Origin of the sequence: Azospirillum griseum (assembly GCF_003966125.1) — a bacterium.
GTDB lineage: Bacteria > Pseudomonadota > Alphaproteobacteria > Azospirillales > Azospirillaceae > Azospirillum > Azospirillum griseum.
The window spans coordinates 1-55,303 of sequence record NZ_RXMA01000023.1 but is presented as its reverse complement, the minus strand read 5'-3'; the positions used below and the strand labels follow the sequence as shown (position 1 = coordinate 55,303).

Annotated in this window: 57 protein-coding genes and 1 tRNA gene (1 of these 58 cut by a window edge); 24 read left to right on the top strand and 34 right to left on the bottom strand. The window is 66.7% G+C overall.

Annotated features, from left to right (window positions below; genetic code table 11):
* From EJ903_RS19905 to EJ903_RS19875, 7 genes are all read right to left on the bottom strand, one after another.
* Positions 1-18: the beginning of a hypothetical protein gene (locus EJ903_RS19905; protein WP_126618714.1), read on the bottom strand. Its footprint begins 801 nt before the window's first position; the window shows 18 of its 819 coding nt (coding positions 1-18); the start codon lies at positions 16-18; the stop codon falls past the left edge of the window.
* The gene (locus tag EJ903_RS19900) at positions 18-1,913 is read right to left on the bottom strand and encodes a phage tail protein (RefSeq protein ID WP_126618712.1); all 1,896 of its coding nucleotides are present in this window, start codon (positions 1,911-1,913) and stop codon (positions 18-20) included. The genes EJ903_RS19905 and EJ903_RS19900 overlap by 1 nt, the downstream gene beginning before the upstream one ends.
* Positions 1,913-2,482 carry a phage connector family protein gene (locus tag EJ903_RS19895; RefSeq protein WP_126618710.1) on the bottom strand — a complete coding sequence of 190 codons (570 nt, stop codon included), beginning with the start codon at positions 2,480-2,482 and terminating at the stop codon, positions 1,913-1,915. Before EJ903_RS19895 ends, EJ903_RS19900 begins: the two co-directional genes overlap by 1 nt.
* 94 nt (positions 2,483-2,576) lie before the next feature.
* Positions 2,577-2,846 carry a hypothetical protein gene (locus EJ903_RS19890; protein ID WP_126618708.1) on the bottom strand — a complete coding sequence of 90 codons (270 nt, stop codon included), beginning with the start codon at positions 2,844-2,846 and terminating at the stop codon, positions 2,577-2,579.
* 65 nt (positions 2,847-2,911) lie between these two features.
* A complete protein-coding gene (locus EJ903_RS19885; RefSeq protein ID WP_126618706.1) occupies positions 2,912-3,730 on the bottom strand; it encodes a phage capsid protein in 819 nt (272 codons plus the stop codon).
* Positions 3,731-4,064: 334 nt separating this feature from the next.
* Complete coding sequence (locus tag EJ903_RS19880) at positions 4,065-4,292, bottom strand: hypothetical protein (protein ID WP_246015773.1); 228 nt, start codon at positions 4,290-4,292, stop codon at positions 4,065-4,067.
* Positions 4,289-4,714 carry a Fur family transcriptional regulator gene (locus EJ903_RS19875; protein ID WP_126618704.1) on the bottom strand — a complete coding sequence of 142 codons (426 nt, stop codon included), beginning with the start codon at positions 4,712-4,714 and terminating at the stop codon, positions 4,289-4,291. The genes EJ903_RS19880 and EJ903_RS19875 overlap by 4 nt, the downstream gene beginning before the upstream one ends.
* Before the next feature lie 186 nt (positions 4,715-4,900).
* On the opposite strand from EJ903_RS19875, the gene EJ903_RS19870 reads away from it, so the two are divergent.
* Positions 4,901-5,452 (top strand): superoxide dismutase family protein, encoded by a 552-nt coding sequence (locus tag EJ903_RS19870; RefSeq protein ID WP_126618702.1) that lies wholly within the window; start codon positions 4,901-4,903, stop codon positions 5,450-5,452.
* A gap of 273 nt (positions 5,453-5,725) precedes the next feature.
* Positions 5,726-7,267, top strand: a complete 1,542-nt coding sequence (locus EJ903_RS19865; RefSeq protein ID WP_126618700.1) for a DEAD/DEAH box helicase — start codon at positions 5,726-5,728, stop codon at positions 7,265-7,267.
* Between the two features lie 85 nt (positions 7,268-7,352).
* On the opposite strand, the gene gstA is transcribed toward EJ903_RS19865, so the two are convergent.
* The 6 genes from gstA to EJ903_RS19835 all read right to left on the bottom strand — a co-directional run bounded on the left by gstA (position 7,353) and on the right by EJ903_RS19835 (position 13,800).
* Positions 7,353-7,970, bottom strand: a complete 618-nt coding sequence (gene gstA / locus EJ903_RS19860; protein WP_342772184.1) for a glutathione transferase GstA — start codon at positions 7,968-7,970, stop codon at positions 7,353-7,355.
* A 95-nt stretch (positions 7,971-8,065) separates the two neighbouring features.
* Positions 8,066-9,142 (bottom strand): sn-glycerol-3-phosphate import ATP-binding protein UgpC, encoded by a 1,077-nt coding sequence (locus EJ903_RS19855; protein WP_126618699.1) that lies wholly within the window; start codon positions 9,140-9,142, stop codon positions 8,066-8,068.
* Positions 9,143-9,147: 5 nt separating this feature from the next.
* Positions 9,148-10,026 (bottom strand): sn-glycerol-3-phosphate ABC transporter permease UgpE, encoded by an 879-nt coding sequence (gene ugpE, locus EJ903_RS19850; protein WP_126618697.1) that lies wholly within the window; start codon positions 10,024-10,026, stop codon positions 9,148-9,150.
* Entirely contained in the window at positions 10,023-10,907 is an 885-nt protein-coding gene (gene ugpA / locus EJ903_RS19845) for a sn-glycerol-3-phosphate ABC transporter permease UgpA (protein WP_126618695.1), read from the bottom strand. The genes ugpE and ugpA overlap by 4 nt, the downstream gene beginning before the upstream one ends.
* A 202-nt stretch (positions 10,908-11,109) precedes the next feature.
* A complete protein-coding gene (ugpB, locus tag EJ903_RS19840) occupies positions 11,110-12,447 on the bottom strand; it encodes a sn-glycerol-3-phosphate ABC transporter substrate-binding protein UgpB (protein ID WP_126618693.1) in 1,338 nt (445 codons plus the stop codon).
* Positions 12,448-12,756: 309 nt separating this feature from the next.
* Positions 12,757-13,800 (bottom strand): PAS domain-containing sensor histidine kinase, encoded by a 1,044-nt coding sequence (locus tag EJ903_RS19835; protein ID WP_126618691.1) that lies wholly within the window; start codon positions 13,798-13,800, stop codon positions 12,757-12,759.
* Between the two features lie 213 nt (positions 13,801-14,013).
* Here EJ903_RS19835 and EJ903_RS19830 point away from each other — a divergent pair, with 213 nt between their 5' ends.
* The 3 genes from EJ903_RS19830 to EJ903_RS19820 all read left to right on the top strand — a co-directional run bounded on the left by EJ903_RS19830 (position 14,014) and on the right by EJ903_RS19820 (position 17,803).
* Positions 14,014-14,808, top strand: coding sequence for a M48 family metallopeptidase (locus EJ903_RS19830; RefSeq protein ID WP_246015771.1), 795 nt, complete (start codon positions 14,014-14,016; stop codon positions 14,806-14,808).
* 150 nt (positions 14,809-14,958) lie between these two features.
* Positions 14,959-16,164: a multidrug effflux MFS transporter gene (locus EJ903_RS19825; protein WP_126618689.1), complete on the top strand. Its 1,206-nt coding sequence runs from the start codon at positions 14,959-14,961 to the stop codon at positions 16,162-16,164.
* Between the two features lie 502 nt (positions 16,165-16,666).
* Positions 16,667-17,803 (top strand): type III PLP-dependent enzyme, encoded by a 1,137-nt coding sequence (locus tag EJ903_RS19820; protein WP_126618687.1) that lies wholly within the window; start codon positions 16,667-16,669, stop codon positions 17,801-17,803.
* A gap of 231 nt (positions 17,804-18,034) precedes the next feature.
* Here EJ903_RS19820 and EJ903_RS19815 read toward each other — a convergent pair whose 3' ends face one another.
* Positions 18,035-18,247 (bottom strand): DUF1127 domain-containing protein, encoded by a 213-nt coding sequence (locus tag EJ903_RS19815; protein WP_126618686.1) that lies wholly within the window; start codon positions 18,245-18,247, stop codon positions 18,035-18,037.
* A gap of 297 nt (positions 18,248-18,544) precedes the next feature.
* On the opposite strand from EJ903_RS19815, the gene EJ903_RS19810 reads away from it, so the two are divergent.
* The gene (locus EJ903_RS19810; RefSeq protein ID WP_126618684.1) at positions 18,545-19,228 is read left to right on the top strand and encodes an HAD family hydrolase; all 684 of its coding nucleotides are present in this window, start codon (positions 18,545-18,547) and stop codon (positions 19,226-19,228) included.
* 36 nt (positions 19,229-19,264) lie between these two features.
* Positions 19,265-19,621: a cupin domain-containing protein gene (locus tag EJ903_RS19805; RefSeq protein ID WP_126618682.1), complete on the top strand. Its 357-nt coding sequence runs from the start codon at positions 19,265-19,267 to the stop codon at positions 19,619-19,621.
* Between the two features lie 160 nt (positions 19,622-19,781).
* Here EJ903_RS19805 and EJ903_RS19800 read toward each other — a convergent pair whose 3' ends face one another.
* The 6 genes from EJ903_RS19800 to EJ903_RS19775 form a co-directional block, all read right to left on the bottom strand.
* Complete coding sequence (locus EJ903_RS19800) at positions 19,782-20,021, bottom strand: hypothetical protein (RefSeq protein ID WP_126618681.1); 240 nt, start codon at positions 20,019-20,021, stop codon at positions 19,782-19,784.
* Between the two features lie 140 nt (positions 20,022-20,161).
* A complete protein-coding gene (locus EJ903_RS19795) occupies positions 20,162-20,566 on the bottom strand; it encodes a gamma-butyrobetaine hydroxylase family protein (RefSeq protein WP_126618679.1) in 405 nt (134 codons plus the stop codon).
* On the bottom strand, positions 20,563-20,805 hold the full coding sequence (locus EJ903_RS19790; protein WP_126618677.1) for a Trm112 family protein: 243 nt from the start codon (positions 20,803-20,805) through the stop codon (positions 20,563-20,565). Before EJ903_RS19790 ends, EJ903_RS19795 begins: the two co-directional genes overlap by 4 nt.
* A gap of 31 nt (positions 20,806-20,836) precedes the next feature.
* On the bottom strand, positions 20,837-21,505 hold the full coding sequence (locus tag EJ903_RS19785) for an LON peptidase substrate-binding domain-containing protein (protein ID WP_126618675.1): 669 nt from the start codon (positions 21,503-21,505) through the stop codon (positions 20,837-20,839).
* A 41-nt stretch (positions 21,506-21,546) separates the two neighbouring features.
* Positions 21,547-22,494 carry a thioredoxin family protein gene (locus EJ903_RS19780; protein WP_126618674.1) on the bottom strand — a complete coding sequence of 316 codons (948 nt, stop codon included), beginning with the start codon at positions 22,492-22,494 and terminating at the stop codon, positions 21,547-21,549.
* A gap of 117 nt (positions 22,495-22,611) precedes the next feature.
* Positions 22,612-23,190 (bottom strand): prolyl-tRNA synthetase associated domain-containing protein, encoded by a 579-nt coding sequence (locus EJ903_RS19775; protein WP_174237333.1) that lies wholly within the window; start codon positions 23,188-23,190, stop codon positions 22,612-22,614.
* Positions 23,191-23,389: 199 nt separating this feature from the next.
* Between EJ903_RS19775 and EJ903_RS19770 the strand changes: the two genes are divergently transcribed.
* Positions 23,390-23,464: transfer RNA gene (locus tag EJ903_RS19770), tRNA-Gly, on the top strand.
* Between the two features lie 199 nt (positions 23,465-23,663).
* Here EJ903_RS19770 and EJ903_RS19765 read toward each other — a convergent pair.
* From EJ903_RS19765 to EJ903_RS19750, 4 genes are all read right to left on the bottom strand, one after another.
* Positions 23,664-24,599: an Hsp33 family molecular chaperone gene (locus tag EJ903_RS19765; protein ID WP_126618672.1), complete on the bottom strand. Its 936-nt coding sequence runs from the start codon at positions 24,597-24,599 to the stop codon at positions 23,664-23,666.
* A 169-nt stretch (positions 24,600-24,768) separates the two neighbouring features.
* Positions 24,769-25,683, bottom strand: a complete 915-nt coding sequence (gene argF / locus EJ903_RS19760; RefSeq protein ID WP_126618670.1) for an ornithine carbamoyltransferase — start codon at positions 25,681-25,683, stop codon at positions 24,769-24,771.
* Positions 25,680-26,837 (bottom strand): aspartate aminotransferase family protein, encoded by a 1,158-nt coding sequence (locus tag EJ903_RS19755; protein WP_126618774.1) that lies wholly within the window; start codon positions 26,835-26,837, stop codon positions 25,680-25,682. Before EJ903_RS19755 ends, argF begins: the two co-directional genes overlap by 4 nt.
* 151 nt (positions 26,838-26,988) lie before the next feature.
* Positions 26,989-27,792: an ABC transporter permease gene (locus tag EJ903_RS19750; RefSeq protein ID WP_126618668.1), complete on the bottom strand. Its 804-nt coding sequence runs from the start codon at positions 27,790-27,792 to the stop codon at positions 26,989-26,991.
* Between the two features lie 80 nt (positions 27,793-27,872).
* Between EJ903_RS19750 and EJ903_RS19745 the strand changes: the two genes are divergently transcribed.
* On the top strand, positions 27,873-28,508 hold the full coding sequence (locus EJ903_RS19745; protein ID WP_126618666.1) for a regulatory protein RecX: 636 nt from the start codon (positions 27,873-27,875) through the stop codon (positions 28,506-28,508).
* Between the two features lie 148 nt (positions 28,509-28,656).
* Here EJ903_RS19745 and rpmB read toward each other — a convergent pair whose 3' ends face one another.
* The 4 genes from rpmB to EJ903_RS19725 form a co-directional block, all read right to left on the bottom strand.
* Positions 28,657-28,956: a 50S ribosomal protein L28 gene (gene rpmB / locus EJ903_RS19740; protein WP_126618665.1), complete on the bottom strand. Its 300-nt coding sequence runs from the start codon at positions 28,954-28,956 to the stop codon at positions 28,657-28,659.
* A gap of 201 nt (positions 28,957-29,157) precedes the next feature.
* On the bottom strand, positions 29,158-29,934 hold the full coding sequence (locus EJ903_RS27380) for a hypothetical protein (RefSeq protein ID WP_210211488.1): 777 nt from the start codon (positions 29,932-29,934) through the stop codon (positions 29,158-29,160).
* Between the two features lie 225 nt (positions 29,935-30,159).
* A complete protein-coding gene (gene meaB / locus EJ903_RS19730) occupies positions 30,160-31,158 on the bottom strand; it encodes a methylmalonyl Co-A mutase-associated GTPase MeaB (RefSeq protein ID WP_126618772.1) in 999 nt (332 codons plus the stop codon).
* Positions 31,159-31,556: 398 nt separating this feature from the next.
* Positions 31,557-33,446 (bottom strand): ABCB family ABC transporter ATP-binding protein/permease, encoded by a 1,890-nt coding sequence (locus EJ903_RS19725; RefSeq protein ID WP_126618663.1) that lies wholly within the window; start codon positions 33,444-33,446, stop codon positions 31,557-31,559.
* A gap of 254 nt (positions 33,447-33,700) precedes the next feature.
* Between EJ903_RS19725 and EJ903_RS19720 the strand changes: the two genes are divergently transcribed.
* Positions 33,701-36,208, top strand: a complete 2,508-nt coding sequence (locus tag EJ903_RS19720; RefSeq protein ID WP_126618661.1) for a methyl-accepting chemotaxis protein — start codon at positions 33,701-33,703, stop codon at positions 36,206-36,208.
* A 68-nt stretch (positions 36,209-36,276) separates the two neighbouring features.
* Here EJ903_RS19720 and EJ903_RS19715 read toward each other — a convergent pair whose 3' ends face one another.
* Positions 36,277-36,684 (bottom strand): tautomerase family protein, encoded by a 408-nt coding sequence (locus EJ903_RS19715; protein WP_126618659.1) that lies wholly within the window; start codon positions 36,682-36,684, stop codon positions 36,277-36,279.
* 125 nt (positions 36,685-36,809) lie between these two features.
* Here EJ903_RS19715 and EJ903_RS19710 point away from each other — a divergent pair, with 125 nt between their 5' ends.
* The 3 genes from EJ903_RS19710 (at position 36,810) to EJ903_RS19700 (ending at position 38,714) form a co-directional block, all read left to right on the top strand.
* Positions 36,810-37,733 carry a LysR substrate-binding domain-containing protein gene (locus EJ903_RS19710; protein WP_126618657.1) on the top strand — a complete coding sequence of 308 codons (924 nt, stop codon included), beginning with the start codon at positions 36,810-36,812 and terminating at the stop codon, positions 37,731-37,733.
* 100 nt (positions 37,734-37,833) lie between these two features.
* Positions 37,834-38,073, top strand: coding sequence for a hypothetical protein (locus tag EJ903_RS19705; RefSeq protein WP_126618655.1), 240 nt, complete (start codon positions 37,834-37,836; stop codon positions 38,071-38,073).
* Positions 38,074-38,075: 2 nt separating this feature from the next.
* Positions 38,076-38,714, top strand: a complete 639-nt coding sequence (locus tag EJ903_RS19700; RefSeq protein WP_126618653.1) for a LysE family translocator — start codon at positions 38,076-38,078, stop codon at positions 38,712-38,714.
* Between the two features lie 54 nt (positions 38,715-38,768).
* Here the strand turns inward: EJ903_RS19700 and EJ903_RS19695 are convergent, their stop codons facing one another.
* Positions 38,769-39,347, bottom strand: coding sequence for a tyrosine phosphatase family protein (locus EJ903_RS19695; protein ID WP_126618651.1), 579 nt, complete (start codon positions 39,345-39,347; stop codon positions 38,769-38,771).
* 160 nt (positions 39,348-39,507) lie between these two features.
* Entirely contained in the window at positions 39,508-40,227 is a 720-nt protein-coding gene (locus EJ903_RS19690; protein ID WP_126618649.1) for a tRNA-uridine aminocarboxypropyltransferase, read from the bottom strand.
* Positions 40,228-40,555: 328 nt separating this feature from the next.
* On the opposite strand from EJ903_RS19690, the gene EJ903_RS19685 reads away from it, so the two are divergent.
* Positions 40,556-40,750, top strand: a complete 195-nt coding sequence (locus EJ903_RS19685; protein ID WP_126618647.1) for a hypothetical protein — start codon at positions 40,556-40,558, stop codon at positions 40,748-40,750.
* 120 nt (positions 40,751-40,870) lie between these two features.
* Here EJ903_RS19685 and EJ903_RS19680 read toward each other — a convergent pair whose 3' ends face one another.
* Complete coding sequence (locus EJ903_RS19680) at positions 40,871-41,977, bottom strand: Tim44 domain-containing protein (protein ID WP_126618646.1); 1,107 nt, start codon at positions 41,975-41,977, stop codon at positions 40,871-40,873.
* Between the two features lie 268 nt (positions 41,978-42,245).
* Between EJ903_RS19680 and nhaA the strand changes: the two genes are divergently transcribed.
* From nhaA to hemN, 3 genes are all read left to right on the top strand, one after another.
* Positions 42,246-43,451 carry a Na+/H+ antiporter NhaA gene (gene nhaA / locus EJ903_RS19675; protein WP_126618643.1) on the top strand — a complete coding sequence of 402 codons (1,206 nt, stop codon included), beginning with the start codon at positions 42,246-42,248 and terminating at the stop codon, positions 43,449-43,451.
* Between the two features lie 130 nt (positions 43,452-43,581).
* Positions 43,582-44,022 carry a DUF4112 domain-containing protein gene (locus tag EJ903_RS19670; protein WP_126618641.1) on the top strand — a complete coding sequence of 147 codons (441 nt, stop codon included), beginning with the start codon at positions 43,582-43,584 and terminating at the stop codon, positions 44,020-44,022.
* 77 nt (positions 44,023-44,099) lie between these two features.
* Positions 44,100-45,515: an oxygen-independent coproporphyrinogen III oxidase gene (gene hemN / locus EJ903_RS19665; RefSeq protein ID WP_126618640.1), complete on the top strand. Its 1,416-nt coding sequence runs from the start codon at positions 44,100-44,102 to the stop codon at positions 45,513-45,515.
* Between the two features lie 153 nt (positions 45,516-45,668).
* On the opposite strand, the gene xopAW is transcribed toward hemN, so the two are convergent.
* The gene (gene xopAW / locus EJ903_RS19660; RefSeq protein ID WP_126618638.1) at positions 45,669-46,793 is read right to left on the bottom strand and encodes a XopAW family type III secretion system calcium-binding effector; all 1,125 of its coding nucleotides are present in this window, start codon (positions 46,791-46,793) and stop codon (positions 45,669-45,671) included.
* A 293-nt stretch (positions 46,794-47,086) separates the two neighbouring features.
* Here xopAW and EJ903_RS19655 point away from each other — a divergent pair, with 293 nt between their 5' ends.
* From EJ903_RS19655 to EJ903_RS19625, 7 genes are all read left to right on the top strand, one after another.
* Positions 47,087-47,704, top strand: coding sequence for a glutathione S-transferase family protein (locus EJ903_RS19655; RefSeq protein ID WP_126618636.1), 618 nt, complete (start codon positions 47,087-47,089; stop codon positions 47,702-47,704).
* Between the two features lie 66 nt (positions 47,705-47,770).
* A complete protein-coding gene (locus tag EJ903_RS19650) occupies positions 47,771-48,955 on the top strand; it encodes a M20 aminoacylase family protein (RefSeq protein WP_126618634.1) in 1,185 nt (394 codons plus the stop codon).
* A 5-nt stretch (positions 48,956-48,960) separates the two neighbouring features.
* Positions 48,961-49,440, top strand: coding sequence for a protease complex subunit PrcB family protein (locus EJ903_RS19645; protein ID WP_126618632.1), 480 nt, complete (start codon positions 48,961-48,963; stop codon positions 49,438-49,440).
* Between the two features lie 129 nt (positions 49,441-49,569).
* Entirely contained in the window at positions 49,570-50,349 is a 780-nt protein-coding gene (locus EJ903_RS19640; RefSeq protein ID WP_126618630.1) for an enoyl-CoA hydratase/isomerase family protein, read from the top strand.
* A gap of 107 nt (positions 50,350-50,456) precedes the next feature.
* Positions 50,457-51,896, top strand: coding sequence for an MFS transporter (locus tag EJ903_RS19635; RefSeq protein ID WP_126618628.1), 1,440 nt, complete (start codon positions 50,457-50,459; stop codon positions 51,894-51,896).
* Between the two features lie 269 nt (positions 51,897-52,165).
* Complete coding sequence (locus tag EJ903_RS19630) at positions 52,166-53,056, top strand: LysR family transcriptional regulator (RefSeq protein WP_126618770.1); 891 nt, start codon at positions 52,166-52,168, stop codon at positions 53,054-53,056.
* Positions 53,057-53,539: 483 nt separating this feature from the next.
* Positions 53,540-54,265 carry a TerC family protein gene (locus tag EJ903_RS19625; protein WP_126618626.1) on the top strand — a complete coding sequence of 242 codons (726 nt, stop codon included), beginning with the start codon at positions 53,540-53,542 and terminating at the stop codon, positions 54,263-54,265.
* Positions 54,266-54,367: 102 nt separating this feature from the next.
* Here the strand turns inward: EJ903_RS19625 and EJ903_RS19620 are convergent.
* A partial coding sequence (locus EJ903_RS19620; RefSeq protein ID WP_246015769.1) for a galactosyltransferase-related protein occupies positions 54,368-55,303 on the bottom strand: 936 nt, incomplete at its 5' end.

Here is a 55,303-nt window from a genome sequence, read left to right as displayed (position 1 = left end):
AGGCGTGATTCCACCCATCAGTCGTTCACCTTCATGTCCATGGTTACGGAAAGCAGCGTGAAGGGCAGCGGCGTGTCCTGTTCGATGCGCCACAGCGGGACGTCGATGTCGCGCCGCCAGCCCAAGGCCCGCAGCCGCCGGTCGCCCGACACGCGCGGCGGGACTCCGTCCACCGGCTGCGGCCCCAGCCGGTGCAGCGGCAAATCCTGAAGCCCGCGCCCCAGATCGACGCGCAGCGCCGCCGTCTCCTCCAACCGGAAGGTGACGGCGATCAGCCGGACCAGATCGGCCCCGGTCGCCTGCCCCACCAGATTGGGCGGCAGCGGCTCGATGCGGTGGCGGTAGGGCAGGCCCGCTTCGATGCGGCGGGCAGGCGGCGACAGGGTGATGGTCCCGGCCTGCACCAGAACCGGCGGACGCACCACCCCGTCGGCCAGCACCGTCACCGTCCGGCCTTCCAGATGGGCGAAGCCGGACCACACGGCGGTGTCGCCGGACCGTTCGGCCACCACCGCCGCGTCCAGATTCAGGGAATCGTCGAAGCGCTCAATGCTCCACACGCCCGCGCGGTCGACCAACGCGAACACATCGTCGCCCACCACGGCGACGGAGCGCACCAGCCCGTCGGTTTCCAGCCGGGTCCAGGCGGTGACGCTCTCCGTCCGGTAGACGGTGAGCGTGCAGAGCGAGCCATCCTCCATCGCCACGAACAGCAGGCGGCGGGTCTGGTCGTAATCCTGATCGCGCGGGTTCACCACCAGATGGCGGGCCAGCAGCGCCAGATCGTTGGCCTGATAGGCCGCTTCGGTGTCGGTGTAGAGGAATTCGCGGATTTCGCGCCGGTTGCGCGGCACGAACAGCGTCGCCCCATCGACGTCGCGCGGCGGGATGCTGCGGTCGAGCGGCGAGCCGATGCGGGTCTGCCGGTGCACCTGGATGCTCTGCGGCGTCAGCGGGTCGCCCGTCACCGTGTATTCGGCACCCGAGGTGAACACCTGCAAATGGCGGCCCGAGAAGACGGCGCGGATGGCGTTGACCTGATCGGACAGGATGCCGAACTCGATGGCCTCGTCGTCCAGCCCAGTGCCGAGATCGAAATTCCACAGATCGGCGGAGCGCGACAGCCACAGCCGGTTCGGCAGATCGCGCCCACCACCGATGACCAGGCGGTCCTGGTGAAAGGCCGCCGACACCGGCCAGCCGCGCAGGGCGGAAAAGGCCTGCTCCTCCCAATCGGTGGTGGCGCTGGTGTTGGGCAGCCCTTCCTTGACCGTCGCCGCGATCTGGGTGGCCGACATCACGCCGGTGACGAGCAGTTGTTTGCCCTGGATGCGGATCCGCGTGCCGTCGTGGCGCGGGTCGAACACCGGGGCCGAGGCGGTGACGGTGATCGCCCCGCCGGTCCCCGATGGCGTCAGCGTCACCGCCGGGTCGCCAAAGCGGTAGAAGGGCAGCCGGACCAGCTCGCCTTGCACGGCGAAGCTCCACTCCGACAGGCTCCAGCTTCCGCCCTCCCCGCGCGTCAGCTTGCGCGGGGTGACGTCGGGGTGGCAGACCAGCAGCGTGTCGGCGCTCTGCGTCCAGGTGATGTGCGCCAGTTGCGCGGCGGTCCAGGGCGCGTCCACGCTGGCCAGCCGCGCACCGCCGCGCATCACGTCGATCTTTCCCGCCGAAAACACCAGCAGATAGGTCTGTTCGGTGTTGTATTCGAAGGCCACCAGCCGCCCGTCGCCGCGCGCCAGCCCGGAAAAGGCCAAGCCGGAACGCCGCGTCACCCCGCCGGTCGGGTCGATGAAGACGTTGCGCAGCGCCAACGCCCCGTTGTCGTAGGCGCGCAGATCGCCCCGCCCCAACAGGCGGCGGCCGATCTCGCCCGCCGTGAAGTTGGTTTTGATCTGTTGCAGGCGGCCCATCACGCCCTCGCGTCGATCAGGGTGAAATCCTCGAAGCCCGGCTGGTTGTCCTGCTGGGCGTCGATCTGGCGGGCGCGGCGGAACTCGGCCTCGGCCAGCGCCACCAGCGTTTCCGCCCGGCTGCTGCTTTCGGTCAGCGGGATGCAGAATTCGGCGGCCAGCCGGGCGATCAGCGCCTGGTCGAAGAAGGGGGGAAAATCCCCCTCGTCGGGCCGGGCGACGTAGGCGAGCGTCACCGCCTCCGCGTCGCACAGCAGCGTGCGCCCGACGATGCGATAGGCCAGCCCCCGGCTCCGCCCGCTGCCGCCCGCCCCCAGCGCCCGCAGAAAATCGGCGGGAAGCTGGAAGGCGTTGGCGAAATCGGCGACCGGCTCCACCGCCAGACGCGGCAGCGCGGTTTGCACGGTGGCGAAGCTCCAGGCGTTGGCGGACAGCAACGCGTCGCGCGCCGGGGCGTAGAGCGCGCCCGCCACTTCGGCCTCGGCGGAGCCGTCGTCAAAGCTGGTGATCGCGGTCGCGCCGATCTTGATGAGCGCGCGGCCGCACAAACCGATGGCGGTCAGGGCCATGGCGGAATGCTCCCAAACTGGTTGTGGACAGGCTCCAGGCGGCGCGCGCCCTGCATCGCGCATCACACGCCGCGCATCGCCACGGCCCGCGTCGTCAATCGCTGTTGCTGGCACCGAAGGCGGTCAGGTTGGTGACGTCCACCACCCCCGCCGCGTTGGCGGCGACGATCAGCATCCCGCCCGACGGCGTGCCGCCGACCGCGCAATTGGCCAGCACCATGTCACCGACCCGCAGCAGGTCCGAGGCACCGTTGAAATAGCCGATGGTGTCCACATCGGCGGCGAGGTCATGGGTGGTGTAATGCCAGAGCGTGAAACCGTTGGCGTAGGCAAGCACGCTCAAATCCTTGGACGCGTAGGCCATGGATCGAATCTCCGGGAAAGGGGGGCGTTCGGGCGGATCAGCGTTCCTGGATCAACGTTCCAGGCTCAGCTTTCCAGGCAGCGCATCGTCACCACGCCGGTGGTGTCGATCAGGGCGGCACCCTGGCTCATCATGTTGTTGACGAAATGCGCCGCGCGGTCGCCGTGCCAACTGATGTCGGTCTTCACGTCGGCCCCCGCCGCGTGGCCGACCGCCGTCTTGTGGTACCAGTGGCACAGCCGCACGTTGGCGTCGGCCTTCAGCCCGGAATGCGGGATCCACAGCGTGCCCAGCCAACGCTTGGCCTGGGTGCCACGCCAGGGCAATTCATCGGCCCCGACATAGTCGCTGCTGGCGAACTCCTCGATGCTCAGAAGCTGGCTCCACTGCTTCCAGCCGACCACGGCGAAGCGCTGGCCATCGTCGGGCACATCGGACTCACCGAGGATTTCAAAAGCTTCCAGCAGCTTGGCCTTGGTCATGCCATCGGCGTTGCCGCCCGCGAAATTGGTCGATTTGTTCAGTTCGGCCAGCAGCAGCTCGTCGGTCTTGCGGCCCAGCGCGTAGGCCCCGGCGTTGGCGATGATCTGGCGTTCGTCGATGTTGGTCTTCAGCTCGTCGAGCCGATCCACCCAATCACCGGCGTAGAAATCATACAGCGGGCATTCGACCGGGGTGTGATCGACGTTCATCACCGGAACCACGCCGTGGCGCGATTTGGTGGAGGCCGTGCCCTTGCCGACCTTCTGGAAGACGGTGGACGCCCCTTGCACGTTGTTCTTGGTGCGCACGGTGTTGCGCAGCTTCGACCCCATGCGCTGGTAGGCCTCGTGGACCTCGCGCTCGAACTGTTTGACAAAGGATTGGGCGATGCTGGTGGACATGGCGGTGGTGATCCTTTCGCGTTCCTTGCGGATCCCGTCCCGGGGAAGGGCGTCCCGCCACCCGGTTGTCAGCGCCGCGCGACCGCACGGCCCCGGCCGCAGGCGGAGCGCGAAACAAAAAAGGGGATGGCCGGGCCTTGCGGTTGTCCGGCCATCCCCTTTCAGGACAGGCGTGGAGGGGAGGCGTCGCGGCCCGCCACCGGCTGGGTGGTTCTCGGGCCTTGACGAGAGTCGTTCTAGGACTCAGAACCCAATGCGTAAAGGACTATTTTCACAAACCCGCCACTCAGCGGCGAACCGGATCAAGGCCGGATCCGATCAATGGCGAACCCGATCAATGGCGAACCGGGCCGGCCACCCAATGGCTGACGATGGCCTCAGCCTGGGCCAGGCTGCTGTCCGGGTGGTGGAAGCGATAGACCGTGACCGCCGCTTCCAACGCGTGGCGTTCCGGCTGACCGCATTGGCACAGGCCGGTGTAGCAGCGCTGGACGGCGTCGCGGCAGGCGGGCATCCCGTCGCCCTGGCAGGGATCCCCCTCGCAGGCGTCAAAGCCGTTCATTGGCCCTCCCCCGCATCGTCAAGCGGCACACCGTAGATTTCCAGACGGTGGCCGACGATCTTGTAGCCGAGATCGCGGGCGATCTTCTCCTTGATCGCCTCCAGCTCCGGGCTGGCGAACTCGATGATGCGCCCGCTCCGGGTGTCGATCAAATGATGGTGATGGTCGGCGGAGGCTTCCTCGTAGCGCGCGCGCCCGTCGCCCAGATCGACCCGCTCGATCACCTCGACATCCTCCAGCAGCCGCATGGTGCGGTAGACGGTGGCGATGGAGATGCGGGAATCGATTTGGGCGGCGCGGCGGTGCACCTCTTCCACGTCGGGATGGTCGTCCGCGTCCGACAACACCTGCGCGATGACGCGGCGCTGGCCGGTCATCTTCAAGCCCTTTTCCAGGCACAACGCTTCAAGCCGCGACGTCATCGGGTGAAATCCTTGGTCTTTTGCCTCAACACGCGCATCATACTGCAAACCGTTCGCAATCCCAACCCGCTGATTGCGCCGGTTGCAACGATCGCTCCGCAAACCGGCCAACGGTCAAGTCAAGCGTACAGGCCAAACGCAGCCCACATAACATCGGCCCAACGACGATATTGGAAGGAAGCCGCCATGATCCGCACCCGCTTTGCCACTCCCACCGTCTGCTCCCTCGTCGCCCTTGTCGCCCTGACCGCCGCCAGCGCCAGCGCCCAGCAGGCCGCCCCGCAGGCCCCCGCCCCGTCCGCCGTGGCGCTGGTGGCCGACGCACAGGGCAAGCCGCTCGGCAGCGTCACCTTCACCAAATACCCGCAAGGCGTCGTCCTGCACGGCGAGTTGAGCGGCCTGACGCCCGGCTGGCACGGCATCCACATCCACGAAAACGGCGCGTGCAGCCCCGATTTCAAGGCGGCGGGCGGCCATTTCGCGGCGGCGGGGACCATGCACGGGCTGGGGTCGGACCACAGCCACTACGGCGAGCTTCCCAACATCTGGGCGAACGACGCGGGCAAGGCGGGGTTCGAGGCGATCACCCAGCGCGTCACCCTGGGCGACAGCGCCGACGGGTTGTTCAAGACGGGTGGCACCGCGCTGGTGATCCACGCCCAGGCCGATGATTACCTCAGCCAACCGGCGGGCAACTCCGGCGACCGCGTCGGCTGCGGCGTCATCACCCGGAAGTGAGGCGGTGCGGGCGGGGGAAGGGCGCCCCCCTCCCCCCGGTCCGCTCCCCTCCCCCCGACGCAGGCCAGCCGCGCGCCGAGTTTTCTTGCCAAATCAGGACATCGGTCTTATGTGTGCGGGGTTGGACGGCATCACCGCCGCGATCCCATGGCCCGGGCCTGGGGCGCGCGCGCCGCACCGACGGCTCCGCGCCATCCCGCTGCGGAGCGCGCAAGCCCGGCCCCGCCCTTGCGGCGCGGCCCCCCCTACCGGTGGACCAGGACCATTTCCTCCATGACAGAATTCTCCGGCCTCGGCCTGATCGAGCCTCTTCTGCGCGCCGTCGCCGAAGAGGGCTACTCCACGGCCACGCCGATCCAGGCCGGTGCCATTCCGCTGCTGTTGCAGGGGCGCGACATGCTCGGCCTCGCCCAGACCGGAACCGGCAAGACCGCCGCCTTCACCCTGCCGATCCTTCAGCATCTGTTTGAAAACAAGAAGCGCGTCGCCGCCAAGGCCCCGCGCGCGCTGATCCTGACGCCCACGCGCGAACTGGCGCTGCAAATCGGCGACAGCTTCACCACCTATGGCCGCCATCTGCCGATCCGCCGCACCGTCATCCATGGCGGCGTCGGCCAAAGCCCGCAGATCGCCGCGCTGACCCGTGGGGTTGAGGTGCTGATCGCCACGCCGGGCCGCCTGCTCGACCTGATGGCGCAGAACCATTGCAAGCTCGACGCCATCGAGTTCTTCGTGCTGGACGAGGCCGACCGGATGCTCGACATGGGCTTCATCCGCGACGTCCGCAAGATCGTCGCGGTGATGACCAAGCAGCGCCAAACCCTGCTGTTCTCGGCGACCATGCCGGAAGCGGTGACGGAGTTGGCCAACAGCATCCTGAACACCCCGGAACGGATCGAAGTCACCCCGCAATCGACGACGGTGGAGCGCATCAACCAACGCGTTCTGTTCGTCGACCGCTCCGACAAGCGCCGCCTGCTCGCCGATCTGCTGCTCGACAGCAAGGTTGCCCGCACCATCGTGTTCGCCCGCACCAAGCACGGGGCCGACCGGGTGGCCGAGCATCTGAAAAAGGCGGGCGTCGCCGCCGACGCCATCCACGGCGACAAATCGCAATCGGCCCGCGTCCGCGCGCTGGAATCCTTCCGCGCCGGGGAACTGCGGGCGCTGGTCGCCACCGACATCGCCGCGCGCGGCATCGACGTGGACGGCATCAGCCACGTCATCAACTTCGATCTGCCGAACGAGCCGGAAAGCTACGTCCACCGCATCGGCCGCACCGCCCGCGCCGGGACGGAGGGCAGTGCCGTGTCCTTCTGCGACCATGAAGAGGTCGGCTATCTGAAGGACATCGAAAAGACGATCCGCCAGCCGATCCCCATCGACGACAGCCATCCGTTCCACGCGGTGGATGTGGCGCAGATCCACGCCTCCTCCAAGCCGCCGCCCCGCCCCAAGGCGCCGGGCAGCCACCGCAACCAGAACAACCAAAATCAGGGCGGCGGTCGCGGTCAGCAACAGCCCGCCCGCAACGCCCAATCCAGCCGCCCGGCGGCTCCGGCGCAGGCCCGGCCCGCCCAGGCCAAAGCGGCCCAGCCCAAGGCCGCCACCCCCGCCGCCAAGCCGGTGGCCGCCGCCAAGCCGGCCCGGTCGCCGCAGGGCGGCAAGCCCGCCGCCCACCCGCAGGCCAGCAAGACGCCCAAGCCCGGCGCGGCGCAGAACCGCCACGACCGCCGCCCCCCGGCCCACAGCGCCGCCGCCCCGCGCCCGACCAGCGCCGACACGCCGCTGAAAAAGAAGCCGACCGCCGCCTGAGCAGCAGGATCAGCGCTTAACGGAAAAGCCCCGCCTCCTTGCGAGACGGGGCTTTTTCATGCCCGATGGACGGGATGGAACCGCGTCAGCCCTGCGCTTCCACCGCCTGCGCCGCTTGCACCGCCGGACGGGCGGCGACGCGGGCGGCGAAGGCCTGAAGGTTGGGCCAGGGCGACAGATCCAGCCCGATGCGCGGAATCCAGCTCAACACCACGAACAGATAGGCGTCGGCCACGGTGAAGGCGTCGCCGGTCAGATGCGCGCGGTCGGCAAGCTGTTGATCGACGACCGCCAGCTTGCCCGACAGCGTTTTCCACACGAACGCCCGATAGTCATCGGTCGTGACCTCGCGCAGCATCGGGAACAGCGGGACCATGCCCTTGTGCAGTTCGCTGCCGATGTGGTTCAGCCACTCCTGAACCCGGTAACGCTCCAGGCTGCCGACGGCGGGCAACAGGCCGCTGCCCGGGACCAGATCGGCGATGTATTGGACGATCACCGCCCCTTCGGTCAGGATCGTGCCGTCGTCCAACGCCAGCGTCGGCACCTGCCCCTTGGGGTTGACCGCGCGGAAATCGCTGCCGTCCGCCAGTGTCTTCGTGGCCAGATCGACCTTGACCAAGTCAAAGGACAAACCGGCCTCGCGCAACACGATGTGCGGCGACAGCGAACAGGCACCGGGCTTGAAATACAGCTTCATCATCGGAAATCCGCGTTGGATGGAACAGGGCCGATCACCGGCCCCCGCCAGACATAGGAGGACGGCGGGGCGCGTTCCAGCCCCGCCGCCACGCTCAATCAATCCTCCAGCCGACGCCCGGTCGCGGTGTCGAACAGGTGCAGCGCGCCCGGTTGCGGGGCCACGGCCAGACGGTCGCCCTCGGTGCAGGATGGCAGGCCGGACATGCGGATCAGCAGCGGTTCGCCATCGGGCAGACGGCCATAGACCACGGTGTCGGCCCCCAGCGCCTCCACCAGCTCGACCAGGACCGGGGAGGTGTCCAGGCCATCCTCGTTGATCGCCAGATGCTCCGGGCGGATGCCCAGCTTGACCGGGCGGTTGGCGTCGTTGGGTCGCGGGCGGGCCAGCGGCAGCAGCGCGCCACCCGGCATCATCACCCCCTGGCCGCTCGGGTCGATCACCGCGTCGAGCACGTTCATCGGTGGCGAGCCGATGAAGCCAGCGACGAACAGGCTCGCCGGGCGCTGATAAACCTCCAGCGGCGTGCCGATCTGCTCGGCCACCCCGTGATTCATCACCAGCACACGGTCGGCCAGCGTCATCGCCTCGACCTGATCGTGGGTGACGTACAGGCTGGTGATGCCCAAACGGTCCTGCAACCGCTTGATCTCGATGCGCATCTGCGTGCGCAGCTTGGCATCCAGGTTGGACAGCGGTTCGTCGAACAGGAAGGCCGCCGGTTCGCGCACGATGGCGCGGCCCATCGCCACGCGCTGGCGCTGGCCGCCCGACAATTGGCTGGGGCGGCGGGTCAGGAAACGGCCCAGCTCCAGAATCTCGGCGGCCTTGGCAACGCGGCTTTCGATCTCCGCCTTGTCCACGCCCCGGATCTTCAGGCCATAGGCCATGTTGTCGAACACGCTCATGTGCGGGTAGAGCGCGTAATTCTGGAACACCATGGCGATGTCGCGGTCCTTGGGTTCCAGATCGTTGACGACCCGCCCGCCGATGACGACCTGCCCGCCGGTGATGCTTTCCAGCCCGGCGACCATGCGCAGCAGGGTGGATTTGCCGCAGCCGCTCGGCCCCAGCAGGACGAGGAATTCGCCGTCCTGGATGGCGATGTCGATGCCCTTGATCGCTTCGACCGGGCCATAGGACTTGCGGACGTTCTTGATCTCTACGGTTGCCATGTCTGTTACTTCTCGCTGTCCACAAGACCCTTGATGAACCACCGCTGCATGAACACCACGACGGCGACCGGCGGCAGCATCGCCATGACGGTGGTCGCCATGATGAGGTTCCAGTCGTTCGCCGCCTCGCCGGTGCCGATCATCTTGGTGATGCCTATGACGATGGTTTCCATGTCGGCGCTGTTCGTGACCAGCAACGGCCACAGATACTGATTCCAGCCATAGATGAAGAGGATGACGAACAGCGCCGCGATGTTGGTTTTCGACAGTGGCAGCAGGATGTCGAAGAAGAATCGCAGCGGCCCGGCCCCGTCGATCTTCGCCGCCTCCACCAGTTCATCCGGGATGGTCAGGAAGAATTGGCGGAACAGCAGCGTCGCGGTGGCCGACGCGATGAGCGGAATCGCCAAACCGGCGTAGCTGTCGATCATGCCCAGATCGGCGACGACCTTGTAGGTCGGGATGATGCGCACCTCCACAGGCAGCATCAGGGTGATGAAGATCATCCAGAAAAAGACCATGCGCAGCGGGAAACGGAAAAAGGCCACCGCGTAGGCCGACAGGATGGAGATGGCGATTTTGCCCACCGCGATCGACAGCGCCATGATGAGGCTGTTCATCAGCATCAGCCGCACCGGGGTGTAGCTGGCGCGCTCGCCGTGGGATTCGCTCCACGCCTGGCTGTAGTTGGTCCAGGCCTCGCCCCCCGGCGTCATCGGCAGACTGCCGCGCCCGATGGTGGCGGCGTCCCAAGTGGAGCCGATCAGGGTCACGTAAATCGGAAAGGCGAAGATCAGAACGCCCACGATCAGCACGATGTGGGGGACCAGATCGATCAGACGTCGTCCGACGCTGTGCGGCCCGGCTGTGTGCTCGTTGCTCATGAATAATGGACCTTGCGCTCGACAAAGCGGAACTGGATCGTCGTCAGCACGATCAGGATAACCATCAGCAGCACCGATTGGGCCGACGACGCGCCGAGGTCGTTGTTGACCACGCCGTCCTGATACACGCGGAAGATCAGGGTTTCGGTCGCCTTGCCCGGGCCGCCATGGGTCAGCGCGTGGATGGTCCCGAAGGTCTCGCAAAAGGCATAGACCATATCGACCACCAGCAGGAAAAAGGTGGTCGGCGACAGCAACGGGAAGGTGATCGTCCAGAACCGGCGCACCGGCCCGGCCCCGTCGATGTTCGCGGCCTCCAGCACCGAACGCGGGATCGCCTGCAACCCGGCCAGGAAAAAGATGAAGTTGTAGGACACCTGCTTCCAGCTCGCCGCCAGGATGACCATGGTCAGGGCCTGGTCGCCGTTCAGCCGGTAATCCCAATTGTAGCCCATGGCGTTGAGCAACCGCCCGAGCGACCCGATTTCCGGGTTGAAGATGAACATCCACAGCACCGCCGCCACGGCGGGGGCCAGGGCGTAGGGCCAGATCAACAGCGTCTTGTAAACCGCCGCCCCCTTGATCTTGGCGTCGGCCAGCGCGGCCAGCAGCAGCGCCACCGCCATCGACAGCACCGCCACCGACAGGCTGAACACCGCCGTGATGCGCAGCGTGCCGACATAGTTCGGATCGGACAGGATCGCGGTGAAGTTCTCGAACCACACAAACTCGCTGCGCAGCCCGAAAGCGTCCTGGATGTGGACGGACTGCCAGACCGCTTGCGAGGCGGGCCAGATGAAGAAAATCAACGTCACCGCCACCTGCGGCGCGAGCAGCAGATAGGGCAACAGCTTGTTGTCAAAGATCACACGACGCTGCAACGTTCCGGCCTCGTTTCAAAGATTTTTGTATCCACAGATGAACACAGACACACACAGATTTTTTTATAAACAGAGTGAAATAAAAAGCAAATCCATCTTGGACTGACAAACCAACCACTCTTGTTTCATCTGCGTTCATCTGTGGACAAAAAACCCGCAACCCGCCCCGGCGAACACCAGGGCGGGCGGCAGGCTCACCGCATCAGTTCTTGTTGGCGCGCTCGAAATTGCGCAGCACGACGTTGCCGCGCTGCACCGCGCTGTCGAGCGCCTGCTGGACCGTCACCTGACCCTGGAAGGCCTTTTCCAGCTCTTCCTGGATGATGTTGCGGATTTCCGGCAGGTTGCCCAGACGCAGGCCCATGGTGTTTTCCGTGGTCGGCGTGCGGGTCAGCTGCGCGGCGGGAACATCGGCACCGGGGTTCTTGTCATAGAAACCGGACGCCTTGGCCATCTCCACGCCCTTGAACGTCACCGGGACGTAACCGGTGTCCATATGCCACTTGGAATCAATCTCCGGCTTGGCGAGATAGGTGAAGAACTCCGACACCGCCTTGTATTCGGCGGGCGTGCGCTTGGGCGAGGTCATCACCCAAAAGGCGGCACCGCCGATGATGCCGTTCTTCGGCTCACCCTTGATCTGGTCGGGCCAATGGGGCAGCGGGGCGGCCCCCCAGGCGAAGGTCGCTTCCTTGACGATGCGACCGCGCAGACCCGACGAGCCTTGGATGATGGCGCATTCGCCCGACGGGAACAGGCCGTCCGCCTTGTTGTCGCGGCCGCCATACTTGAACTGGCCGTCCTTCTGCAGATCGACCAGCATCTGGATGTGCTTCACATACAGCGGGGCGTTGATCTTCAGCTCGGCGTTCAGGCCGCCAAAGCCGTTGGACTGGGTGGCGAACGGCGTGTCGTGGATGGCGCCGAGCTGTTCGAACTGCACCCAGGTCGGCCAGGCGGTGGTGAAGGGGCAGGCCACGCCCGCCGCCTTCAGCGCCTTGGTGGCGGCGACCAGTTCCGGCCAGGTGGCCGGGGCCTTGTTCGGATCCAGGCCCGCCTTGGCGAACAGATCCTTGTTGTAGAACATGATGGAGGTGGAGCTGTTGAACGGCAGCGCCATCATCTTGCCGTCCTTGGTCGCGTAGTACCCCGCGACGGCCGGGATGTAGGCCTTGGGATCCAGCGCCGCGCCGGTTTCCGCCATCAGCTGGTGCACCGGCTTGATCGCCGGGCCGGCGGCCATCATGGTCGCGGTCCCGACCTCGAACATCTGCACGACGTGCGGGGCGTTGCCCGCGCGGAAGGCCGCGATGGCGGCCTGCATGGTTTCCGGGTAGCTGCCCTTGAAGGACGCGTTGACCTGGACCTTGTCCTGGCTGTCGTTGTAGCCCTTGACCACCTGTTCCAACTGGCCGCCCAGCGGCTGGGGCAGGCCGTGCCAGAATTCGATGACGGTCTTCTGCGCCATGGCCGCGCCCGACAGGCCGACGGTGAGGGCGAACGCGGCGGTCGAAAGGCCAAGCGTGCGGCGGGTCAACATAAGGGTCGTCTCCCTAAACGGGTTGTTGGGTCTCGGACGTTGTGGATGATCGCAAGCGGTTGCGATCCCGAGACAGGTCCGTGAAGTTTTTATGACAGGCGCATGGGGCCGTGTACGCGGGCGGTCCGCCACCGCTACACTGCGGTCAGCGGATCACTGCGCCGTCGGTCGCCGGACGGGCAGCGTGATGAACGGTCGGTGTCGCGGTGATGGCCAATGCGGCATGACGTGATCCTCCCCAAACGCGCTTGATCGGGGCCATTGCTTGGCTCCCGTTAACGTCAGGGTGCGCGCCTGTTCGGCCGTCTGTCAATCCGCCGCGTGGCCAAGTCGCGCATGTTGCGGCGCACGGGGCACGTCCACCGCGAAAATCGCCCCGCGTCCGGGCCGTGACCGCACCGTAAGCGCGAGATCGAGCAGACGGGCCAACCGGCGGGCAACCGCCAAGCCCAGGCCGCCGCCCACCGCCAGACCGGCGCGGCGGTCCGCCTCCGCCGACGCGATTCGATGGAAATCCTCGAAAATCGCCGCCTGTTCCTCGGGCGCGATGCCGACGCCGCTGTCCCACACCTCGATCCGCAGCCGGTCGGACCGCCGACGGGTCGCCAGCAGCACGCCACCCCGCTGGGTGTAGCGCACGGCGTTGGCCAGGATGGGCCGCAACAGACGCTCCAGCAGCAGGGGGTCGCTCACCACCTCCACCTCGGCGGGGCGGACGTTGAACCGCAGGCCCTTGGCCTCGGCCTCCGGGGCGAAATCCTGCAACAGGCGGCCCAACACATCGTCGATGGGAAAGGCGCGCGGCTGCGGAACCCAGGTCCCGGCGTCCAACCGCAGAATGTCCAGCACGGGGGTGAGAAGCTGTTCCGCCCCCTGGATCGACTGGCCCAGCTTGGCCGCCAAATCCACCGCCGACGGATCGCTTTGCCGCCCGGCCAGCAGGTGATGGAACAGGTGCATCGCCTGGAAGGGTTGACGCAAGTCGTGCGCCGCCTTGGTCAACAGCCGCACCGACGCGGCGCGGTCCCGCCGGGCCTGCGCCAGTTCCTCCCCCTCACCCGTCACGGCAAATCCCATCAGCGCGCCATCGGCCCGATGCACCGGCTGGACGCACAGCCCCAACCCCGCCATGGCCCCATCCAGGCTCACCGCGCCATCCATGGACAGGCCGTTGACGGGAATCCCCAGCCTCTGCCCCTCCACCGCCGCGCGATCATGCCCCAACAGACGGCAAAAGGCCGGGTTGGCGGTGACGCACCGCCCCGCCCCGTCCAAAAACGCTTGCGGCGCGTCGTTCGCCGCCAGCAGGGCATCCAGACAATCCTCGCGCGTTGGTCCTGGAATGGCGGTCATGGCCTGTCACTCATGCTGGGGCACTCTGGCGCGGCGGGCGCGTCTCGCGCCACCTGTCTGTTCACAACACAAACAAAACAACGGGCTATCTTTATCGAATCGCACCCTTTGCCCTGTCAAATCTGACCTTCCGCCAGGGGTGAGGGCCGCACCTCAGCCAAAAGAATCCCGTTTGCCCGCTTGACGGTCGATCGCTTCCGGCCACCGGTTGGCGTGACCGGCCCGGCAGGCTATAAGGTCGCCATGGTGTCCCGCCGCCCCACTCCCATCCGCCGCCGCAAGCGCACGAGCGCGGCCACGCCGAAGCCCTCGCGCGCGCTGGAGATTTTCGGCCTGCCCGCCCCGCTGGAACTGCGGGAAAGCGCGCGTGCCACCCGGATGACGTTGAAGGTTGATCCGGGACGCGACCTGATCCAGGTGGTTATTCCGGTTGGTGTGTCGGAACGCGACGCCCGCAGCTTCATCGGCCGGCATCTTGTCTGGCTGCGCGCGCGCATGGCCGCCCTGCCGCCCCCCCTGCCCTTCATCGACGGGGCGGTGATTCCCGTCCGTGGGGTCGACCACACCGTCCGTTGGGTCGCCGACCTGCGCGGCCCGACCCGGATCGAGGACGGGGCCATTCTGGTCGGTGGCCTGCCCGACCACACCACCCGCCGCGTCCGCGATTTCCTGGTGAGCGAGGCCAAGCGGGAGATCGGCGCGCGGGCGCGGGTCAAGGCGGCGCTGATCGGCGCGCGGATCGCCGCCATCACCCTGCGCGACACCAAAAGCCGCTGGGGAAGCTGTTCGTCCACCGGACGGCTGTCCTTTTCCTGGCGGCTGATCCTCGCCCCCGATTCCGTGCTGGACTACGTCGTCGGCCACGAGGTGGCGCATTTGCAGGAGATGAACCACTCGCCGCAATTCTGGGCCTTGTGCGCCCGCCTGACCGCCGAGTTGAACCCCGACGTCGACACCCCGCGCGGCTGGCTGAAGGCCAACGGCGCGCGCCTGCTGCGCTACGGCTGACTCCCCGCCAACGGGACCCGACACGCGCCTTCGCGAATATCTGATGCGCGCCTTCGCGAATATCTGATGCGCGCCTTCGCGCGTGGGCATCAATTGGTTTCATCGGATACAGTGCCGCGCCCCGCCGCAGCCTGAAACACCGGTCCGACCATGCCCCGTTCCGATTCCCTGGTGATCCGCATCCTGTTGACCGCGCTGGTCGCCTTCGGCCCGCTGTCCACCGACCTGTATCTGCCGTCGCTGCCCACGCTGGTGCGGGTGTTCGACACCGACATCGCCATGGTGCAGTTGACGCTGTCGACCTTCCTGATCGGCTTCGCCGTGTCGCAACTGATCTACGGGCCAATGTCCGACCGGTTCGGGCGACGCCCGACGCTGCTGGTCGGCATCGCCGTGTATCTGGTGGCCAGCGCCGTGTGCGCGCTCGCCACCAGCGTGGAGGGGTTGATCGCCGCCCGTTTCTTCCAGGCGCTGGGGGCCTGCTGCGGCCCGGTGGTCGGGCGGGCCGTGGTCCGCGACGTGTTCGGACGCGACCGGGCGGCCACCGTGTTGGCCTACATGTCGATGGCGATGACGCTGGCTCCGGCGGTCGGTCCGGTGCTGGGCGGGGCGTTGATGGAGCTGTTCGGCTGGCGTTCCAACTTCATCCTGCTGACCGGCTTCGCCGTGGTGATCCTGGTTGCGGTCTGGTCCCTGCTGGCCGAAACCAACACCACCCGCGACCACGAGGCGCTGAATCCCGGACGCATGCTGGCGAACTACGCGCTGCTGCTGCGCAACCGCCGCTTCATCGGCTATGTGCTGGTCGTCGCCTGCTCCTACAGCGGCATCTTCGCCTTCATCTCCGGCTCGTCCTTTCTGCTGATCGGTCAGATGCACCTGTCGCCCGCGCAGTATGGGATGAGCTTCGCCACCGTTGTGCTGGGCTACACCCTCGGTTCGCTCGTGGCCGGAAAGCTGTCGCACCGCTGGGGCGGTGCCCGGATGATCCGGACCGGCACGCTGGTGTCGCTGGCGGGCGGCGCGCTGGGGGTTGGGTTGGCGGCGGCGGGCGTTCTCCAGATCGCCAGCGTCGTCGCCCCGGTCTTCCTGTTCATCCTGGGGGTCGGCTTGACCCTGCCCAACGCCACCGCCAACGCGGTCGGCCCGTACCCGACGATGGCCGGGCTGGCCTCCTCCCTGCTGGGTTTCGTCCAGATGACCGTCGCCGCTGTGGTCGGGCTGGCGGTTGGCCATCTGCACAGCGGAACGGCGATGCCGCTGATGGGTGCCATCGGGCTGGCCGGGCTGGGCGCGCTGCTTGCGCACCGGCTTTTGGTCGTTCCGGTGTCGGAACAACACGACCCGCAACCGTGACCCGCATCGGCCGGCACCCCATCATCATGACCAAATTGTTGAATTTGTTACCGTTTTTTACCACCCACCCGCGCTTGTGATTTTTTTGGTCCGCTGCGCATTTTTCCCTTTGCATCGCGGGCCTATGGATCTATGTAACGGCAACTCGCAAGCGCACGTGCCGCTGGCCCGCCCCTCGGCTGTTCCCGAGATGTGGTTATGCAACGACGTAACGCGTGATCCCCGACCGTCCCCTAAACAAGGCGGCGTCTTGGAGGTTACGATGGTTCATGTTGTTGTGGGTGGGCGCGTGTCCACCCGTCATCGAAATCTGCCCGATCTGGGAAATTTGCCCGTCCTGGCCAAAACCGACGCGATTCGATCGTGTACGGACCAGACCAGTATCAGCGGCCTTTAACGCCTGACCTGCAAGATTTGCTGTTGGTCCGCTGAGCGTTAGGCCGCTCCGCTCCCCCCGACTCCGCCTTTTCCGATCCATCATCTTGCGTCCCAGGAGACTGAGATGACCCAGAAGATTGCGCGCTTTTTCGAAGAGCAGCGCCCGCAGACCCCTTGCCTCGTCGTCGATCTGGACGTGGTCGAGCAGAATTACAACGATCTGCACGACGCCCTGCCCGACGCCCGCATCTTCTACGCGGTGAAGGCCAACCCGGCGGCGGAAATTCTGGCGTTGCTGGCCCGGCTCGGCTCGGCCTTCGATTGCGCCTCGGTCCCGGAAATCCAGATGGCGCTGGCCGCCGGGGTCACGCCCGACCGCATTTCCTACGGCAACACCATCAAGAAGGAAGCGGACATCCGCCGCGCCTTCGAACTGGGCGTGCGCCTCTACGCCTTCGACAGCGACGCCGAACTGGAAAAGATCGAGCGCGCCGCCCCCGGCTCCCGCGTGTTCTGCCGCATCCTGACCTCCGGCGAAGGGGCCGAATGGCCGCTGTCGCGCAAGTTCGGCTGCGATCTGCCGATGGCGCGCGCGCTGCTGCTGAAGGCCCGCGACATGAACGTGCAGCCCTATGGCGTCTCGTTCCACGTCGGCTCGCAGCAAAAGGATTTGAAGCAGTGGGACAACGCCATCTTCCAGGTGGCCCAGCTGTTCCGCGAGCTTGAAATCCTGGGCGTCGATCTGGGCATGATCAATCTGGGCGGCGGCTTCCCCACCCGCTACCGCACCGACGTGCCGGAAAGCACCGCCTATGGTCAGGCGATCTTCGACTCGCTGCGCACCCATTTCGGCAACCATCTGCCGGAAACCATCGTGGAGCCGGGGCGCGGCATGGTCGGCAGCGCCGGCATCATCGAGAGCGAGGTCGTGCTGGTGTCCCGCAAGTCGGCGGACGACGCCAAGCGCTGGGTCTATCTCGACATCGGCAAGTTCAGCGGCCTGGCCGAAACCATGGACGAAGCCATCCAATACCCGATCGAGGTGTTGGGCGATGACGAGACCGGCGACCGCGAGGCGGTGATCCTGGCCGGTCCCACCTGCGATTCCGCCGATGTGCTGTACGAGCGCGCCGACTACAAGCTGCCGACGGATCTGAAGGCGGGCGACCGTGTGCGCATCCACGCGACGGGTGCCTACACCACCACCTATTCGGCGGTCTGCTTCAACGGGTTCGAGCCGCTGAAGCATTATTGCATCTGAAGACCCGCGCGCGGAAAAGGCCCGCCGATCCGCGCCGCTTCAGCCTCCTGCGATCCGCCGACCGTCCATCCCGGTCGGCGGATCAACGGACCCCCAGCGCTCCTTCGGGGCGCTTTTTTTGCGCGCTGTTTGGTTCGGCAGATATGCCGCCGTTTCAGCCACGCCCAAATTTCAGGCACAAAAAAGGGCCGCTCTCCGGTTGGAGGCGGCCCTTTTCGGCGTCACGCGCGCTCATTCGCGCCAGAACGGCTTGGACATTTCTTCGTCGGCGTCGGTGCGGCTGAAACCGATGTCCTGGAGCATGCGCTCGTCCAGGCGGCTCAGTTCACGACGGGTGACGACGCGCTGGCGCCACAGACCGACCAGATTGAAGCCGGTGGCAAACAGATTGGCGAGAGACAGCGAGCCGCGATCGGCCTGCGCCGAATGCAGAAGGGTGGCCATGATGGTGATTCCTGATGTGTTATTCGTGTGCCGGTGGGTCGAGGGGTCCGCCGGTCTGGCGATCACGCCCTCGGTCCGTGGAAAGATAATTACGCCTCTTTTCCCCGGTCTGCCACCCCTCTCATCAACATGCCCGCTTTGCAGGCAACGAAGGTCTGAGCAGGGAATGTTTTCAAACTGTGGCGAAACTGTCATTCTGACCGCGCATCGTTCGCCACACCCACAATCCCACTTGCCTGGACAGCGCGGCGGTCTTGCGGCATCTTTTGTTTTACTTGCGGATCATACGGCTTCATCATGATTGACACCATCGGCTTTGACGGCGACGACACCCTCTGGCACAACGAGTCCCTGTTTTCGATGACGCAGGAGCGGTTTCGCGCCCTGCTGGCCCACGCCGCCGATCCGGCCGACCTTGACCGCCGCCTGTTGGAGGCCGAACGGGCGAATCTCGCGGTCTATGGCTACGGCATCAAAGGCTTCGTGCTGTCGATGATCGAAACCGCGATTTCCGTCACCGACGGCCGGGTTCCCGCCCGCGATCTGCAGAGCCTGATCGATTTCGGCAAGGCGATGCTGGACCACCCGGTGGAACTGCTGCCCGGCGTGGCGGAGGTGGTCGACGCGCTGTCCCGCCGTTACCGCCTGATCCTGATCACCAAGGGCGACCTGTTCGACCAGGAAAGCAAGGTGGCACGCTCCGGCCTCGCCGGGCGGTTCGACGCGGTGGAGATCGTCAGCGAAAAGGACCCGGCCAGCTACCGCCGGGTGCTCGACCGCCACGGCGTCGCGGCGGAACGCTTCGTCATGGTCGGCAACTCGATCCGGTCGGACATTCTGCCGGTGCTGGCGCTGGGCGGCCACGCCGTCCACATCCCCTACGCCATCACCTGGGCGCATGAGGAGGCCGACCCGCCCGATGCCCATTACCGCCGCCTCGACTCGGTGCACGACCTGCCGCCGCTGCTGGCCTCCTGGTGAAGCCCCTTCCCCCTCTTGCCCTGTTCAGGACCCGCCATGACCGACGCACCCCCGCCGCTGTTCGTGCTGGGCGACGCCACGCCCGAAACCGGCGCGCCCGCCCCCGACCGTCTCATCAACGGTTCACCGGTTTTCACCACCTGGAACGGCTACGAATCGGCGGACGGCACCCGCTTCGCCGGGGTGTGGCGCTCCACCCCCGGCGCGTGGCGCATCCAGTATGACGAGTGGGAGTATTGCGAGATTCTGGAGGGCGAAAGCGTGGTCGCCCACGACGACGGGCGGCGCTGGACGTTGACGGCGGGGGACCGCTTCGTCATCGAACCCGGTTTCGTCGGGTCCTGGACGGTGGTGACGACAACGACCAAGCGCTACGTCATCGTTCTGGGCTGACGCCGCACACAAAAGCACCCCCGCACACCGCCCTCTCCCCCGTGTGCGGCTGGCCCGCGATTCGGAGCCTGGCCAAAGGAGGAACCCGTCCCAACCGGGCGGGAGAGAGGAGGGTGTGCGGGGGCGTCAACCGCGCCAGCGCGCGGACGGGACCCTGCGATCAGCCGATGGACACGGTGGCGACGGCGCTGGCGTGGTTCAGGACGGTCACGGCCTTGCGACCAATCTCAACCGCCAACACCCCCAGGGTCAGGACGGAGGCCACCAACACGACGCGGGCGATGTCGCGCGTCCAGGCCATCTTCTTGGCGTTGGTGCTGCGCTGGCGGCGGTGCAGGCGGGCGCGGGCGGCTTGCTGTCGGGCTTCCAGACGCTTTTCAATCCACGCCGTCGTCGCCATCTTGCCCTCCGTTGTCCCGCCGCATTCGATAAGCTTTTGTATAAAATTTTAGAGAAATGCGCAAGGGAGATTCTGGGAGGATGCGATGCGGTGGAACGCCGCACGGCGCGCGCCGACCGGCCCCGCGCCGTGCCGCCCGGTCAACGCCGGATCGGGTCCCGGCTCAAGCCCTTGGCCGCCAATTCAGCCAGATAGCCGGCCCACAGGCGGTCCTGCTCGGCCCCGATCTCATAGAGATAGGTCCACGAAAAGATGCCGCTGTCGTGCAGATCGTCGAACAGGATGCGGATGGCGTAGTTGCCGACCGCCTCCACCCCCATGATGCCGACATGGCGGCGGCCGGAGACCGTCTGCTTCTGGCTGGGGGTGTGACCCTGCACCTCAGCCGACGGGCTGACGACGCGCAGGAACTCCGCCGGATAGGAAAAGCGGCGGCCATCGTCAAAATCGACCTCCAGCCGCTTGTCCTCCCGCTTCAGCCGGATTTCCACCGGCCAATGAACGGTCCCGAACGAGGGGGTGACGAAACGCTCGTCGGCGCTCATCCGTTGGCCCCGGTGCCAACCCCGGCCTTGTCGAGGCTGCGCGCCTCGTCGATCAGCATGATCGGGATGCCGTCGCGGATGGGATAGGCCAGCCCGGCACGCTCGCTCACCAGCTCGCCACGCTCCGCGTCAAAGCGCAGGGGACCTTTGGTCAACGGGCAGACCAGGATTTCCAACAGCTTGGGATCGACGCGGGCACCGGCCTTGGCGTCGCTGGTCTTGTCGTCGGGCGTGGTCATCGGGCGTCTCTCGGAAAGGGGAACGGAAATCTCAATGGCACGGGGCGCAATCGCCGTCGCGGCAGTCGAGAATGGCCATCTCGATCAAGCCGATCAAGAGCTTCCCGCGTTCGGCGAGCGTCGGCGCTTCCAACAGCCCCTGTTTTTCCGCCGCGCTGAAGGGACAGACCATCGCCAGGGAATTGACCAAACGCTCGTCCAGCGACCCTTCGATGGATTGCCAATCGACCGAGATGCCGTGCAGACGGAAATAGCTCTTCAGCCCGGTCAGCAGCCGCCCGCGCTCGACCTCGCCGCAGCGCTCCGGCTCCATGTCCTCGGCGAAGCAGTCCCAGCAGGGCACGACGCGGCGGTAGCCGCGCGCGCCCTCGATCTCGCGCTCCACCCCGAAACGGGTCAGGCCCGACAGGGTGATGAGGAAACGGCCATCCTCGGTTTCGGAAAAGCTGGTGATGCGCCCGGCACAGCCGACGTCGTAGACCGGCGGTTCACGCCCCCGGCAGGCGGGGGCCACCGGCTGGATCATGCCGATCATGCGGTCTCCGGCCCGCAGGGCGTCCTCGACCATCGCCAGATAGCGCGGTTCGAAGATGTTCAGCGGCAACCGCGTGCGCGGCAGAAGCAACGCCCCGGGCAGGGGGAAGATCGGCAGCGTCGGCGGCAGCTGGTCAAAGGGGGGATCGAAGGGGTTCCGGCTCATGACCAATCAGATAGAACCCCTTCGCGCCGGGAACAGGTGGATCAGCGGAACAGAATCGTCGACAGCTTGCGGCGGGTCTGCACGGTCAGCGGGTCGGTCGGGCCAAAGGCCTCGAAGAACTTGACCAGTTGCTTGCGCGCCGAGTCGTCGTTCCACGCACGGTCACGGCGAACGATGGTCAACAGCTCCTCCACCGCCGCCTCGCGCTTGCCCGCCGCGAACAGCGCCATGGCCAGATCGAAACGGGACTCGTGATCGTCGGCGTTGTGGGCGACTCGCTCCATCAGCTCCGGGATCGGTCCGGCGTTGGCCGCCTGCTCCGCCACCTCCAGCGAGGCGCGGACGTTGGCCAGCTCCTTGTCCTTGGCCAGCGCGGCGGGGGCCTGGGCCAGCATCGCCTTGGCGTTCTCCAGATCCCCGGCGGCGATCAGGCAACGGATGGTCCCGGCGTAGGCCGCCGCGTTTTCCGGTTCGGCCTGCAGGATCTCGCCATAGAGATCGACAGCCCCTTGCAGGTCGCCCGCGTCCAGCATCTCCTTGGCCTGGGCCAGCGCCTCCTCCAGCGGATCACCGGCGGCGGCACCGGACGCCTTGGCCAGCTTCACCAGCTTGTCGATGAAGGTCTTCAGCTCCGACTCGGGCTTGGCCCCCATGAAACCATCGACCGGGCGGCCCTGGAAAAAGGCGTAGACCGCCGGAATGGACTGGACCCGCAATTGCGAGGCGATCATCGGGTGCTGGTCGGTGTCGATCTTCACCAGCCGCACCGCGCCCTTGGCGGCGCGCACCAGCTTTTCGATGACCGGGCCAAGCTGCTTGCAGGGGCCGCACCAGGGTGCCCAGAAATCGACGATGACCGGCACGTTGCGCGAGGCTTCGATCACATCGACCATGAAATCGCGGTCGGTGCTGTCCTTCACGACGTCGGCGGCCCCGGCGGGAGCGCCAGCGGCGGGCTTGGGGGCTTTGGCGGGCGGAATGGAGAACATGGCAGGTCGATTCCCGTTGGTGTCGTCTGGACGAACTGCGACATAGATGAGCGCGCGCGGCCCATCAGGCAAGAACTCTCACGCGCGACGCGCTCACACAGCCGCGCGCACCATTGGTCAGGCCGCGTCCTCCGGCCAGCCGAAGGCGACGATGGACGGTTCATGACCGCAGGCGCGCAGGAAACGCAACAGGTCGTCGCGCTGGATCGCCGTGGTCCGGTCGTTGATCAGCGGGTGATAGTTCAACAGGTCGTGCGCCATCATCGCCTCTTGCAACACCACCTTCACCCGGCCCTGCGTGTCGTTGACGATCGCCAGCGGCGACACCGAACCGGGGCGGATGCCCAGACAGTCCCACAGCCGTTCGGCCGAGGCGAAGGAGAGCCGGGCCGAGCCGATGGCCTTGTCCAGCCGCTTCAGATCGATGCGCGCGTCCTCCAGCGCCACGACCAGCCACAACTGATCCTTCTTGTCCTTCAGGAACAGGTTCTTGCAGTGGCCGCCGGGCAGCGCGCCGCGCAGGGCCTTGCTGTCCTCCACCGTGTGCAGCGGCGGGTGGCTGTGGGTGGTGGTGGCGATGCCCAGCGCGGCCAGCCGCGCCAGCAGGTCGTCCGGGGAGGTTGGCAAGGGACGGTCCGGAGCCGGAGCCTCCGTTGCAGTTGGGGGCGTTGCGGTGGGGATCGGGGCGGTGTCCATGCCCCCTTTTAGCCGTCCGCCGGAAAATCGTCCAGTCGGCGAAAAAATGAAAAAAGACGCTTGCGCCCCGCGTCAAAATCCTTATAGTCCGCCGCACGCCGCCGGTTGGACCGGACGCCGAAGACAAAGCGAAGCAAAACGACGACCGTCGAAGCAACGCCAAGACAACGGCAAGAAGTTCCAAAAGCGGATACGGAGCGCGGGCGTAGCTCAGGGGTAGAGCACAACCTTGCCAAGGTTGGGGTCGAGGGTTCGAATCCCTTCGCCCGCTCCATTTCCCGCCGAAACCAATGTTTCGGTGGATGTCGCAGAAAGACCGGGCGGAAACGCTGCGGTCTTTTTTGCGTTTCGGGCCTGTGAGCGTGAGACGCCCTGACGCAACGCGGAACCCAAGACAGCAGACAGGAAAAAGGGGAGAGCGCCTTGCGGCCCCCTCCCCCGTCGCTTCACCCCGTCACCGGTCGGCGTGATCCTTACGCGCCATAGACGCGGTCCAGATCGGCGTCGGTGAAGTGGTAGTCGGTCGAGCAGAACTGACAGGTCACTTCCACCCGGCCATCATCGATCTTCAGTTCCTGCACCTCGTCGCGCGGCAGGCTCGCCAGCATGGTTTCCACCCGCTCGCGCGAGCAACGGCAGCCAAAGCGCAGGCCGTGCGGGTCGTACACGCGCACGCCATCCTCGTGGAACAGGCGGTAGAGCAGGGTCGAGGCGGCCAGATCGACGTCCAACAGTTCGTTGCCGGTGACGCTGGACATCAGCGCCAGGGCGCGAATCCAGTCCTCTTCCTTGTCCGACGCGTCGACGCCCTGTTCCTGCGGCAAGCGCTGGATCATGACGCCGCCGGTGCGCCAGACGCCGGGGGTTCCGTCCGGGTTCACGGCGCGGTCGGCGACCACCGACAGGCCGGTCTGCACCTGCTCCGACTGGCGGAAATAATGCTGGACGCAGTCGGTCAGCGTCTTGCCATACAGCTCGACGATGCCCTGGTAACGGTCGGTGTCCGGCCCCTGATCGACGGTGAAGGCGATGTAGCCCTTGCCCAGCAGCGCCGCCGCCGGGGCGATGTCCACGTCGCGCTCGGCCTTCGCCAGCTCTTCGGCGTCGTATTGGGCGTAGGCGCGGACGTCGCCGACCGAGGTGACGTCGGCCACCAGCATCTTGATCGCCCCCTCCCCCTTTGTCTGAAGGGTGAAGATGCCCTCATACTTCAGCATGCTGGACAGCAGCACCGCCAGGGTCGCGGTTTCCGCCAGGATGCGGGCGACGCTGTCCGGGTATTCGTGGCGGGTCAGGATTTCATCGATGGCCGGGCCAAGCTTGACCATGCGGCCGCGCAGGCGCGACGCCTCGATTTGAAAGGGCAGAACGAAATCGTCGGCGAGCGGACGGACGGAAGGATCGTCCATGAAGGCATTCCTTGAGCAAAACCGGGAAAAGGGCGTCTGCGGCAAGATCGGAGCCGCGCGCCGCCAAATCAAGGGCGGCGGGGCTGACGCGCACCCGGCGCAGCCCTTTTTCAGCGCGTTCCCCCCGCCGCCCCACAGCGGCGGGGGAATCGCGTCACAGTCCGGCGGATCAGACCGCGCCCATGCACCAGGCGAGGATCGCCTTTTGCGCGTGCAGACGGTTTTCCGCCTCGTCCCACACCACCGAATGGCGGCCATCGATCACGCCGTCCGTCACCTCCTCCCCGCGATGGGCGGGCAGGCAGTGCATGAACAGCGCGTCGGTGTGCGCGTGGGCCATCAGCGCTTCGTTGACCTGATAGGGGGTGAGGATCGCCGCGCGTTCATCGACGTCGGTGTTGTGCATCGACGCCCAGGCGTCGGTGATGACGCACTCGGTCCCGCGCACCGCCTCTTCCGGCGATTCGGTGACGACCAGACGGCCCTTGCCCTCCGCCTTGGCCCACGCCAACAGCTCCGCCGACGGGGCGTATTGCGGCGGGCAGGCCAGACGCAGTTCGAAATCGAATCGCACGGCAGCGTGCGCCCAGCTGATCGCGACGTTGTTGCAATCGCCCAGCCACGCCACCGACCGCCCGGTGATCGGGCCGCGATGCTCTTCGAAGGTCAACAGATCGGCCATGATCTGGCAGGGGTGGGTCTGGTCGGTCAGACCGTTGATGATCGGGATGCTGGCGTGTTTGGCCAGCTCATGCACCCGCTCTTCCGCCGTCGTGCGCACCATCACCGCGTCGACGTAGCGCGAGAGCACCCGCGCGGTGTCGCCGATGGTTTCGCCCCGGCCCAGTTGCATGTCGTCGGGCTTCAGCACCAGAACATTGCCGCCCAGTTGGCGCATCCCGACCTCGAACGACACGCGGGTGCGGGTCGAGGGCTTTTCGAAGATGAGCGCCAGCGTCTTGTCCTGGAACAGGGTGCGATAGGCGGCCTTGTCGGCCTTGATCGCGATGGCCTGGTCCAGGATGTGGCGCAGCGTGGCCGTGTCCAGGTGATGAACGTCGAGAAAATGCCGAACCGAACTCATGCCGTCCACTCCCCTGCGGTCTGGTCGAGGATGGCAACGGCCTCTTCCACCTGTTGGTCTTCGATGATGAGCGGCGGCAGCAGGCGCACGACGTTGTCGCCCGCCGGAACCGCCAGCAGGCCGTTGGCGCGCAGCGTCGCCACCACGTCGCCCACCGGCGGGGCGACGCGCAGGCCCAGCAACAGGCCCTGGCCGCGCAGCTCCAGGAAGAATCCCGGATGCTTGGCGATCAACGCCTCCAAACGGCCCTGGAGCGTCCCGGCGATGCGCTGGACGCCGTCCAGGAATCCGGGGGCCGTGACCAGATCGAGCACGGCGTTGCCCACGGCGGTCGCCAGCGGATTCCCGCCATAGGTCGACCCATGGGTCCCGGCGGTCATGCCGGAGGCCGCGCGTTCGGTCGCCAGACAGGCCCCGAGCGGGAATCCGCCGCCGATGCCCTTGGCCACCGCCATGACGTCCGGGGTGATCCCGGCCCATTCATGGGCGAACAGCTTGCCGGTGCGGCCCATGCCGCTTTGGATTTCATCGAAGAACAGCAGCAGGCCGAATTCGTCGCACACCTCGCGCAGGCCGCGCAGGAATTCGACCGAACCGGTGCGGATGCCGCCCTCGCCCTGGATCGGCTCGACGCAGATGCCGCCGGTTTCCGGGGTGATGGCGTTGCGCAGCTCGTTCAGATTGCCAAAGGCGACCTGATCGAATCCGTCGAGCAGCGGGCCGAATCCCTTCACCAGCTTGTCCTGCTTGGCGGCGGAAATCGACCCCAGCGTGCGGCCGTGGAAGGCCTGCTCGAAGGTGATGATGCGGGTCTTTTGCGGGTTGCCGGTTTCGTAATGGTACTTGCGCACCAGCTTGGCCCCGCATTCCCACGCCTCAGCGCCCGAGTTCGTGAAGAACACGGTGTCGGCGAAGGTCAGCTCCGTCAGCCGCTTGGCAAGGCTTTCCTGACCGGCGACCCGGAACAGGTTCGAGGTGTGCCACACCTTGTGCGCCTGATCGGTCAGGGCCTTGATCAGGTAAGGATGGGCATGGCCGAACGCCGTCACCGCCACCCCGGCGGCGAAATCCAGGAATCGTCGCCCGTCGGTCGCGTAAAGATACGGACCTTCCCCGCGCTCGAACACAACATCGGCGCGGGCGTATGTGGGCATAACGACGGGGATCACGGCTTTGGCCTCCCAAAACAGAAAACCCGGCAAGCATTGTACCCGCCGGGAACGCGGCAAATATCCGAGGTGCGATAGGTTCTGTCAACGGATAGACGCAGGAAAACCCCAAAAGCAGGGCAGGAATACCGCCCCCTCACGCCTTCAACTTGTAACCTGTCTTGAACATCCTCCAGGCCAGCCACCACAAACCGGCGTTGACCCCGGCCATCACCAGCACCCCCAGCCACAGCGATCCGTCGGCCCGGCCGATGAAGCCATAGCGGAAGCCGTCGATCATGTAGAAGAAGGGGTCGGCGTGGGCGACGTACCAGAAGACCCCCGGCAGGGAATCGACCGAATAGAAGGTGCCGGACAGGAAGGACAGCGGCGTGACGACGAAATTGGTCACGGCGGCGATGTTGTCGAACTTCTCCGACCACACGCCGCCAATCAGGCCCAGCAGCGACAGCAGCATCGACGCCATCAGCGCGTGATACAGGACAAAGCCCGGATGCGGCATGTGCAGCGGCACGAAAACCCAGATCGTCAGCCCCGTCACCAGCCCGACGATCAGGCCACGGGTGACACCGCCCAGCACAAAGCCGCTGACCAGTTCCATCGGCGACAGCGGCGGCATCAGGATGTCCACGATGTTGCCCTGCACCTTGGCGATCACCACCGAGGACGAGGTGTTGGCAAAGGCGTTCTGCACCATCGCCATCATCATCAGGCCGGGGGCGAGGAACTCCAGATAGGGCGTCTCGCCGACCATCCGCACCGCCGCGCCCAGCGACAGGGCGAAGACGGCGTAATAGAGCAGCGTCGTCACCACCGGTGCCCAGACGGTTTGCTGGTGCACCTTGATGAAGCGCCGCACCTCGCGGGCGTACAGGGTCCACAGACCGATCCAGTTGACGGAACCGACGGCGCGCGGCATGGGGGGGAGAGGATGGGTCATCGTTCCACGATCCACAAATGAACGCGGGACTTTACGTGCCGCCGCCCCGGCGGGCAACCGCCACCACCGCAAGGACAGCCATGACCCGCGACACCCCGCCCCGCCCGCCGACCGGCTCCCGCCCCGATTCGCGTTCCGACACGCGCTCTGATTCGCACTCCGGCCCGCGCGCGCCCAAACCGGTGAAGCGGGTGACGCCCCAGCATCTGGAACACGCCGCCCTGCGCTATCTGGAGCGGTTCGCCAGTTCCACCGCCAATCTGCGCGCGGTGCTGATGCGGCGGGTCCAGCGCTCCGCCCAGGCCCACGGCGACGACCCGGCGGAGGGTGCCCGCTGGGTGGACGCGCTGATCGAACGCTACGTCCGCGCCAATCTGCTGAACGACGACACCTACGCCCGGATGCGGACGGAAAGCCTGCTGCGGCGCGGGGCGTCCACCCGGATGATCGCGCAGAAGCTGGCGGCCAAGGGCATCGACCGCGACCGGACCGACCGGACGCTGGACGAACTGCGCGAGGATGTCGGCGGGAATTTGGATGTGCGGGCGGCGCTGGCCTTGGCCAAACGGCGGCGACTCGGCGTGTACCGCGCGCCCGAGGCGCGGGCGGCGCACCGCGACAAAGACATGGCGGCGCTGGGTCGTGCCGGATTCGGCTATGAGATCGCCCGGCGGGTGGTGGACGCCGAAGACCCGGACGAGTTGCTGGTGGAGTGAGCATCACGCGCGGTTCGGACACGACGAAACGCGCGATTTCCGTTTGGGAAATCGCGCGCCGCTCTCAACCGGGAGTCGGATTCGTCCTGTAAGCGCACAAAACCTGTGTCGGCGGGGCGGAACCGCCCCGACCGGTGCGCGCAGCCAATCAGGCGGCGGCCTGGGCCTTTTCCTGGGCCTTGGCGATGCGGCGCTTGACGCGGCGGGCGTCGTCGCTCAGCAGCGCGTCCTTGGCGTCGAGCAGGAAGGCGTCGAGGCCGCCCTTGTGCTCAATCGAACGGATCGCGTGGACCGAGAGGCGCAGACGCACCATCGAACCCAGAGCGTCGCTCAGCAGCGAGGTGTCCTGGAGGTTCGGCTGGAAGCGGCGGCGATTCTTGTTGTTGGCGTGGCTGACGTTGTTGCCAAACTGCGTGCCTTTGCCAGTCACGGAGCACCGACGTGCCATCGGACTTATCCTTTACTTGAACAAATGAAACCCGGTGACGGGCGGAGAACCGCCCGAAGGAGGCCGCTATATAGTCGAACAAAAGAGGGGTCGTCAAGGACAGATCCGCGAGAACAAAGCCGAGAATCCGCGATCCCCCCAGAGTCGAACCGCGCCCCGTCCCTCAACAAAGCCAAGAGACGGCGGCGCGATGGACTGTGTTCAACGCGACAGGCCGGTCTTGCCACGGCCACCCGTGCGGCGCACGGCGGCGTTGCGCACCGGCGGCTTCGCCGCGACCGGGGCAGCGTCCACCACCGAGGCGACCGTCTCTTCGACCGGAGCGGCGTCGGGAGTCGCAGCGACGACGACCGATTCGGCCACGGTTTCGACCACCGGGGCCTCGACCGCAACAGCCTCAACCACAACAGCCTCGGCCACAACAGGGTCAGCCGCCGGGGCTTCCACCGGAACCTCTTCCGGCGCGGGCGCAACCGCTTCCACCACGACCGGGGCGACCTCAACCGGGGCAACCACGACCTCCACGGCGTCGACCGCCACCGCGTCGACCACCACGGCCGCAACCGGCTGCGGCTCGTCTTCGATGGTTTCCGCCCGCAGCACGATGGGGCCGACCGGCTTGACCGTCACGGCCACGCCCCCAACCGGCAGAACAGAGGTCGGCAACACCGCCACCTCAGCGGCGAGTTTGGCCGAGACGTCCAACAGCCCCTGCACCCCTTCGGTGACGCGGGCCTGGGTGGCGGTCAGCCATTCGCGGTGCAGCGCGGCCAGATCGGCGGGGGTGCGGGCCTTGCCCAGGCCACCGGCCAGACGCCCGGCGTCGGACAGCGAACCGGTCACACCGTCGTACCAACGGCGGTAGCCGTCCTGCATCAGCGCGGCGACGCGGGCCGACTTGGCGGCGGTGGTTTCGGCGTTGGATTTGGCGAGCGTGCCAGCCTGCGCGAACAGGCCGTAAAAGGGGGCGGCGGTCATGGTGCGTTGTCTCCCATGGACGAATCAGCGTGGCGGAAACGGAAAGGCCGCTCCGGCAAACCCCAGGAGACTGCGGGCAACCGTTCGCCCAAGCGCCCACACGGACGCCCCTTTCCCGCTTGATGGACAGTACCGCCACCCGCGCTGCAACGCAACGAAAATGTTGCATTGCAACATTAGCGAAACCGCGCCTTTCCGCCCGTCACGCCCGCCACACCAACGCGCTTACACCGGCGGCGCATCGCCCAGGAACTGCCCCAGCAACGCCCGCGCCGCCGTGGTCGGGATGACCGCGCCCTGCGTCACCGCGTCCTCGAGTCGCGCCAGATCGGCCCGCACCGCCGGATGGGCGCGGAAGCGGTCGATCAGGGTTTCGCGGATCTCGCTCCACAGCCAGGCGCGCGCCTGTTCGGCCCGACGGCGGTCGCGCTGGCCGTTCGCCTCGGTCAGTTCCCGGTGCGCGCCAATGGTGGCCCACACCTCGTCAACCCCGATCTTGTGCACCGCCGAACAGCTCAGCACCGGGACCCGCCAATCGCCGTGGCGCAGCAGCATCAGCGCGTGGCGGTAATCGGCCACCGTGTGGCGGGCGGTGGCGGTCAGATCACCGTCGGCCTTGTTGACCACGACCAGATCGGCCAGTTCGACGATACCCTTCTTGATGCCCTGCAACTCGTCGCCACCGGCGGGCAGCAGCAGCAGCATGAACAGATCCACCATGTCGGCGACGGCGGTTTCCGATTGGCCGACGCCGACCGTCTCCACCAGGATGACGTCGAAGCCCGCCGCCTCGCAGATCAGCATCGCCTCGCGCGTGCGCCGCGCCACCCCGCCCAGCGTCGCCCCGGCGGGCGAGGGGCGGATGAAGGCGTTGGCCTCCCGCGACAGATCGACCATGCGGGTCTTGTCGCCCAGGATCGACCCGCCGGTGCGCTGCGAGGACGGATCGACCGCCAGCACCGCGACCTTGTGGCCCAGCCCGATGACGTGCAGGCCGAACGCCTCGATGAAGGTGGATTTCCCCACCCCCGGCACGCCGGAAATCCCCAACCGCACCGACTGGCCGGTGTGCGGCAGCAGGGCGGCGAGCAGCGCGTCGGCGCTGGCGCGGTGATCCGCACGGGTCGATTCGATCAGCGTGATGGCGCGGGCCAACGCCCGGCGGTCCCCGGCGCGCACAGCCTCGGCCAGCGCCTGCGGGTTGGTGTCGATGGGATCGGGCATGGTCGGGTCGGCAGCCGCTGCGGTGGTCATCGGTCCCGGCACCCTACCCGCGGCCGCGCTGCGGATAAAGCCCTTGGCGCAGCGGCGGCACGGGGGGAGGTGTCGCAGATGGGTGCCACGCTGAGACGCCGCGCTTGGGTGAGGCGGGGAGCTGGGATGGGGGTTTGTTTTGACACCGATGAACACAGATGGACACAGATGAACGCGGATGCGTGGTTTCACATTCTGATCAATCCTGACGTCGATCAGAATTGTTCTGGGGAATACTCAGGATTGAACGAAACACGCCAGAGCGCACACGGAAAAAGAGCGCACACGAAAAAATCATCTGATTCTCTATATTCCGTATCTTTCTAAATCTGTGTTTATCTGTGTTCATCGGCGTCAGAAACTTTCTTTCACCCCACCACCACCTCCGGCACCGCATCGCCCGCAGACGCATCACCCGCCAACGCCGCGCCCTGGGTGGCTTCCTGCTGCCGGGTCCACAGCGCGGCATAGGCCCCGTTCGCCGCCAGCAACTCCGCGTGACGCCCGCGTTCGATGACGCGCCCGGCCTCCAGCACCAGGATGTCGTCGGCGTCGATCACGGTGGACAGGCGGTGGGCGATGACCAGCGTGGTGCGGCCCCGGCTGACCTCGCGCAGGTTGGCTTGGATTTCCCGTTCGGTGTGGGTGTCCAGCGCGCTGGTGGCCTCGTCGAACAACAGGATCGCCGGGTTCTTCAGGATGGTGCGGGCGATGGCCACCCGCTGCTTTTCCCCGCCCGACAGCTTCAAGCCGCGCTCTCCGACCATGGTCTGGTACCCGTCGGGCAGACTCATCACGAAGTCATGGATGTGGGCGAGGCGGGCGGCCTGTTCGACCTCCGCCGGGCTGGCCCCGACGCGGCCATAGGCGATGTTGTAGAACACGGTGTCGTTGAACAGGACGGTGTCCTGCGGGACGATGCCGATGGCCGCGCGCAGGGAGGTTTGCGTCACGCCCCGGATGTCCTGGCCGTCGATCAGCACCCGCCCGGCGTTGGTGTCGTAAAAGCGGAACAGCAGGCGGCTGATGGTGGATTTCCCCGCCCCCGAGGGGCCGACGATGGCCACCGTCTTGCCCGCCGGAACGGTGAAGCTGACACCCTTCAGGATCGGGCGGCGCGGGTCATAGCCGAACTCGACCCCCTCGAACCGCAGTTCGGCCCCGTCCACCGCCAGGGCGGGCGCGCCCGGCGCGTCGTCCACCTCGCGGTCCACGCCCAGCAGCGTGACCATCGATTCGATGTCGGTCAGCGATTGCTTGATCTCGCGATAGACGACGCCGAAGAAGTTCAGCGGCTGGTAAAGCTGCAGCAGATAGGTGTTCACCAGCACGAAATCGCCCAGCGACATGGTTCCCTGCACGATGCCGTTGGCCGCCATCCCCATCACCAGCGCCAGACCGATGGAGATGATCGCCGACTGGCCGATGTTCAGCAGGGACAGGCTCTGCTGGCTGCGCACCGCCGCCTTTTCATAGGATTGCAGGGCGCTGTCGTAGCGGCGCGCCTCGTGGTCCTCGTTGCCGAAATACTTGACCGTCTCGAAATTCAGCAGGCTGTCGATGGCCTTGGTGTTGGCCTTGCTGTCGGTGTCGTTCATCACCCGGCGGAACTGGATGCGCCATTCCGACACGAAGAAGGTGTAGAGGATGTAGCCCGCCACCGTCACGAAAGTGGCCAGCGCGAACCACCCGCTGAACAGGCTCCACAGCACGCCGCAGACCAGCGCGATTTCCACCAGCGTCGGGGCGATGGAAAACAGGGTGTAGCGCAACAGCGATTCGATGGCCCGCGTGCCGCGCTCCAGCGAGCGGGTCAGGCCGCCGGTCTGGCGTTCCAGGTGAAAGCGCAGGGACAGCGCGTGCAGATGGCGGAACACCGACAGGGCGACCCGGCGAATCGTCCGCTGCGCCACCGTGGCGAACACGGCGTCGCGCAGTTCGGCGAACACCAGCGAGGCGACGCGCGCCAGGCCATAGGCCAGGATCAGCCCCAACGGCACGGTCAGCACCGCGTTGGCCCCGCCGACCGTCGCCCCCGGCGTCAGGGCGTCGATGGCGTGCTTGTAGAAGATGGGGATGAAGACGTTGGCGACCTTCGCCCCGATCAGCAGCAGCATCGCCACCACCACCCGCAGCCGGGTTTCCAGCGAATCCGTCGGCCAGATGTAAGGGAAGAGCGACCGGATCACGCCGGGGGAACCGGGGCTGCGGGCGGCAAACGGGGTTTGGTCGGGCGAGGACGGCAGGCTGCGGCGCATGGGGGGATCAATCGCGTAAGGACGGGGGGGACGGGCGCGGGACCTAACCTAGTCGTCCCGGCCCCGGCGTCAAAGCCCGCGCGTCGCTTTTGTTCCGCCGCGCGCCGTGTGTCATTGAACCTCATGGTTTTGCCCGATTGTCATGGAACAACCCTTGGCAAGGATTGGAAAACCTCTTTACCCTAGCGTCGGCAGAGCATCGCCACGCGCCCCGACCCGCCGATCCCGACCCGCAGATCAAGGCCAGACCGATCATGCAAAACGCCTCATTCGCCGGACGCTTCACGGTGGGAACCCGCATTTACGTCGGCTTCCTCCTGATCCTTGCCCTGTTGGGAGCGGTCGCGTTCTTCGGCGTCCGCGCCATGACCGACATCGACGCGCGGTTCGGGCGCTATTCGACCATCTCCAACAACTCCCTGCGGTTGAGCGAGGCTGAGTTTGAATTGGCCGACCTGCGCCGCACCATCGTGACCTACTCGTTCAACGGCAACAACGCGTTGATCGAACCGATCCGCAACCAGTTGGCGAAGGTGGCCACCACCATGCGCGTCAACCGCGACGCCGCGCTGGATCCCGGTCGCCGCGCCAACCTGGAACGCATGCTCCAGATTCTTGACAGCTACACCGCCAATTTCGCCAAGCTGGTCGACGTGCGGGAGCGGCGCGACGATCTGGTCGAGAAGGATCTGAACCCGAGCGGCACCAAGGCGCGCGAAGCCATCAGCCAGATGATCGCCAGCGCCACCGCCGACGGCGACCTCGACTCCGCCTCCGCGTCCGGCTTGGCGGTGGAAAAGCTGATGCTGGCGCGCATCAGCGCCCAACGCTTCCTGACCGAGCCGAATCAGAAATACATCGACGAGGCGCGCGGGCGGAACGACACCCTGCGCACGACACTGGCCACACTGGTGGAACGCCAGTCCAACCCGGCCCGGCGCAAGCTGGCGGAAGAGGCGGTTCAGCAGACCACCCGCTATCTGGATGTGTTCGCCCGCCTCGTGTCAGTGGTGAACGACACCCAGACGCTGGCCTTCACCACCATGCCCGCCGAAGCCGAAGAATTCGCCGCGCTGGCCGCCAAGACGCTCGCCTCGCAAAACGAATCGCGCAAGGCGGTGCAGAGCGACATGGAAGCGACGATGGCGCAGACCACCACCTTCGTCACCGCCGTTGCCCTGGTGGCGTTCGTCGTTGGTCTGCTGGTCGCCTTCCTGACCGCGCGTTCCATCGTGCGGCCGGTGGTGTCGATGACCGGGGCGATGACCGATCTGGCGGCGGGCAATCTGTCCGTCGCCATCCCGGCGCAGGAAAACCGTGACGAGATCGGCCAGATGGCCAAGGCGGTCCAGGTCTTCAAGGACAACGCCATCGAGAAACAGCGGATGGACGAGGCCGAACGAGCTCGTCTGGAGGCGGAACGCCAGGCCACCGAGGCCCAACGCGCCCGCGAACAGGCCATCGGCCAGGAAATCGCCAGTCTGATCGACGCGGTTTCGAAAGGCGATCTGGAACGCCGGATCGATCTGGCGGGCAAGGATGGCTTCTACAAATCCATGTCGGAGGGGATCAACCGCCTGACCGACACCGTGCAAAGCGTCATCGCCGATCTGGGCGAGGTGTTGAGCGCGCTGGCCCAGGGCGACCTGAACCGCCGCGTCACCCGCGATTACCACGGGGCGTTCCAGCGGGTGAAGTCGGACGTCAACGCCACCTCGGCCAAGCTGGCGGAGATCGTCGGCGAGATCACCGCGTCGGCCAACACCATCGCGTCCGCCGCCGCCGAGGTCTCGCTCGGCTCCTCCGATCTGGCCGAGCGCACCGAACAGCAGGCCAGCAGCCTGGAGGAAACCGCCGCCAGCATGGAAGAGCTGGGGGCGACCGTGCGCTCCAACGCCGAAAACGCCCAGCGCGCCAACGTGATGGCGGCCGAGGCCCGCACCGCCGCCGAATCGGGCGGTGGCGTCGCCGGATCGGCGATCGAGGCAATGAAGCGGATCGAGGACTCCAGCCGCAAGATCACCGACATCATCGGGGTGATCGACGAGATCGCCTTCCAAACCAACCTGCTGGCGCTGAACGCGGCGGTGGAGGCGGCGCGCGCGGGCGACGCCGGGCGCGGCTTCGCCGTGGTGGCGCAGGAGGTTCGGCAACTGGCCCAGCGCTCCGCCCAGGCGTCGAAGGAGATCAAGGGTCTGATCACCGACAGCGACGCCCAGGTGAAGGATGGCGTCGATCTGGTGAAGAAGGCGGGCGACGCGTTGGGCGGCATCGTGTCGGGCGTGCATCAGGTGGCGACGCTGATCTCCGAAATGGCCTCGGCCTCGGCGGAGCAGGCGACCGCGCTGGACGAAATCAACGCCGCCGTCGCCAACATGGACGAGATGACCCAGAAGAACGCCGCGCTGGTGGAGGAAACCACCGCCGCCGCCCAGGCGATGAGCGGGCAGGCCAGCGATCTGAAGGGCCTGATCGGCTTCTTCCAACTGGACGGGGCCGACGCGGCGGCCCGCCCCAGCGCCGCCGCCCCCGCGCCGCTGGCCCGCACGGTGGCCGCCACCCGTCCGGCCCCGACACGCCCGGCTCCGGCCCGCAGCGCCACCGGCAAGACCGCCCCGGTCGCCCCGCGCGCCGCCGCCAGCAAACCCGCCGCCCGTCCGGCCTTGCGCCCGGTTGCGGCGACCACGCCCCCCGCCGCGCCCAGCCCGTCCACGGTGCTGAAGCACAGCGTCAGCGACGACGATGATTGGAAGGAATTCTGAGGTTTTGCGGTTCCCGCCGGGGGCGCTGGACGCGTTCAACCACGCCCAGCCCCCCGGCGCGGTCGCTGTTACGAATCCTGCCCGCGCTGCTGCACCAGCGCCATCGCGCACACGCCGTTGCCAACCGACCAATCCGAATGGTCGTTTTCGTGCAGAAAAATGAACAGGTCGCGCGGCGACAGGCCGATTGACGCCTCACAATTGGCGGCGATCCGGGCATAGATGTCCCGCTTCATCGCGTCGCTGCGCCCCCGTCGCAGGGTGATCTCCACCACCACCAGCCGGTCGGAGCGGGCGATTCCGTTGAACGTCCGGCTGTAGAAAAAATCCTCAGGGTCATAGGTGGACACCAGATTGAACAGCTCATCCTCCGGCATGCCGATGGCGTCGATCAACGCCTGGTGCACGCCATCGACGATGGCCTTGCGGTTTTCCCTGGACGTGTTTTTGTGAAGGCTGGTGCGGACAAACGGCATGGCATCCTCATGGAAAAACAGGAACGAACCACGCGATTGACGCCGCGTGTCCCCGCTGTTTAGGAAGAATCCGGGATCGGCATAAGCGATTTCACCGCACCGCCTTTGTGAGATAACCTCACGGTATGAAACGCCGTCTTCCTTCCCTGAACGCTCTGCGCGCGTTCGAGGCCGCCGCCCGGCTGGGGCGGATGAGCGCCGCCGCCGACGAACTGGCCGTCACCCACGGCGCGGTCAGCCGCCAGATCCGCCAGCTTGAAGACACGCTGGGCGTGCCCCTGTTCGGCGGTTCCAAGGCCCGTCCCGTGTTGACCGAGGCGGGGCAGGCCCTGCTGCCCGGTTTGACCGACGCGTTCGACCGGATGGAAACCGCCGTCCGCGCCTGCGTCGACTCCGACGGCACCACCCTGGACGTCTCCTGCCTCAGCACCTTCTTGATGCGGTGGCTGATTCCCCGGCTGCACCGCTTCAACACGGCCAATCCCGACATCGACGTGCGCCTGCGCGCCACCGACCAGAGCACGGCCAGCGACCGCTTCGACGTCCTCATCACGGTGGACGAGACCCCGGAAGCCACCCCGACCGACAGGACCCAGCCGCTGTTCGCCGAATGGTTGGGGCTGGTGGCCGCCCCATCCCTGTTGACCGCTGCGCCAACCGGCACGGTGCCGGATCTGTCGTCCCTGCCCCGGCTGCACACCAAGACCCGCAGCAACGCCTGGACGATGTGGGCGGCGCTGACCAACCAGCCCCCGCCCGCCCCCGACCGCTCGGGCATCGAATTCGAGCATTACTATTACACCCTGGAAGCCGCGCTGGCCGGGTTGGGGGTGTGCGTGGCCCCGTGGCATCTTGTGGCCGACGAGGTGCGCGGCGGGCGCCTGCTGGCCCCTTGCGGTTTCCACCGCAGCGGCTACGCCTATGTCGCCGCGTGGCGGCGGCGCAGCCGCAAGACCGACCGCTTTTGCGCGTGGCTGGCGCAGGAGGCCGAATCCATCGCCCCGCCAGCGGACGCACGCGCGCCGTCGATGGCTCCGTCTGTCCAGTGATGCCGGAACAGCGGCGGCGATGGGGCATTCTGATTCTTGACAGCCGGGGCGCTCAACCTGTCAATCTCCAGCGCCCTTGTTTCCTGTGGAGGTGTCGCCCATGCCCCGTCCTGCTTTCGCCGCCCTTCCCCTGTTGATCGCTGGCCTCCTGACCGGCTGCGGGGCGGTCAGCGACACGGCCAGGGTGGTCGGCTCGGTGGTCAGCACGACCGGGTCGATCGTCACCTCCACCGTCGGCACCGCCGCCAGCGCGACCGGATCGGCGGTTGGCACGGCGGCGGGCGTTGTCAGCAGCGCCGGGGAAACCGCCATCGGCGCGGTCCCGACGCGCACGCCCTGACCATGCTTCTCTACGACGCCGCCCATTGGGCCGCCTTTCTGACGACGGCGGTCCTGCTGAATCTGTCGCCGGGGCCGGACATGGCCTTCATCCTGGGCCACACGGTCAAGGGCGGGGCGCGCGCTGGCACGGCGGCCATGGTCGGCATCTGGACGGGAGCCTTCGGCCATGTCCTGCTCGCCGCGCTGGGTCTGTCGGCCATCGTCGCCGCCTCGGCGCTGGCCTTTTCCGTCGTCAAATGGGTGGGGGTCGCCTATCTGCTGTGGATCGGCGTGCAGGCCCTGCGGTCCCACGGCGGGGCCTTCCTCGCCCCGGACGGGTCGGCGGAGCCACCGAATCTGTGGGCGGTCTACCGCCAGGGCGTGTTGATCGACCTGCTGAATCCGAAGGTCGCGATCTTCTTTCTCGCCTTCCTGCCGCAATTCGTCGTCGAGGGGGCCGGGCCGGTGTGGGCGCAGATCCTGCTGCACGGCGTGCTCGTCATCGCCGTCGCCGTTGTGGTCGAACCACCGCTGGTGCTGCTGGGCGACCGCATCACCGCCCGCCTGCGCGGCAACCAGCGGCTGGCCCAGTGGCTGGACCGGACGCTGGGGGCACTGTTGATTGGGTTGGGGCTGCGGCTGGCGGTGACGGAGCGCTGAGGCGAACACCGCTCACCGTCCACCGCCACCCATCCGGTTTTCCACCACCCGGCTTCAGTCGATCAGGTCTTCGACCTCGCGGATGCGACCGTTGTCGATCATGAACTGCACCAGCTCGGGCCGCTCCAACCCCACCTTGCGGTGACGGGCGCGCGCGGCCGCGATCAGGTCGCCGTTGCGGCCCAGCGCGGCGTCGGCGAACTCGATCATCCGCAGATTCGGCCAGGCCTTGCCGCGAATGGCGGCCACCGCGTCCATCGCGTCCGCCGCCGGACGGTCGGGCCGGGCCTGCACCAGCAGCATCGTCAGCGCCGCCGTGGAGCGGGAAATCCCGGCGTGGCAATGGACCAGCAGATGGCGGCAACGCTCCGGGGCGGCCATCAACTCGCGGCCAAAGGACAGGATGCGCTCGACATCGTGTTTCTGCGGCGCGATTTCGCCCGGTGTGGGGTCGATGATGTCGTGAAAGCGGAACTCGATCCGCTGGTGATCGCCATAGGCGGCGAAGGCGGGCGGTTCCGGATGGTCGGGGTCGAGGATCGACAGCACATGACTGACCCCGGCGTTGCCGAACCCGGCCAACTCCTCCAGGCCGCAGACGGTCAAGCCGAACGGAACGAAATCGCGGGCCATGATGCTCCCTTTTCGCAAATGGACGTTCGCACGCCGACGGAATCCCCGGCACTCCCAACCGTCACCGGTGGACGCGCGGGGTGGACCATTGGACGCGCCCCACCCCACAGCGTCAACCGGGCAACCGTTCGTTCACGAACACATCACCGCCGCGTCACGCTCATGCCTCGTCGCTGCCATCCGACTCGTCGAGCGGCGCGGCGCTGGCGGGCGCATCACCGGGGCGCGGTGGGCGCGGACGCGGCGCGCGCACCTTCTTCAGCAGCAGGGCGAAGGGGGCCAACGCGCGGTCCAGAATCCCGGCGTCCCGCTCCAGCCGCGACAGCAGGAAGGCGGCGGCCTCCAGCGTCGACACGCTGTCGCGGCGCGGCTCCTTGCGCGCCTGACCATACATGGAGGTGAAGGATGGGTTCAGCACGATGCGGCGGCATTTCAGCAGCCACGCGTTGCGCCACCACAGGGTTTTCGCCTGGCTCCAGGTGCCATCCAGAACGATGACGCCCTCCAGCCCGGCCAGCACCGAGTCGCTGTCCTTCTGCGGCGCGCCCGCCTTGTCCACCACCACCACCTCGCTGGGCAGCGGAGCGGCACCGGCCTTGGCCGGGCCGAGATACAGCACGCCCCAGCGCTTGTAATCCACCTCGCGCCCGAGGATGCGTTTCAGGTTGGGCCAGCTCAAGCCGATCTTCAGCGCCGAATTGGGGAATTGCAGATGGGCGATCTGCGCCGTGCCCAGATTTTCGCGTTTTTCCTGCGGGTGCTGCAAAACGAGAAGGAAAATGCGAGTCGGGATCGGTTCCACCGCCTCGCACACGCACAAATGCTGAAGTTTTAGGCAGGTCGGGCAAATCTCGGGAGCGGGGGCGGCGGCGCTGCGCATGGGGTGAACAAAGTCCTTACAACAGGGCAAAAGCGAAAACGCGGGTCTGGTTTGAGCCGACTATGGGTTGGATCGGCGCGGAAGGGAACCACATCTCGTGCCCGGTGCGGCGAAAACGCCACAGCCCGCCGAACACGGTCACGGACCTCCCCCCGGTGGTCATAAACCGTTTGTAGAGGATTGCGTGTGTGTGATGGACTTGTGTGACGCTCGTCACGGCTGGCCTGGAACTTGCGTTGTAAAGTGTCAGGCAACCAGGACGGGGAAGGACGGTCCCGACCACAGGGTCGATCCCGGAATGCCCCCGGCGCTCAGAAGGAGATCCGCCATGCTGCCCGCACATCTGGCCGACCGTTTGCTGAAACAACGCCGCGAGACGGAATCGGCGGAGTTTGCCCGGCAACTGCCCCTGCACGCGCCCCTGTCCACGGATGACGCCCGCTGGATGATTGAGCCGGGGATGATCGGGCCGGAGGACGAGGCCACGCCCGCCCCCGCGCCGGATTGGGCCACCCGTTACTGAGCGGTCCGCTCACGTCCTCCTTCGTGCACCGACACACCGCACCAACGGAAAACGCCCCGGCCAACGACCGGGGCGTTCTCATGTCGACACAGTTCTCAAACCCTGTCCCGGGCGCGGCGATCAGCGGGTCTGCTGGATGGCCGACAGGTGCCACGCCCCGCCGATGGGACGGACGAAGGTCCACAGCTCGGTTGCCTCGGTCGGGCGGCTGGCGTCGCCCTCCACCACACGGCCGGTGGCGCGGTCCTTGGTGACGTCGATCAGCGAGAAGCGCATGGCGACGGTGGCGTATTCGACGTTGCCTTCGCGCCAGGCTTCCGACAGATCGCCCTGCAACAGGGTGACGTCCGACACCGCGTTGACGACGCCGCGCGCCTTGTTGTCGGCCAGATCGCCGCTCAGATAGGACAGCATTTCCGGCGTGGTCCGCTGCTTCAGGCCATCGATGTCCTCGCGGCCATAGGCGGTCTGCACCTCGACCAGCAGGCGTTCGAACGCCTCATAGTCGGCGGGCTGGACGCCGATTTCATCGGGCTGGCGCGGCGCGGCGCGGCCAGCGGCCGAACCACCGCCCAAACCAGCGGCAGCACCGGCACCACCGGCCAAGCCACTCAGGCCGCCCAGCGAACCGCCAGCGGTCGGACCGCCGCCGTTCTGCGGGTTCAACCCGGCGTCGCGGTTCAGCGGACCACCGGCATAGGCCGGGGTCGGGCCTTGCGCCGACCGGTTGCGGAAGAAGCGCACCGCCAGACGGACCAGGAAAACGACCAGCAGAACTTGCAGGATGAAGCCCAACACGCCCGCGAAGCTGCCCAGCCCTTCGAAGAAGCCGCCGCCGAACAGCATGGCACCGATGCCAGCGCCGATCAGGCCGCCCATCAGGCCGGACATGAAGCCGCCGCCCTTGAAGAAGCCGCCGGACTGCGCCGCCGCCGGAGTCGCCATGCCCGGTTGGGCGGCGGGCTGGGTGGCCGGAGCGGTGGTGCGCTCCATCGGCTTGGCGGTGGTCGGCGCGGTGGTGGTCGCCGCAGGCTCGCTGTGAGTCCGCTCACCCCGGCTGCCGGAGGAGGTGCTCTTGGACGCGCGCGCGTCGGCGGCTCCCGCCGACAGGGCCACCATCAGCGCCACCGCCACAGCGGTGAAACGGCGGGCGGGCGACGCGGAAACACCGCGAGTCGCCACAACAGAGCTGGAGGAAACGGTGGTAGGTCGGGTGTTCTCGGTCATGATCGCAACAACCATCAGGTCCAGGGATGCGTCAGCACATGGGGATGGCCGCGCGTCCCGTGAAGGGGGGTGGATCGGATTTTCCGACATCAAACCCAATAGCATGTTTTCTGTGACATTCCGTTTTCATACGACACCCGCGCTTGCCCGGTCCTGCGCCGCCATCCGCCTTTGAAATGCCGCGAAATCCCGTCATCATGCGCGTGCTGCGGCGCGTTGGCCGCGCCCCGTTCCCGTTTGCCCGTCCCTTTTCCCCGAGATTCGAACGATGAGCCTGTCGCGCGTTGGCGCCTTCCTGAAAACCGAAAGCGCCAGCGGCGTCGTTCTGATGATGGCGGCGGCGCTGGCACTGATCCTCGCCAACTCCGCCGCAGCGCCGCTGTACGACGCCGCTCTGGCCATGCCCGTCACCGTCACGGCGGGCGGGGTCGGGTTGGACAAACCGTTGATTCTGTGGATCAACGACGGGCTGATGGCGATCTTCTTCCTGCTGGTCGGGCTGGAGATCAAGCGGGAGGTGTTGCAGGGCGAATTGTCGAGCCGGTCCAAGGCGATGCTCCCCGGCATCGCCGCGCTGGGCGGCATGGCCGCCCCGGCGCTCGTCTATTGCGCCTTCGCGCGGGTCGAGCCGGGGGCCTTGCAGGGCTGGGCCATTCCGGCGGCCACCGACATCGCCTTTGCCGTCGGCGTGCTGGCGCTGCTGGGGTCGCGGGTTCCCGCCAGCCTGCGCATTTTCCTCCTGGCTCTGGCGATCATGGACGATCTGGGCGCGATCATCATCATCGCCCTGTTCTACAACCATGGTTTCGTCCCGCTGGCCTTTGGCCTGGCCGTGGTCGCCGGGTTGGTGCTGTGGGGGATGAACCGCCGGGGGGTTCGGTCGCTGACGCCCTATCTGCTGGTCGGGCTGGTGCTGTGGGTGTGCGTGCTGAAATCGGGCATCCACGCCACCCTCGCCGGGGTGGTTCTGGCCTTCGCCATCCCGCTGCGCGGGGCGGGGGCGACCGGGAAATCAGCCTCCGGAACATCGGCGGAGACGGCACCGCTGCTGCGGCTGGAGCACGCGCTGCACCCCTGGGTCGCCTTCGCCATCATGCCGATTTTCGCGCTGGCCAACGCGGGCGTGCCGCTGGACGGCATCACCCCCGCCAGCCTGCTGGCCCCGGTGCCGCTGGGCATCGCGCTGGGCCTGTTCCTGGGCAAGCAGGTCGGGGTGTATCTGGCGGTGTGGCTGGCGGTGCGCGCCGGGCTGGCCCGCCCGCCCGCCGGGGCGTCCTGGACACAGATTTACGGCGTGGCGCTGCTGACCGGCATCGGCTTCACCATGAGCCTGTTCATCGGCACGCTGGCCTTTCCCGATCCGTCCTACGCGGTGTCGGTGCGGTTGGGGGTGCTGACCGGCTCCATCCTGTCCGCCATCGTCGGCTATCTGGTGCTGTGGCTGGCCGGGCGGACCACGGCGGCGCGCGGCTGAGGATTGAAGGCCGGACGATTGAAGGTGGGCCGCTGGATGTCGGGCCGCCGGGCCACCATCTCTTTGGGATCGCCACCACGCCTTTCCGGCCCCAGATTTTTGGCCCATGCGCCTCTCAGGAGCGTCCCGGATGAACACCACCCGCGACCGCCGCCGCGCCTTCACCCTGTCGCCGGACGCCGCGCCCTACGGCGCGGACGGCCTGACCCACGACGATTTCGAACGGCTGGAGCGGCTGCGGCGGGTCGCCCGGCTGATGGACACGCGCTGGCGCATCCCCATCCTGCGCGTGCCGGTCGGGCTGGACGGCATCGCCAGCGTCGTCCCGGTGGTGGGCGACACCGTGACCGCCGTCGTCTCCGTCTGGATCCTGCGGGAGGCGGTGCGCTTTGGCCTGCCCCGCCCGCTGATCCTGCGCATGGTGACGAATGTGGGCGCGGATTGGCTGTTCGGCTCGATCCCGGTGGTCGGCACCGTCTTCGACGTGCTGTTCAAGGCCAACAAGATCAACCTCAACCTGCTGCACGCCCATCTTGAGGAACGGCTGGGCGGACGCCCGCCCGACCCCTGAGCGGGGCCAGCGACCGCCCGCCCACGCTTGACGTGGATCAAGGCGGAAACCGCCCCGCCTGCGGCACTCTGTCGCCCATGAACGCACTCGCCCCCACCCCCGCCGCCGCCCGTTCCACCCACCGTTCCGCCGCCGCGTCGGTGGATCCGGCGTTGCTCGCCAAATATGACGGGTTGCGGGTGCCGCGTTACACCAGCTACCCGACCGCGCCGCACTTCACCCCCGCCGTGGACGCCGATGTCTATGGCGGCTGGCTGGAGGCGCTGGATCCGCGCCGCTCCGGCTCGCTCTATCTGCACATCCCCTTCTGCCATCAGATGTGCTGGTATTGCGGCTGCCACACCAAGATCGTCGCGCGCTACGCCCCGATCGCCGAGTATCTGGGCCATCTGCGCCGCGAGATCGCCATGGTGGCCGACCGGATTCCCGGCCGTCTCGGCGTGCGTCACATCCATTTCGGCGGCGGAACCCCGACCATGATGGCCCCGGAGGATGTCGGGCCGCTGTTCGACCTGCTGCGCGCCCGCTTCGACGTCGCCGCCGACGCCGAACTCGCCATCGAGATCGACCCCCGCACCCTGACGGCGGACATGGCGGCGGCGCTGGGCCGGGCCGGGGTCAACCGCGCCTCGCTCGGCGTGCAGGATTTCGACCCGACGGTGCAGGCGGCGATCAACCGGGTGCAGCCGCGCGAGACCACCGAACGGGCGCTGGACTGGCTGCGCGACGCAGGCATCACCAACGTCAATTTGGATTTGATGTACGGCCTGCCGCACCAATCGGTGGACAGCGTCGCCCGTTCCGCCGAAATCGCGCTGGAGATGGCCCCCGACCGCCTGTCGGTCTTCGGCTACGCCCATGTGCCGTGGATGAAGACCCACCAGAAGAAGATCGACGAATCGGTGCTGGCCGACACGCTGGGCCGGTGGGAGCAGTTCGCCGCCATCGCCGACACTCTGGGGGCCGCCGGGTACAGCGCCATCGGGCTGGACCATTTCGCCCGCCCCGGCGACGAATTGGCCGTGCAGCAGCAGGAAGGCCGCCTGGGCCGCAACTTCCAGGGCTACACCACCGACGACGCCGACGCGCTGCTCGGCTTTGGCGCGTCCTCCATCGGGGCGCTGCCGCAGGGCTATGTCCAGAACGCCGTTCCGTTCGACCAGTACGCCAGCGCGGTGGAGGCCGGGCGGCTGCCGACCGCCAAGGGCATCGCCCTGACCGACGACGACCGCATGCGCCGCGACCTGATCATGCGGTTGATGTGCGACCTGTCGGTCGATGTCGGGGCCATTGCCCAGGCCCATGGCCACGACGTCGGCCTGTTCGACGCCGATCTGGCCGATCTGGCCGATCTGGTGGCCGACGGGGTCGCCACCATCGACGGACGCCGCGTCCATGTGCCGGAATCGGCCCGCCCGCTGATGCGGATCGTCGCCGCCCGCTTCGACACCCATCTGGCCAGCGGGGCCGGACGCCACAGCCGCGCGGTGTGACGGTCGTCATCGACGGCCCGGCGCGGCGACCTCAAAACCGGATCTCAAAACCGAATCTCAAAACCAGAACAGGGCGGACGGTGAACCCCCACCATCCGCCCTGTTCCGTTTCCCCCCTGCCCCGGATGCAGCCGGAGGCACCGGGCCGACGCGTTACGCCGCCACCTCGTTCATGCTGCTCATCAGAAAGCGCAGCGTGTCGCTGCTGAGGCGGCTGGAGGTCACGCCGCTCTGCTGGCTGTTGGCCGACGCCGTGGCCCCGGCAAGCCGCTCCTCGGCGGACACGTAACCATCCTTGTTGGTGTCCAGCGGGTCATAGCTGGTCGACGACGACGCGCTGGTCGATGACGCGCTGCTGGTGCTGCTGGACGAACTGTCGGACGCGGTCTGATCGCTGGTCGATCCCGTGTCGTTGGCGGGCGGCGGCCCCATCGGCGGCGGCGGCGGGCGGTTGTTCTCCGCCGATTGCAGGGCGCTGGTCAGCTCGTCTTCCGACACCGACCCGTCGCTGTCGGCGTCCAGGCTGCTGAACAGGCTGGAGGCGAGCGAACCGCTGTCGGTCGAGCTGGAGCCGGTGGAGGACAGATAGGAGGACAGGGCCGAACTCAGCTCATCCTCGCTCACCCCGCCGCTGCTGTCGCTGTCCAGGCTGGAATAGAGGCTGGAGGCATCCGACGAGGCGCTGCTTGTCTGGTCATTGGCGGGCGGCGGACCCGGAGGCGGTGGCGGGCGGTTGTTTTCCGCCGATTGCAGGGCGCTGCTCAGTTCATCCTCCGACACCGATCCATCGCTGTCGCTGTCCAGGCTGCTGAACAGGTTGGACGACAGGCTGCTGCTGTCGGTCGTGCTCGACCCATTGGACGACAGATAGGACGACACCGCCGAACTCAACTCGTCCTGGCTGATGCCGCCGCTGCTGTCGCTGTCCAGGCTGGAGTAGAGGTTCTGGAAGCGCTGCTGCTGGCCGTTGGCCTCCTGCGCCGCCAACAGGGTGCTGCTGCTGCCGTAATCGAACTGGCTGGAGAAGGAACTGAACTCCGTCGCGCTCAACGAGCCGTTGGAGTCCGAATCCAGGCTGCTGATGAGGCCATCCACCGCCGAGGACAGCTTGCCGCTGCCAACCTTCGACGCGGTTTTGGATTCGCTCAGCGCGCTGATCAGCTCGTCCTTGGTCAGGGACGAATCGCTGTTCGCGTCGGCCTTCGAATAGAATTTCTGAAGCGTCGAGGAGGCGCTGACGCCGCTGTAGCCGCCGGAACCGCTGAGTGAGGAAAGCATGGCCCAAATCCCCCCGGAATAGGATGCGGCGTCCGGCGGTGAGTGACCGAAAGGCGCCCTGGTACCCGTAGATACGCGGGGCGGCCAACGACTCCTGCGCGGCCTTTCGGGAAATTATTTTGGATTTTACGAAAATCCATCCTTACTCGTGCGGCTGGACCCGCCATCCTCACCGTCGGCACCCTCTGGCGTTGCGCGCGCAAATCGGCCAGAGTGACGGGGTCAATCGCGCCTGTCGGGGCCGGGCCATCTCGGCCGGGCCGCCGGACCTGCTGCGGAAGGAATTGGCTTCGATGCTCACGCTCTACACCTTTCCCACGCCCAACGGCCGCAAGGCGTCGGTGATGCTGGAGGAGGTGGGCCTGCCCTACAAGGTCCACCGGGTCGACCTGCAAGCCGGGGAGAACAAGCGCCCCGAATTTGTGGCGACCAGCCCGATCACCAAGATTCCCGCCCTGGTCGAAGAGCTGCCGGGCGGCAAGGCCCGCCGCCTGTTCGGGTCGGGGGCGATCCTGCTGCATTTCGCCGAACGCACCGGCCGCCTGCTACCCGACTCCCTCGACGACCGGGCCGAAGCGATGAGCTGGTTCATGCTGGGCGTCAGCGATCTGGGGCCGACGGCGGTGGACATGATGCGCTTTTCGGTGCGCGCGCCGGAGAAGATCCCCTACGCCATCGACCTCTACAAGGGCGAGTTGATGCGCTGCTACGGCGCGCTCGACGACCGGCTGGCGACGGCGGAGTATCTGGGCAACAGCTATTCCATCGCCGACATCGCGTGCTTTCCCTTCATCGCGGCGGCGGCGGTCGCGGGCGGCAGCCTGCTGGACCGTTTCCCCAACCTGAAGCGCTGGCACGATGCCGTCGCCGCCCGCCCGGCGGTGCAGCGCGGCATGCAGATTCCCGACTGACGCGGGACCACGGCAACGACCGGTCCATCCCCCGCGCACTCCTCGAAAAAAGAAGCGTTTAGAGACATGCCCATCATCGACAAGATCGCCGCGCTGCAAGACGACATGACCGCGTGGCGGCGCGACATCCACGCCCACCCCGAATTGGGGTTCGAGGAAAACCGCACCGCCGACGTCGTCGCCGCCAAGCTGGCCGGGTTCGGGAACATCACCGTCCATCGCGGGCTGGCCAAGACCGGCGTCGTCGGCACGCTGAAGGGGCTGGGGACCGGCAGCGGTCGGGCCATCGGCCTGCGCGCCGACATGGACGCCCTGCCGATGCCGGAGGCGAACGACTTCGATTACGCCTCGCGCCATCCCGGCAAGATGCACGCCTGCGGCCATGACGGCCACACCACCATGCTGCTGGGGGCCGCCCGCTATCTGGCCGAAACCCGCAATTTCGACGGGACCGTTCATTTCATCTTCCAACCCGCCGAGGAAGGCCGGGGCGGTGGCCAGAAGATGATCGAAGACGGGCTGTTCACCCAGTTCGATTGCGAGGAGGTCTATGGCCTGCACAATTGGCCGGAGCTGGAGGCGGGCAAGATCGCCGTGCATCCCGGCCCGGTGATGGCCGCCGCCGACCAGTTCGAAATCATCGTCACCGGCCACGGCGCGCACGCCGCCATGCCGCACCGGGGCATCGACCCGGTGCTGGTGTCCGCCCACATCGTGACGGCGGCGCAAAGCCTCATCAGCCGGGGAACCGACCCGGCCGACAGCGCGGTCGTCTCGATCACCGTGGTGGACGCCGGAACCGCCTACAACGTCATCCCCGACGGCGCGGTGCTGCGCGGGACCATGCGCACCTTCTCCGAGGCCACGCGCAACCGGATCGAGCAGCAGTTTTCCCGCATGGTGTCGAGCATCGCCGAAGGGTTTGGGGCCAAGGCGGTGTTCAACTTCCGCCCCGGCTACCCCGCCACCATCAACACCGAGCCGGAGGCGCGCAAGGCGGCGGCGGTCGCCACCCAGATCGTCGGCTCTGACAATGTGGTGTGGGCACCGCCCCCGACCATGGCGGCGGAGGATTTCGGCTACATGCTGCAACAGCGCCCCGGTGCCTACATCTGGCTGGGCCATGGCGCGCACAGCGGGCCGGGCTGCCGCCTGCACAACCCGCATTACGACTTCAACGACGCGATCCTGACCACCGGGGCCAGCTATTGGGCCAAGCTGGTGGAAACGCTGCTGCCCCGGAGCGCCTGAGCCGCATGATCCGCCGCCGTCTTGCTCCCCGCGTCGCCGCCGCCTTGCTGTTCGCCGCGCTGCCTCTGGCCGCCTGCCAGACCAGCGGATCCGGTGGATCGGCGGGGTCGGACTGGTCCGCGTCCAGCGAAGCCCCCGCCGGAACCGTCTGGCAGGGGGAGCACAGCCGGGCGACCGCCCGCGCCCAGATCGTGGCCCGCAGCGCCCAGGAATGGGCGGATCTGTGGGCCAAGGTGGGGGAAGCGCCGCCGGTCAGCCTGCCCGCCGACCGGCTGGCGGTGGCGGTCTTCCTTGGCCCGCGCGACACCGCCGGGTTCGCCGTGGCCATCACCCGCGCCCAGACCGTGGCGGGGGCCTTGCGCGTCGGCTACCGCGAGCGGGTGCCGGGCCCGGCCGACACGGTGGCGCTGGCCCAGACCAGCCCCTACGCCATCCGCCTGCTGCCGCGCGTGGACGGCGCGGTGGCGTTCCAGCGCGACAAGTAACACCGGGTTCAGACCGTTTCTGACCGCGCGCCCAAAGGCATCACGCCTTCCGCTTGACGCGCCCTCGCCCCCTGTGGTTCAGCCTTCCATACGGGAGCGCATGGAAAAGACCATACGGAGGAACAAGGCATGGCTGGCACCGTCACCCTGACCCGCGAGGACGTGGTCGCAACCCTCACCCTGACCAACACCGACAAGCTCAACGCCATGGACAAGCCGATGTGGCACGCGCTGATCGGCCATCTGGCGGCGTTGGAAGCCGACGATTCGGTGCGCGTGGTGGTGATGCGCGGGGCGGGCGGGCGCTCCTTCTGCCCCGGTGCCGACATTTCGGAATTCGAGAGCGAGCGCAACAGCCCGGCGCAAGGGGCCGCCTATGGCGTGCTGATGGACGAGGGGCTGGACGGGCTGCGCCGCCTGCGCCATCCGGTGGTGGCCGCCATCCACGGCCCGTGCTGCGGCATCGGGCTGGCGCTGGCGCTGGCCTGTGATCTGCGGGTGTGCAGCGAGGTCAGCCGCTTCGGCGTGCCGGTCAGCCGGTTGGGCATTTCGATGGCCCTGCCCGAATTGAAGCTGGTGCATCAGGTGGCGGGCGGCCCGGCCGCGATGGAAATCCTGCTGGAAGGCCGCGTTTTTGACGCCGCCGAGGCCAAGGACAAGAATCTGGTCCACCGCGTCGTGTCGGAAAACCGTTTCGAAGACGAAATCACTGAAACAGTCAAAAGGATTTCCGCCGGTGCGCCGCTGGCGGCCACGCTGCACAAGCGTTTCGTCCACCGTCTGGCCGATCCCACCCCGCTGACCGACGCCGAGATCGCCGAATGCTACCACTGCTTCGGCACCGAGGATTTCCGCGAGGGCTACCGCGCCTTTCTCGACAAACGCAAACCCGTCTTCACAGGCCGTTGAGTCCCTCACAGGCCCGCGCATGACTGCCTCACGCCATCGGCGGTGGTGTTTGCGGCGAATCGCCCCAGAGTAAGACGCACCGCCCCGTTGCCGCCGGTTTGCCCGTCATGCCCCGCGCCGTGTCCTCTCCCTATGTGATCCCCCTGGTCGCCGCCTGCGCCCTGTTCATGGAAAATCTGGATTCGACGGTCATCGCCACCGCCCTGCCCGACATCGCGCAGGCGCTGGGGGAGGATCCGCTGCATCTCAGCTTCGCCATGACCGCCTACATGCTGGCGCTGGCGGTGTTTCTGCCGGTCAGCGGGTGGATGGCGGACCGGTTCGGATCACGAACGGTTTTCGCATCCGCCATCGCGGTCTTCACCATCGGGTCGGTGCTGTGCGGCCTGTCAAACGGGTTGGCCGAACTGGTCGCCGCGCGGGTCTTCCAAGGGGCTGGTGGGGCGATGATGGTCCCGGTCGCCCGCCTGATCCTGCTGCGCAGCGTGCCGAAAGACCAGTTGGTGCAGGCGATGGCGCGGATGACCCTGCCCGCGCTGATCGGCCCGGCGCTGGGGCCGCTGGTGGGCGGGGCGCTCAGCACCTACGCCTCCTGGCGCTGGATTTTCTTCATCAACGTGCCCATCGGCCTGTTGGGGCTGGGGCTGGCCCTGACGCTCATTCCCAACCATCGGGAGGAGAGCGCCGAACCGTTCGACGGTGTTGGCTTCGGCCTGTGCGCCCTGGCGCTGCCCGCCTTCCTGTTCGGTTTTGAGAATGTCGGGCGCGACCTGCTGCCGCCCTCGCTGGTCGTCGGTCTGCTGGCCGTGGCGTTGGCGGCGACGCTGCTCTATCTGCGCCACGCCCGGCGGGTGGACCGCCCGATCCTCGACCCGGCGCTTCTGCGGCTGCCGACCTACGCCGCGTCGATCTATGGCGGGACGCTCTTCCGCATCGGCATCGGCGCGGTTCCGTTCCTGGTCCCGGTGATGCTGCAAATCGGCTTCGGCCTCAGCGCCTTTGAATCCGGTGCGCTGACCTTCGTCGGGGCGGCGGGGGCGTTGACGATGAAGGCGTTGGCCCGCCCCATCCTGCGCCGCGCCGGGTTCCGCCGCGTCCTGTTGGTCAACGCGCTGGTCAGCGGCGTGTTTCTGGTCGGCCATGGGTTTTTCCGCCCCGAAACGCCGCACCTGATCATTCTGGCGGTCCTGCTGGCGGGCGGCTTTTTCCGTTCCCTGCAATTCACCGCGATGAACAGCCTGATCTACGCCGAGGTCCCCGATTCCATGACCAGCCGCGCCAACACGCTGGCCCTGGTGATGCAACAGCTCTCGCTCACCCTGGGGATCGCGGTCGGGGCCACCGCCCTGCATCTGACCGTCACCTGGAGCGGCGGACCGCTCGACGCCGTGGCTTTCGTCCCCGCCTTCACCCTGGTCGGGCTGTTGGCCTGCGTGTCCGGCCTGTTCTTCTGGCGTTTGCCCGCCGACGCCGGGGCCGAAATCAGCGGCCACCGAATCGGCAACGACAACGCGGCCAAATCGCGACTGACCGACGCGGCGGATTGACGCAAGCGGCGGGGCGGCGACTCGCCCGTTTCCCCCCGGAACCGGATCCGGCAAAATCGGGCGGTCCGTTCCAAACGCCTCGCAATTCTGTAAACGCTGCGGGTTCGGATGAGAATAACTCCGGCGATCATGATTAATTTTCGTGCGAATCCCGCGCGGTAGAGCGTGCGTTCCGGGCGCGTTCCCGCTATAAAGATGCATGGCGGCTATGCACCGCCTTCAAAAAATGGGAGGCTCTCCGTCATCGCGCGAGAGGGCGGGACAGTATGATGGATTGGGACAAGCTACGCGTTTTCCATGCGGTGGCCGAAGCCGGCAGCTTCACGCACGCCGGTGAAACCCTGAACCTCAGCCAGTCGGCCGTCAGCCGACAGATCAGCGCGCTGGAGGAAAGCCTCGGCGTTCCTCTGTTCCACCGACACGCGCGCGGCCTGATCCTCACCGAACAGGGCGAGCTGCTGCACCGCACCGCCCGCGACGTCTTCGCCAAACTCTCGATGACCGAAGCGATGCTGACCGAAAGCCGGGAGCATCCAAAGGGACCGTTGCGGGTGACGACGACGGTCGCCTTCGGGTCGACGTGGCTGACGCCGCGCATCAACGAATTCATGTCGATCTACCCCGACATCCAGTTGACGCTGCTGATCGACGACAACGAGCTGGATTTGGCCATGCGCGAGGCGGACATCGCCATCCGCATGAACACGCCGCGCCAGCCCGACCTGATCCAGCGCCATCTGATGTCGATCCGCTTCCACCTCTACGCCAGCCCGAGCTATCTGAAAAAGCGCGGGATGCCGAAGGTGCCGAACGATCTGGACAGCCACGACATCATCGCCTACCCGCCCGACGTGCGCGCCCCCATCCCCAACGTCAACTGGATCATGGATGTGGGCGAACCGTCGGCGGCGCGGCGGCCGATTCTTCAGGTCAACAGCGTCTACGCCATCTACCGCGCGGTCGAAAGCGGTCTGGGCATCGCCGCCCTGCCCGATTTCCTGGTCGATGGCCAATCGAAAGAGCTGGTGCGGGTGCTGCCGGAGGTCGATGGCCCGAAGGTGGACGCCTATTTCGTCTACGCCGAAGAACTGCGCCATTCCAAGCGGATCGCGGTCTTCCGCGACTTCCTGGTCAAAAAAGTGGCAGAGACCCCGTTCTGATTTCAAAACAGGCGCTCTGTTTTTGCGCCCTTGGGAACAGAATTGCCGAAATCAACCCGGTCTTGTCGTCATAACGACATACACCGCGTCGATTTCGGCTTTTTTGTTCGTGGATTCAAACCTCTGCAAGCCATGCGCGTTGCGCATGGTAGTTTTCCGCAAATTTGCCTGGAAACTTGGCAGGGAAATGGTCAAATTTCGATCATTGGATGTTGCGACGCAGCATTCGATGTTTCGTCCCGGAGGCTCCCCTCCGGGGTTGGGTCTCCCGACCCAGCGTCTCCCAGACGTGAAGCCTCCCTGTTCAACTCGCCGCTAATCCAACGGGTTAGCGGCGGTTTTTTTATGCGCTTGCGTCTTTTGTCACTCCGCTCTTGCGGATCGGCGGTTTCTCCCTCAACTGTGGCCATCCGGAACGGCTCCCGCTTGCCCTTCCTTCCGTTTGCCTCTTTTGAGCGTCCTACCCTCCGTCGGAGTCTCCCCATGCTTGACCTGCTCGCCGACCCGAATGTCTGGGCCAGCCTCCTCACCCTGACCGCGTTGGAGATCGTTCTGGGGATCGACAACATCATCTTCATTTCGATCATGGCGTCGAAGCTGCCCGCCCACCAGCAGCACAAGGCCCGCCAGATCGGCCTCGCGCTGGCGCTGCTCACGCGCCTGCTGCTGCTGGCCTCCATCGCCTGGGTGGCGAAGCTGACCGACCCACTGTTCACGGTGATGGGCTGGGCCGTGTCCGGGCGTGACCTGATTTTGATCGGCGGCGGCCTGTTCCTGCTGGCCAAGGGCACGCTGGAGATTCACCACACCGTCGAAGGGCATGAGGAGGAAGGGGCCGCTCCCAAGCTGGCCAGCTTCCAGTCGGTGGTCATCCAGATCATGTTTCTGGACATCGTCTTTTCGCTGGACAGCGTCATCACGGCGGTCGGCATGTCCGATCATCTGCCGGTGATGATCGCGGCGGTCGTCATCGCCATGGCGGTGATGCTCTTCGCCTCCGGCCCGGTCGGCGATTTCGTCAACCGCCACACCACGGTGAAGATGCTGGCGCTGTCCTTCCTGCTGCTGGTCGGCGTGGCGCTGGTGGCCGATGGGTTGGGCTTCCACATCCCCAAGGGCTACCTGTATTTCGCCATCGCCTTCTCGGCCCTGGTCGAATCGCTGAACCTGATGGCGTCGGCGCGGCGCAAGCGCAACGTGGGGCATTGACGAAAAACGGGCGCTGGCGTGATCACACCAGCGTCCGCTTTCCATCAGACTGATGCCGGATCGACCAGCAGAAGCCCAGAGATGCCCATGCTCGGAACCTTGTCAGGGGTGCCCTTGGGAGGGGACTGCAATGGATGGAACGCTGGCGGCATTGACCAGCGGTCGCCGGAACGTTCCTTTGGCGATCTCGTTCAGAATGCCTTCTTTCGACAGGCCAACAACACGTTCATACTCGGCGGTGTTGTGATCGTACCAGGGATTCTGCTTCATGGAGTTGGTAGATCGGGTGTGGCTTAGATGCAACAAAGGTCCCCACATTCGCTCAACCCGTTCACCCAATGCCTCCAGCCGTCGGTAGATCTCAAAATCCTCCCAGCCCCAAGAGATGAAATTCTCGTTGAACCCTCCCAACCGGCTGAAGACATCACGAGCGAAAAAGACCGACCCCCCGTACGAATTCTTGTAAAGCATCGGGTTACGCGGATCGAATAAGTCGATCTGACCGACTGTTAGATGTCGCTCAACACCAGAAATGTAATCAGCCGCAATGTCAAAGAACAGGCCATTGAACGGACAGGCAAGAGCGGCACCACTGCGCACAGCCTGTTGGGCAAAAACATACTGAGTTGGCTCCAGAACAACGTCGGTGTCCTGAACCACCAGGACTGGAGTCGTCGCCGCTTCAGCCATCAGGTTGATTTGCTTGGCCTTGTGGGTGTGAGGGCTGTCATTGCCGGTCAGGTGGATGTAGCCGTAATCCGTCGAAGACAGGCCGAGTTCCTCCATGATGGCAGGCACATCTTGCCGTTCTGCGTTGTCCTCGCAAATCAATATGTTGGTGTGCAGGTGCTTGCGCAGGTAAGACACGAGAATCCGCAGGTTGCGGCGGCGGTCGAGGGATTCGATCCGGCAAGGCACCATGAAGGTGACATCGCTCAGATCCAGCCTCTCGGGGACTATCCGGAATTTCGTGCTCGGCGGGGCGGGTTTTAATCTCAGGCGCTCATCGCCTTTGAGAAACGCTCGCCGAACATGACG

Coding starts and splice junctions, on each gene's coding strand:
- EJ903_RS19900 (WP_126618712.1), bottom strand. CDS start 1,913: ATGGGCCGCCTGCAACAGATCAAAACCAACTTCACGGCGGGCGAGATC.
- EJ903_RS19895 (WP_126618710.1), bottom strand. CDS start 2,482: ATGGCCCTGACCGCCATCGGTTTGTGCGGCCGCGCGCTCATCAAGATC.
- EJ903_RS19890 (WP_126618708.1), bottom strand. CDS start 2,846: ATGGCCTACGCGTCCAAGGATTTGAGCGTGCTTGCCTACGCCAACGGT.
- EJ903_RS19885 (WP_126618706.1), bottom strand. CDS start 3,730: ATGTCCACCAGCATCGCCCAATCCTTTGTCAAACAGTTCGAGCGCGAG.
- EJ903_RS19880 (WP_246015773.1), bottom strand. CDS start 4,292: ATGAACGGCTTTGACGCCTGCGAGGGGGATCCCTGCCAGGGCGACGGG.
- EJ903_RS19875 (WP_126618704.1), bottom strand. CDS start 4,714: ATGACGTCGCGGCTTGAAGCGTTGTGCCTGGAAAAGGGCTTGAAGATG.
- EJ903_RS19870 (WP_126618702.1), top strand. CDS start 4,901: ATGATCCGCACCCGCTTTGCCACTCCCACCGTCTGCTCCCTCGTCGCC.
- EJ903_RS19865 (WP_126618700.1), top strand. CDS start 5,726: ATGACAGAATTCTCCGGCCTCGGCCTGATCGAGCCTCTTCTGCGCGCC.
- gstA (WP_342772184.1), bottom strand. CDS start 7,970: ATGATGAAGCTGTATTTCAAGCCCGGTGCCTGTTCGCTGTCGCCGCAC.
- EJ903_RS19855 (WP_126618699.1), bottom strand. CDS start 9,142: ATGGCAACCGTAGAGATCAAGAACGTCCGCAAGTCCTATGGCCCGGTC.
- ugpE (WP_126618697.1), bottom strand. CDS start 10,026: ATGAGCAACGAGCACACAGCCGGGCCGCACAGCGTCGGACGACGTCTG.
- ugpB (WP_126618693.1), bottom strand. CDS start 12,447: ATGTTGACCCGCCGCACGCTTGGCCTTTCGACCGCCGCGTTCGCCCTC.
- EJ903_RS19835 (WP_126618691.1), bottom strand. CDS start 13,800: ATGACCGCCATTCCAGGACCAACGCGCGAGGATTGTCTGGATGCCCTG.
- EJ903_RS19825 (WP_126618689.1), top strand. CDS start 14,959: ATGCCCCGTTCCGATTCCCTGGTGATCCGCATCCTGTTGACCGCGCTG.
- EJ903_RS19820 (WP_126618687.1), top strand. CDS start 16,667: ATGACCCAGAAGATTGCGCGCTTTTTCGAAGAGCAGCGCCCGCAGACC.
- EJ903_RS19815 (WP_126618686.1), bottom strand. CDS start 18,247: ATGGCCACCCTTCTGCATTCGGCGCAGGCCGATCGCGGCTCGCTGTCT.
- EJ903_RS19810 (WP_126618684.1), top strand. CDS start 18,545: ATGATTGACACCATCGGCTTTGACGGCGACGACACCCTCTGGCACAAC.
- EJ903_RS19805 (WP_126618682.1), top strand. CDS start 19,265: ATGACCGACGCACCCCCGCCGCTGTTCGTGCTGGGCGACGCCACGCCC.
- EJ903_RS19800 (WP_126618681.1), bottom strand. CDS start 20,021: ATGGCGACGACGGCGTGGATTGAAAAGCGTCTGGAAGCCCGACAGCAA.
- EJ903_RS19795 (WP_126618679.1), bottom strand. CDS start 20,566: ATGAGCGCCGACGAGCGTTTCGTCACCCCCTCGTTCGGGACCGTTCAT.
- EJ903_RS19790 (WP_126618677.1), bottom strand. CDS start 20,805: ATGACCACGCCCGACGACAAGACCAGCGACGCCAAGGCCGGTGCCCGC.
- EJ903_RS19785 (WP_126618675.1), bottom strand. CDS start 21,505: ATGAGCCGGAACCCCTTCGATCCCCCCTTTGACCAGCTGCCGCCGACG.
- EJ903_RS19780 (WP_126618674.1), bottom strand. CDS start 22,494: ATGTTCTCCATTCCGCCCGCCAAAGCCCCCAAGCCCGCCGCTGGCGCT.
- EJ903_RS19775 (WP_174237333.1), bottom strand. CDS start 23,190: ATGGACACCGCCCCGATCCCCACCGCAACGCCCCCAACTGCAACGGAG.
- EJ903_RS19765 (WP_126618672.1), bottom strand. CDS start 24,599: ATGGACGATCCTTCCGTCCGTCCGCTCGCCGACGATTTCGTTCTGCCC.
- argF (WP_126618670.1), bottom strand. CDS start 25,683: ATGAGTTCGGTTCGGCATTTTCTCGACGTTCATCACCTGGACACGGCC.
- EJ903_RS19755 (WP_126618774.1), bottom strand. CDS start 26,837: ATGCCCACATACGCCCGCGCCGATGTTGTGTTCGAGCGCGGGGAAGGT.
- EJ903_RS19750 (WP_126618668.1), bottom strand. CDS start 27,792: ATGACCCATCCTCTCCCCCCCATGCCGCGCGCCGTCGGTTCCGTCAAC.
- EJ903_RS19745 (WP_126618666.1), top strand. CDS start 27,873: ATGACCCGCGACACCCCGCCCCGCCCGCCGACCGGCTCCCGCCCCGAT.
- rpmB (WP_126618665.1), bottom strand. CDS start 28,956: ATGGCACGTCGGTGCTCCGTGACTGGCAAAGGCACGCAGTTTGGCAAC.
- EJ903_RS27380 (WP_210211488.1), bottom strand. CDS start 29,934: ATGACCGCCGCCCCCTTTTACGGCCTGTTCGCGCAGGCTGGCACGCTC.
- meaB (WP_126618772.1), bottom strand. CDS start 31,158: ATGCCCGATCCCATCGACACCAACCCGCAGGCGCTGGCCGAGGCTGTG.
- EJ903_RS19725 (WP_126618663.1), bottom strand. CDS start 33,446: ATGCGCCGCAGCCTGCCGTCCTCGCCCGACCAAACCCCGTTTGCCGCC.
- EJ903_RS19720 (WP_126618661.1), top strand. CDS start 33,701: ATGCAAAACGCCTCATTCGCCGGACGCTTCACGGTGGGAACCCGCATT.
- EJ903_RS19715 (WP_126618659.1), bottom strand. CDS start 36,684: ATGCCGTTTGTCCGCACCAGCCTTCACAAAAACACGTCCAGGGAAAAC.
- EJ903_RS19710 (WP_126618657.1), top strand. CDS start 36,810: ATGAAACGCCGTCTTCCTTCCCTGAACGCTCTGCGCGCGTTCGAGGCC.
- EJ903_RS19705 (WP_126618655.1), top strand. CDS start 37,834: ATGCCCCGTCCTGCTTTCGCCGCCCTTCCCCTGTTGATCGCTGGCCTC.
- EJ903_RS19700 (WP_126618653.1), top strand. CDS start 38,076: ATGCTTCTCTACGACGCCGCCCATTGGGCCGCCTTTCTGACGACGGCG.
- EJ903_RS19695 (WP_126618651.1), bottom strand. CDS start 39,347: ATGGCCCGCGATTTCGTTCCGTTCGGCTTGACCGTCTGCGGCCTGGAG.
- EJ903_RS19690 (WP_126618649.1), bottom strand. CDS start 40,227: ATGCGCAGCGCCGCCGCCCCCGCTCCCGAGATTTGCCCGACCTGCCTA.
- EJ903_RS19685 (WP_126618647.1), top strand. CDS start 40,556: ATGCTGCCCGCACATCTGGCCGACCGTTTGCTGAAACAACGCCGCGAG.
- EJ903_RS19680 (WP_126618646.1), bottom strand. CDS start 41,977: ATGACCGAGAACACCCGACCTACCACCGTTTCCTCCAGCTCTGTTGTG.
- nhaA (WP_126618643.1), top strand. CDS start 42,246: ATGAGCCTGTCGCGCGTTGGCGCCTTCCTGAAAACCGAAAGCGCCAGC.
- EJ903_RS19670 (WP_126618641.1), top strand. CDS start 43,582: ATGAACACCACCCGCGACCGCCGCCGCGCCTTCACCCTGTCGCCGGAC.
- hemN (WP_126618640.1), top strand. CDS start 44,100: ATGAACGCACTCGCCCCCACCCCCGCCGCCGCCCGTTCCACCCACCGT.
- xopAW (WP_126618638.1), bottom strand. CDS start 46,793: ATGCTTTCCTCACTCAGCGGTTCCGGCGGCTACAGCGGCGTCAGCGCC.
- EJ903_RS19655 (WP_126618636.1), top strand. CDS start 47,087: ATGCTCACGCTCTACACCTTTCCCACGCCCAACGGCCGCAAGGCGTCG.
- EJ903_RS19650 (WP_126618634.1), top strand. CDS start 47,771: ATGCCCATCATCGACAAGATCGCCGCGCTGCAAGACGACATGACCGCG.
- EJ903_RS19645 (WP_126618632.1), top strand. CDS start 48,961: ATGATCCGCCGCCGTCTTGCTCCCCGCGTCGCCGCCGCCTTGCTGTTC.
- EJ903_RS19640 (WP_126618630.1), top strand. CDS start 49,570: ATGGCTGGCACCGTCACCCTGACCCGCGAGGACGTGGTCGCAACCCTC.
- EJ903_RS19635 (WP_126618628.1), top strand. CDS start 50,457: ATGCCCCGCGCCGTGTCCTCTCCCTATGTGATCCCCCTGGTCGCCGCC.
- EJ903_RS19630 (WP_126618770.1), top strand. CDS start 52,166: ATGGATTGGGACAAGCTACGCGTTTTCCATGCGGTGGCCGAAGCCGGC.
- EJ903_RS19625 (WP_126618626.1), top strand. CDS start 53,540: ATGCTTGACCTGCTCGCCGACCCGAATGTCTGGGCCAGCCTCCTCACC.